Genomic DNA, 57157 nt, shown 5'->3' with positions numbered 1-57157 from the left:
ACAGGATATTCGGCACTTCAGTGGACTTCGAATGGCATTCCTGCGCGCCCATGTAACCAGTGCGCTCCTCTTCGGGCAGGTTCTGGATTTCCCAGGCGATCATCGCCTGCAACGACAGTTCGCGTTGCTCGGCGGTGAGCTTGTTGCCATCGGCCCATTTACCGATTTCCACCGCCAGTTTCAGGCTCCGGTAGATGTCGGGTGTGATGTTCTGGATCATTTCGTTGAAGGAAGACATGGGTTCTCCGCGCAAATCGCGCATTCTCAAAAGGCACAGGCGCCGGTCAAAGGGCCATTTTACGGCGAGCGAACAGCCCGCCCAACAAACCCGTGAAGCATCCGACGAGCAGCCCGCCGACGTGGGCCGCATTGGCGATTTCACCGAAACCGATCAGCGAAACCAGCCCGGACAGGCACAGCAGCAACCACACCAGCATCATCACCAACACCCCACGGGGCAAGTGATAGGCCGGGTTCGGTGCGAGCAATTGGTAGATCCAGCAATGGCCCAGCAGGCCGTACAACACCCCCGACAACCCACCGAACAACGTCGGGCCGCTGAAAAAGTACTGGGCGAAATTGGAGACGAGGCTGAACAGCAGCGTCAGCCCCAGCAAGTTGATGCCACCCTGGCGCGCCTCGATCCGCCGTCCCAGTTCCCAGTACCACATGCCATTCATGGCGATGTGCAGGAAGCCGAAGTGAATCAGCATCGGTGTCACCAGGCGCCACCACTGCCCCGCCGCCAGGCTATCGGCCAACGGCGTGAACTGGATGTAGTCGCCAACGACGCGGAATTCGAGGAAGGTCAGCCAGCGCAGGGCCTCAAGATTTTCCCCTAGCAGGGTGACCGCACTGACGATCAGGCTCAGCAACAACACCACGGCCGTCACTGGGCTGCGCGTCAGTTGCTGGACAAACCCCGCCCGCCGGGAAGTGCCACCCGTGTCTGACAGCTCCAACTGCTGGTCGGGATCGCCAGCGGGAAAACGCGCGTACAACGAACGCACGTCCTCACTGATTTCATCCGGCACCCAGAGCACCTGCTCGCCCGCCTCTTCACTGACGCGATGGGGCACCTGCATGCGTTGCAGCAACTTGACGAAGCCGCTCAGGTCCACTGCCAAGGGCAGGCGCAAAACCGCGACGACGCTCATTGCACCACCTCCGGCCGCTCGACATCCACCCAGACGAACTTGTGCGGATCCAGGCGGGTTTCCTGGTCGAGGCGATAGGCGACCAGCTTGCCGTAGAGCACCGCGCTGTAATCCAGGCAGGCCAGGTTCGGGCGAATGGGCGCGGGCTTGCCGCTGCGCCAATAGTGGCCGACGAACAGCAACGGTTCATGGACGCCATAGCGCAGCAGGTTGTTTTTTTCATCCGGCGACAGCGGTGTGCGGGCCACCGGTTCTGGCAAGGCGTCGGGCTGGAAGACGATGTCGCCGTAGGTCTGCGGGTTGTCTTCCCAGAACTTGGTGCGAAAAAACGAACGGGTCAGGCCATCGCCACCGGTCAGCGTCAGGCCATGGGGCAGGCGCATGTCGGTGCCACGTAGCAAACGATCGAACACCGTGCTGGCAAAACTGCCCGGTTGCGCCGAGGCCTGGAGGAAATGCTCGTCGACACAACCGTCCGGGAACAGGCCACGCAGCGGTTCGATCAGGCCCGAATCCCAACAGGCATGCACCACCCGGAACCGGCCGGCGTCGACAAACAGCGGCAGCTCGTAGAACCACTTGAGAAAGTCATGCCAGTCGCCGGGATGCTGCTCGAACTGGGTCAGGGTCTCGTTGAGCAGGCGAGCATGACGCGGCGTGTGTTCGCGCACGTAGCGCTGGCCGCTGCCGGGCAAAGCCGGTGTGCTCCAGCCCAGGGCGTTGAACTCGTGGTTGCCCATGATGCACAGCGCCTGGCCGGCCACGACCATGTCGTGGACGATATGCAGCGCCTCGCGAATCCGCGGGCCACGGTCGATGATGTCCCCCAGGAACACAGCCATGCGCGACGGATGCCGCCAGACCCCGCCCTGCTTGTGGTAACCGAGTCGGTCCAGCAGGTGTTCCAGGGTCAGGGCGCATCCATGCACGTCACCGATCAAATCGTAACTGCGCGCAGGATCGAGCATCAGTCGCCTCCACCCCCCAACCGACTGCCCCAGCCGAGCTTGGTCCGGCAGACTTCATAGTAATTGTGATCCAGCGGATGGATCAGGCGCAGCTTCTGCGCTTTCTTGCTGACGGTGATGGTGTCACCCGGCGCGCAGGTGAAATGGTTCTGGCCGTCACAGGACACTTGCGGGTAGATCTGCATATCCTTGGACACGACGATTTTCAGCTCACTGTTGCCATCGACCACAATCGGTCGCCCAGACAAGGTATGGGGGTACATGGGCACAATCACAATAGCGTCGAGCTTGGGGTGCATGATCGGTCCGCCGGCCGAGAGCGCGTAGGCCGTGGAACCGGTCGGGGTCGCGACGATCAGGCCGTCGGCCTTCTGGCTGCAGACGAACTGGCCGTCGATGTACAGCTCAAATTCGATCATGCGCGTGGATTTGCCAGGGTGCAGCACCACGTCATTGAGGGCATCGCCCTGGCCGATGGCCTCGGCGTGACGACGGACCTCGGCTTGCAGCAGGAAGCGGTTTTCCACCAGGTAGTGGCCGTCCAGCACCTCGGCGACCTTGGTTTCCAGCTCGTCAGGGCGGATATCGGTGAGGAACCCCAGGCTGCCCCGGTTGATCCCCAGCACCGGGATATTGTGCCGCGCCAGGGCCCGGGCGGCCCCCAGCAGGCTGCCGTCGCCGCCGACCACGATCACCATGTCGCAGACCTCGCCCAGCATCTTGCGCGACGACGTCTGCAGGCCATGGCCCGGCAAGACTTCGGCGATGGTATCTTCGAGGATCACATGCAGGTGTCGCTCCAGGAGGAAACGTTTGAGACGGCGAACGGTGTCCAACACCTGCGAACTGCCCAGGCGACCGATGATGCCGATATTGCGAAATTGCTCCATGAGGCTCCTGCGAGGGTCTGCGACGGGCGAAAACCACGATTATGGGCGAAAGCGCTCCATAGACAAAATCCTTTAAGCCTTTCGCAGCAGCTATGCTCGCAAAATGATCCTGTTCCCTGAATTGCTGGACTTGCCCCGCCGCCTTCGCCATCCCGAAGTGCGCGACCTCGCGTGGGCGATCATCGCCCCGCCGATGCTCATCGACACGCCCTGGCCCCAGCGCCATCCCCTGGCCGGCAGCGACTGGGTACAGGCGCCTGATCAGCTGGAGCACTGGCTGCGACAACTGGACCGCGACAGCTACCCGCTGCTGCACTGCCTGTCCCTGGGACGGACGCGACGCCTGGGCCTGTATTACGAAAGGCTGTGGCAGTTTGCCGTGCAGCACGCTCCTGGCATCGAGCTGATTGCCGCGAACCTGCCGATCCGCCACGAAGGCCATACGCTGGGCGAACTGGACCTGCTGCTGCGCGATCGTGACGGCATCCATCATCTGGAGTTGGCGATCAAGTTGTACCTCGGCCCGCAGCAAGGGGATGGCCGGGACACCGCGCAGTGGCTCGGGCCGGGCTGTCATGACCGACTCGACCGTAAACTGGCGCATTTGCGCGAGCACCAGCTCCCCATCTCGGCGCGCCCGGAAAGCCGCGAGGCCTTGGCAGCATTGGGCATTGAGCCGACCGGCCTCGAGGTGTTCCGCTCCGAGCTCTGGCTCGGCGGCTACCTGCTCTACCCCTGGCCGGGCCACGCCGACCCGCCGACCGGTGCGCATCCCCGGCATTTGCGGGGCAGTTGGCTGCATCAGCGGGATTGGCCTGCATTCGTCGCCCAGCGCCCACCTGGGCGCTGGCAACCCCTGCCCCGCGCCGCCTGGTTGGCCCCGGCGCATTATCCGGCGGAGCAGACCTGGAGCACCGCGCAACTGGACGCCTGGCGACTGGACCTTGACCCGATGGCGCCAGCGCAACTGATGGTGCGCCTGACTGAAAATGCCGAGGGGGAGTGGGAAGAAGCCGAGCGGCTATTCCTGGTGGCCGATCTCTGGCCGGATGTGCCGGGCCAAAACAGCTGAGCTTTGGAGTGTCTGCCAGGGCCTCATCGCGAGCAAGCTCGCTCCCACAGGGGAGCACATTCATAGAGGAGAATGCATTCCAATGTGGGAGCGAGCTTGCTCGCGATGAAGCCAACTCGGTCTAGAGTGACAACCGCACCGCCAGCGCTGCCAATGTCACCAGCAACACCGGCACTGTCAGTACGATCCCGACCTTGAAGTAGTACCCCCAGCCGATCTGGATGTTCTTGCGCTCCAGCACATGCAGCCACAGCAAAGTCGCCAGGCTGCCGATCGGGGTGATTTTCGGGCCCAGGTCGCTGCCGATGACGTTGGCGTAGATCATCGCCTCCTTCACCACCCCGGTGGCCTGGCTGGCATCGATGGACAAGGCGCCGACCAGCACCGTCGGCAAATTATTCATGGCCGACGAGAGCAACGCCGTCAGCACGCCGGTGCCCATGGCCGCACCCCACACGCCATATTCGGCGAAGCCGTCGAGCCAATGGGCCAGGTAGCCGGTCAACCCGGCATTGCGCAGGCCATAGACCACCAGGTACATGCCGAGGGAGAAAATCACGATCTGCCAGGGCGCTTCCTTCATCACCTTGCGGGTGGAAATCTTGTGGCCGCGGGCCGCGACAGCCAGCAGCAACGCAGCACAGACCGCGGAAATCGCGCTGATGGGAATCCCCAGCGGCTCCAGCGCAAAGCAGCCCAGCAGCAGGATCACCAGCACCACCCAGCCGGCATAAAACGTTGCCTTATCGTGGATCGCCGTCGCCGGATCATCCAGTTGAGCGGGGTCGTAGTCGCGCGGGATGTCGCGACGAAAGAACCACAGCAAGATCGCCAGGCTGGCCGCCACACTGACCAGGTTCACCGGCACCATGACCGCCGCGTAGCGGTTGAAGCCAATGCCGAAGAAGTCCGCCGAGACGATGTTCACCAGGTTCGACACCACCAGCGGCAGGCTCGCGCTGTCGGCAATGAAACCGGCACCCATCACGAATGCCAGGGTCGCCGCCGGGGAAAACCGCAACGCCAGCAGCATCGAAATCACGATGGGCGTCAGGATCAACGCCGCCCCGTCATTGGCAAACAGGGCCGACACCAGCGCGCCCAGCAGCACCATGAACGCAAACAGCTTGCGCCCGCTGCCCTTTCCCCAACGGGCCACGTGCAAGGCCGCCCAGGCGAAGAAGCCGGCCTCGTCCAGCAGCAGGCTGATGATGATCAGCGCGACAAACGTACCGGTGGCGTTCCAGATGATCTGCCAGACCAGCGCAATGTCGCCGACCTGCACCACCCCGCTCAACAACGCCAGCAGCGCGCCGAGCGTCGCGCTCCAGCCGACGCCAAGCCCCTTGGGCTGCCAGATCACCAACGTAATGGTCAGCAGGAAAATCAATGACGCGATCAGCATGCGCAACAGCCTTGGAAGAAGGATAGAAAAGTGGGAATCAGACGTGACGAAGAACGGCCTGGTGGTGCGAAGGGGCGAATATATGGAAATTCGAATATCCAGTAAAGCGCGCAGATGAATGGCCGATGTCGCGAGGGAGGCTTTCCCACTGTGGGAGCAAGGCTTGCCCGCGATGAACGATATCGCGGTTCAACTGGTAAACCGCGCTGCGGCCATCGCGGGCAAGCCTTGCTCCCACAGAAAATCACTCCGCCACAAAGGTGCTTGGCTTGAAGCTGTGCAAAGAGATCAAGCCTTCTTGTGTTGCTCGACCCACTTGCCGTAGGCATTGATGAACGTCTGCAGGAAGGGCCGTACCGACTCCGACAGGTTGCCCGCCTCGTCAAACGCCGTCCCGGCACCGCTCAGGTAGGCTTCCGGCTGCTGCATGCAGGGAACGTCAAGGAATACCAGCGACTGGCGCAAATGATGGTTGGCACCAAAACCACCGATGGCGCCCGGCGAAGCACTGATCACCGCGCCCGGCTTGCCACTCAGGCAACTCTGGCCGTAGGGACGCGAGCCGACGTCGATGGCGTTTTTCAGCGGCGCCGGTACCGAGCGGTTGTACTCAGGCGTGACGAACAACAAAGCGTCGGCCGCGCCCACCTGCTGACGGAAAGTGCTGTAGGCTGCCGGAGGGGAAACATCGATGTCTTCGTTGTAGAGCGGCAACTCGCCGATCTCGACGATGTTCAGTTTGAGGTTGGCTGGCGCCAGGTCAGCCAGTGCCAGCGCGACCTTACGGTTGATCGATGCCTTGCGCAGGCTGCCCACTAAAACGGCCACTGTGTAGACATTACTCATGAGAGGCTTCTCGACTGTCGGCTCAAAGGAGCCTGTAGTTATAGATGATCGGGGTGACAATTGGACCAGTGGAGCGACAAAAACCGGCCGGCTGGACTATTTTTTTCATGTAGGAAAACTTACCGCGCTTGACCAGGGTCTACAGAACCGCAAATCGAGTGATTTATTTCCAGAGGTTCTAAGCAATGGCAGCAGTACTTGTCGGACAATTTCATGCGCGGGACGTCGAAGGTCGCGTCTATCTGGTGCATGAGTTCCATGAATCGACCCCGTCGCCCGACGGAAACGGCAAGGAGCCTGTCACCACCTATAAGCTGGCTATCGGCGATCGCGTCAACAAACGCGACGACGGCAAATTTGTTCTGGTGCAATCTCAAGTCGAATTGACACGCGAACCGGAAACGCCACTGCAAGCTCAAGCACCCACCGAAACGCAAATAGCTTCATAACTGGCAGTTATGAGCAGAAGTCACGCCCGAACTTGGGTTAGGATTCGGCCACTCAATGACTCACCCGCCGAACACGGACTTCTTGCATGCGTTTACGCCACATCGAAGTGATCCAGGCGCTGCTGCAGACCGGCCACCTCGGCACGGCGGCCGAATGGCTGCAATTGCCAGTGGCAGAGGTCGAGGCGATCCTGCGCGATGCCGAGGCGCAGCTGGGCTTCATGCTGTTTGCCAGTGTGCGCGGGCGCTTGCAGGCGACTCGGGAAACTCTCGAACTGCGCGACGGCATCACGCGGGTGTACGACACCCTCGAACCGGTGCAGCGCCTGGCCAGCAGCCTGAAACACTATCAGGCGCCACCCTTGCGCATTATCTGCACCCCGCCGCTGGCCCAGCAGTTGCTGCCCCAGAGCATCGCCGCCCTGCGTCGCCGCCATCCGGATGCGCCTTGCACCCTGCTCAGCCAACCGACCCGCGACATCGTCCACAGCCTGCTGTTGCGTGAAAGCGACCTGGGCCTGAGCTTGCACGACCCCGAGCATCCCGACATCCATTGCCAGATGATCGCCCAAGGCAAACTGCAATTGCTGGCACCTCACGGCTGGCTGCAACCACGACAGAAATACATTTCGCTCCAGGACCTGGCGGGCCAGCCGTTGGTAGGCCTGGATGGCCATGACCCACTGAGCCCTGCCTTCGAGCATAAACTGGCGGCGCTGCGTCCGGCGCCAATGATCCAGATCCGCGTCCAGACCCATCAGATGATGCGCGCCATGGTCGAGGCCGGCGAAGGCCTTGCCATCGTCGACCCGTTCACGGCCTCGGGCGCCAAGGGCAGTGGCCTGGACGTCTGCCCGGTATCGCCCGCCATTGCGATTGGTCTCTATGCCCTGAGCCTGAACGGCACGCAGCCCTCACCCGCCGTCCAATCGCTGCTGGAACGGGTTACGGAACAAGCCGAGGCGTTGCTGAGCCACTGATCGACATGCCCAGCGGATCATCGAACAGCCGGTACCAGAACAACGCCACTTCGTCGGTATGCCGGTCAATGCCGCGATAGCGCAGGTGATCGATACCGCCGAGCACGTAGCCGCAACGCTCATAGAGCCGGCAGGCACCCAGATTGTTGTTCTGGGTCTCGAGCATGATGCCCGGCAGTTTTTTCTTGCGACTCCAGAACTGGGCGACATCGAGCAACGCCTTGGCCACCCCGTGGCGACGGGCTGGCGCATGCACCGCCAACTCGTCGATGTGGGCATAGCCGTTCCAGTTGGTACTGACCACCAGATGCCCCACGGGCTGGTCGTCGAGATAAGCCATGAAGATCTCGCTGTCCGGGGCATTGCGGAAGCTGCTGAATTCCTCGGGATCGATGCCATAGCACTTGCGATAGGGAACAATGGGCGTCACCGGCCACTGGTTGACGGGCCGGCCGATCTGCGCCGTCGCGTAGTCGCTGACTTCGAAGCTGAAGTCACTGCCCCAGATATAGGCGGCAAAGCCGTCATCGACGATGCGCACCGACAACCCGGGGTGTTTGGGATTCATGACCGGTTGCATACTGGGGAAGGTCCTCATTCCTTGAGACAACCAACGGCGTGGTGCCATCCATTGCCCTTGCCTTTCAAATCTTCACACATCAAGCGGGATCCGTAGCCTGCCCGTTACCTCAGGTTAGAAGGTCGTGGCGATTGTGGCGAGAAATGAAACGAAAGAGAGTGACAGGGGAGCAACGGGTCAGTTCGCCGTAGCCTGCGACTCGGCCAACTGCGTCCACAATGCCGGAGCACCTGCGGACTTGGCGATGGCTTCCAGACGCGCGGCATGTTCGGCCAGGTCGCTCTCGCTGGCGCGGATAATCCGCGATGGTTGGCGGTCAGCGGGCAAACGCCGGATTTCCGTGGCCTGGTTGCCAGAGCCTTCACCGGTACCGTTGCCGTCCGAGGCGTTACCGGCCAGGGACAGGCTGGTCTGGCCGCCGGTCATGGTCAGGTAGACGTCGGCCAGGATCTCGGAGTCGAGCAAGGCGCCGTGCAGTTCACGACCGGAGTTGTCGACGCCGTAGCGCTTGCACAAGGCGTCGAGGCTGTTGCGCTGCCCAGGGTGACGTTCCCGGGCCATCATCAGGGTATCGAGGATGGTGCAATGCTGGGTAATGTCAGCCCGGTCGTGCTGGCCCATCAGGGCGAATTCGTTGTTGATGAACCCGACGTCGAACGCCGCGTTGTGGATGATCAACTGCGCGCCCCGGATGAATTCGAAGAACTCATCGGCCACTTCGGCGAAACGCGGCTTGCCCACCAGAAATTCGTTGGTGATGCCGTGCACGCCGATGGCGCCCTCGTCACTTTCGCGATCCGGTTGCAGGTAAACGTGGAAATGGCGACCGGTCAGGCGCCGGCCGATCAGCTCGACACAACCGATTTCAATAATCCGGTGACCATCGGTCACCGGCATGCCGGTGGTTTCGGTATCCAGTACTACAGATCTGTTGGCCATCAGTGTTCAGCTCTCAGCGGGCAGTCTTGCAAAAGCGCGGATCTTAACACGCTCTTGTGGCAAGGGGATTTACCTGGGAGCCAGGCTGGTGGAAGCAAGTGATGAGCGAAAAGCAAACACTGTGGGAGCAAAGCTTGCTCGCGATGAAGATCATGCGGTCTTTCAGGAAAACCGGGGCGCCGGTGTCGCGAGCAAGCTTTGCTCCCACACAAGCGCCTCGTCACAGGAGGGTACATCCGGCTGAATCAGGCCTGCTTGAAGCCCCGAACCTCATCGACCCCACGATTGGCCAACTGGTCGGCCCGTTCGTTGCCGTGGTGGCCGATGTGGCCGCGCACCCATTTCCAGGTGACGTTGTGGCGGCTGACCTGTTCATCCAGCAGCTTCCAGAGGTCGGCGTTTTTTACCGGTTCCTTCGCCGCCGTCTTCCAGCCACGTTTCTTCCAGTTCGCCATCCACTCGTTGATGCCCTTCATGACGTACTGCGAGTCGGTCACCAGCAACACATCGCAAGGCCGCTTGAGCTCTTCCAGGCCACGAATGGCGCCCATCAGCTCCATGCGATTGTTGGTGGTATTGGTTTCGCCGCCCCAGAGTTCCTTCTCCACGCCCTTGCACACCAGCAACGCGCCCCAGCCGCCTGGACCGGGGTTGCCCTTGCAGGCGCCATCAGTGAAGAGTTCTACGCTATCGCTCATGCCAATCTATCCAAAAAAATGCAAAGGCCCGCCGATCGGGCCCGACAACACCCGCAGCCCAATGCCGGCAAGAACCATCGAAAAAGGTTACGGCTCGATGTGGCGACGATTGACCTTGGCCATTGGCAAGGGAATCAGCTTGCCCATCGGCTCGCGTCGCGCCTGGCGCACCGGGCGCAGCCCGACCGCGATCTTGCGTGCCACCAACAGGTAGAAACCGCCGCCGGACAGCTGCCAGTCACCGGCCTTGCGCTCCCAGCCGGCCAGGCGCGCCTGCCACTTGGGCGACGCAAGCGGCGGACGATAGCACCCGAAGCGGCGTTTCTCCAGCGCAAAACCCAGCAGGTTCAGCCAGTCGCCGACCCTCGACGCCGAGATGCAGCGGGCCTGGCGCAAGGCGTCGTGGGCAAACACATGACGCAAGCCCCAAGCGCTCCAGGGATTGATGCCGATGATCAACAGGTGCCCGCCAGGGCGCACGCTGCTGGCGGCTTCACGCAACAGACCGTGGGGCGACAGGCAGAAATCCAGGCCGTGCTGCATGACCACCACGTCGGCGGCATGCTCGCTCAACGGCCAGGCCTGCTCTTCACAGACGATTTCCACCCCGGGCAACGGCGCTCCCAGGCGCACGTTGCGCTGGACTTGCGGTGCCGACGGCGGCGTTTGCGCCGAAGGCCCGTAGTGCACCAGGTAGCCGCCGAAGAACCGGCCCAACTCGTCTTCGAGCATGTGCCGTTCTTCTTCCAGCAAAAATTGCCCGACAGGGCCGGACAGCCATTCACGGGCGGCGCTGATCAACGCCAGCCAGTCAGGATCAGCCTGAGCGAACGCTTCATCGGTCATTGCATTCTCCAACGCGTCAGGAAGTTCTAAGATGCGCCTTTGTTTTCCGCTTGGCGAATTCCACGATGATACAGATCAGTGCCCTGCCCGCATTCACCGATAACTACATCTGGTTGTTACAGGACCACGCCACCCAGCGCTGCGCCGTGGTCGACCCGGGTGACGCCGCGCCGGTGCAGGCCTGGCTCGAGACCCATCCGGGCTGGGTCCTGAGCGACATCCTGATCACCCATCATCACCATGATCATGTCGGCGGCGTCCAGGCGCTGAAGAATGCGACGAACGCCACCGTTTACGGTCCGGCCAGCGAAAACATCCCGGCGCGGGACAAGGCCCTGCATGACAACGACACGGTCAGCGTGCTCGGCTGGGACTTCGATGTCTATGCCGTGCCTGGCCATACCCTGGGGCACATCGCCTACTACCATCACGGCCTGCTGTTCTGTGGCGACACCCTGTTCGCCGCCGGTTGCGGCCGGCTCTTCGAAGGCACGCCTGCGCAAATGCACCATTCGCTCAGTCGCCTCGCCGCCCTGCCTGAAGATACGCTGGTCTACTGCACCCATGAATATACCCTCAGCAACCTGAAGTTCGCCGCCGCCGTGGAGCCCGGCAACCCGGACGTCGCCGCCCGCCTGGAAAAAGTCAGCCGGCAACGCAGCGAAGGCATCATGACGCTACCCTCGACCCTGGCCCTGGAAAAACTCACCAACCCGTTCCTGCGCACGACTGAAACATCTGTTAAACAAAAAGCAGACGAACGGAACGGCCAGCGAAACCAGACGCCGAGTGAGGTTTTTGCGGCCTTGAGGGCTTGGAAAGATACGTTCTAAGGCAGCTATCGATTGATACAAAAATTCTGAAAGGTTGACCTGTTGGGGTGCGCTTCCTAGAATCGGCCGACATTTTTGCCCGGAACTTACTTCCAGCCAATGTCGTCATCTATACGCAGGTCCGTCCAGTCAGACACATTGACCCGCTTGGCTCAAGCCATTGCGGTGGCCGTGTCCGCCACATTGGCGGGCTGCCAGAGCACGAGCCAGCTGCCGCAGACCGACGCGGCGCACACGCCGAATATCGCCGCTCGCGCCAAACAGAAGCCGGTATGGCTCAGTGAGAAACCCAGCCCTCAAGTACCCCAGGACGTCTGGGAGCGCATGCGCCAGGGTTTCCAGCTGCAGGAAACGGCCGGCGTCAATCCACGTATCGAGCAACAGCGCCTGTGGTTCGCCAGCAACCCTTCCTTCATGGAAAACGCCGGTGAGCGTGGCAGCCTGTACATCCATTACATCGTCGAACGCCTCGAAGAGCGCAACATGCCGCTGGAGCTGGCGTTGCTGCCGGTGATCGAGAGTGCCTACAACCCCATGGCCTATTCCCGGGCCAACGCAGTGGGCCTGTGGCAATTCATCCCGTCCACGGGGCGTTACTTCAACCTGCGCCAGACCCGCTTCTATGACGGGCGTCGCGATATCACCGCCTCCACCACGGCCGCCCTGGACTACCTGACGCGCCTGCACGACATGTTCAACGGCGACTGGTTGCTGGCGCTGGCCGCCTACAACGCCGGCGAGGGTACGGTCAGCCGCGCCATCGAGCGCAACGAGAAGCTTGGCCTGCCCACCGACTACTGGAACCTGCCGCTGCCCAGCGAAACCCAGGCTTATGTGCCGAAGTTGCTGGCGCTGTCCCAGGTGGTGCTCTCGCCCGATGCCTATGGCGTGAACCTCAACCCGATCGCCAACGAACCCTATTTCCAGGTCGTCGAGATCAACCAGCGCATGGACCTGTCCAAGGTCGCGGCGGTGGCCAACATCGACGAAGACGAGCTGTTCCAGCTCAACCCGGCCTTCAAGCAGCGCACCACCATCGACGGCCCCCAGCACCTGCTGGTGCCCACGTCCAAGGCCCAGTTGCTGACCGCCAGCCTGTCGACCATGCGCCCCGAAGAGCTGATAAGCCAGCGCTCGCTCAAGCCGGTGTTCGAGACAGCCGACGACAGCGACGTGGAAGGCGCCCGGCGTACCTACCGAGTCAAGCGCGGCGAAAGCCTCGCCCAGATCGCCAAGGCCAACAACGTCCAGACCAAAGACCTGCAACGCTGGAACAAACTCAGCGGCAACAAGCTCAAGGTCGGCCAGACCCTGGTGATGCAGGACGCCAAGGCCAGCAAGGCCACCAGCAAGCGCATCAGCACCGTGGTGGCCGCCAATAGCAAGGACCAGAAGAAGCAGACCCAATACAAGGTCAAGCAAGGTGATTCGCTGTACGTCGTCGCCAAGCGTTTCAACGTGGAAATGCAGCACCTCAAGCGCTGGAACCCACGGATGGGCAAGGCCCTCAAGCCTGGGCAGATGCTGACGGTCTACTCCCCGCACTGAGGTGACCGGGGAGCGTTGTGTGGTGAGGGGACTCATCTGTGGGGGCAAGGCCTGTGGGAGCAAGGCTTGCCCGCGATGGCCACACCGCGGTTTAACAGTTGAACCGCGATATCGTTCATCGCGGGCAAGCCTTGCTCCCACAGGTATCCGCTTAGCTGACTGGCATCCCCTCTAAACCCCGCCTTTTTCCTGCCGATACAAGCTGTTACTGTACAGGCCATAAAAGCCCAAGCCGCCTGGATCGGATCTCAGACTTGATACGTCCCCTCCTCTTGCTCCTGATCAGCCTGGCCTTGAGCTCTCCCGCCAGCGCAACCATCAGCGAAAGCCATGGCTATGCGCAGTTCGGCACGCTCAAGTACCCGGCCAGATTCACCCACTTCGACTGGGTCAACCCGCAAGCGCCCAAGGGCGGTGTCTTGCGAGTCATGGCATTCGGCACCTTCGATACGCTCAACCCCTACACGTTCAAGGGCAGCAGCCCGGTTTCCACACCCAATTTCCTGCAATACGGCATCAATGAGCTGAACGAACCACTGATGGTCGGCACCGGCCAGTACGCGCCGTCCGGTGATGAACCGACGTCGAGCTACGGCCTGATCGCCCAGTCGGTGGAATACAGCGAAGACCGCAGTTGGGTGGTGTTCAACCTGCGCCCCGAAGCGCGGTTTCACGATGGCGTGCCCATCACCGCCTATGACGTGGCGTTCTCCTACAGGACGCTGCTCAAGGACGGTCACCCGCAATACCGCACCAACCTGCAGGAAGTGCTGCGTGTCGACATTCTCAATCCACTGAGAATCCGCTTTGTCTTCAAGCGCGCGGGCAATCCGCTGCTGATCCTGCGCCTGGGTGAACTGCCGGTGTTGCCCCAGCATTACTGGAAAGGCCGCGATTTCAAGGCAACGACCTTCGAACCGCCCCTGGGCAGCGGGCCGTATCGCATCACCAAAGTGCAACCAGGCCGCCAACTGGTGTTCGAACGGGTCAAGGATTACTGGGGCAAGGACCTGCCGGTCAATCGTGGCAAGTACAACTACGACCGCATGGACGTGGAGTTCTATCGTGACAGCGAAGTTGCCTTCGAAGCCTTCAAGGCCGGTGAGTTCGACATCTACATCGAACACCAGGCCAAGAACTGGGCCAACGGCTATGACTTTCCGGCGATCAAGCGCGGCGACGTGATCAAGGCGCAGATTCCCCACCAGATCCCGACCCAGACCCAGGGCCTGTTCATGAACACCCGACGCGGCACGTTTGCCGAGGTCAAGGTGCGTGAAGCCCTGGGGCTGATGTTCGATTTCGAGTGGACCAACCGCACCCTGTTCAGCGGCGCCTACAAGCGCACCCTCAGTTATTACCCCAACAGCGAGTTCTCCGCCACCGGCCTGCCGGTGGGCCATGAATGGCTGCTGCTCAAGCCATACCGGGAACAATTGCCGCCCAAACTGCTCACCGAACCCTTCAGCTTGCCCAAGACCGACGGTCGCGGCATCCCCCGGGAAACCCTGCGCAAAGCCCTGGGGTTATTGAAAGAAGCCGGTTGGAGCCTCAACGGCCAACGCCTGCTGAACGCCGACAGCCAGCCCCTGAGCTTCGAAATCCTGCTGGTGAACCCGAACCTGGAGCGCATCCTGCAACCCTACGTCGAGAACCTCGCCAGCATCGGCATCCAGGCCCGACTACGCACGGTGGACCGCGCCCAGTACAAGCAGCGCCTGGACCAATTCGACTTCGACATGATCCTGCTGACCTTGAACCAGACCCTCAGCCCGGGCCTCGAACAATGGCAGTACTTCCACTCCAGCCAGGTCGGGGTCAAGGGCAGCAAGAACTACGCCGGGATCGCCAACCCTGTGGTCGATCATCTGCTGGAAAAGCTGCTCGCCGCCCAGACCCGTGACGAACAGGTCGCCGCCGGCAAGGCCCTGGATCGCGTGCTGCTGTGGCAGCATTACTGCATTCCCAACTGGTATCTCAATTATCATCGCCTGGCGTACCGCAACCGGTTCGCCTTCGTCACCACGCCGCCCTACACCCTGGGCCTGAGCGCATGGTGGCTGAAATCTTCGGAGAAAGATCAATGAAGCCTTTACGCGCCCTGCTCCTGCAGGCCAGCAGCCTGTTATTCGCCGGGCTGGCCTGTGCCGCGCCGCAGCATGCCGTGACCTTGTACAACGAGCCGCCGAAGTACCCGGCGAACTTCAAGCACTTCGACTACGTCAACCCGGACGCGCCCAAAGGCGGGATCTTCCGCCAGGGCGGTTTTGGCGGCTTCGACAGCCTCAACCCGTTCATCAGCAAAGGTGTACCGGCCGACGACATCGGCCTGATCTACGACACCCTGGCCAAGCAGGGCCTGGACGAACCGTTCACCGAATATGGCCTGATCGCCGAAAAAATCGAGAAAGCCCCGGACAATGGCTGGGTGCGTTTCTACCTGCGCCCCGAAGCCCGTTTCAACGATGGTCATCCGGTGCGCGCCGAGGACGTGGTCTTCAGCTTCCAGACCCTGACCAAGGACGGCGCGCCGATGTTTCGCGGCTATTACAGCGACGTCGCCGACGTCATCGCCGAAGACCCGCTCAAGGTCTTGTTCAAGTTCAAGCACACCAACAATCGTGAACTGCCGTTGATCCTCGGCCAACTGCCGGTATTGCCGAAGCACTGGTGGGCCGAGCGCGACTTCAGCAAGGGCAACCTGGAAATCCCCCTGGGCAGCGGTCCCTACAAGGTCGCCGAAGTGAAGGCCGGACGCTCGATCCGCTATGAGCGGGTGAAGGACTACTGGGGCAAGGACCTGCCGGTCAATCGCGGTTTCTATAATTTCGACGTACTGGCTACCGATTACTACCGCGACAACACCGTCGCGGTCGAGGCCTTGAAAGCCGGGCAGTTCGATTTCTGGCTGGAGATGACCGCCAAGAACTGGGCCAATGCCTACAACATCCCGGCCGTGACCGAAGGCCGGTTGATCAAGGAACAGATCCCCAACGGCAACCCCACCGGCATGCAAGGCTTTGTCTACAACCTGCGCCGGCCGATCTTCCAGGACATACGGGTGCGCAAGGCCTTGAGCCTGCTGCTGGACTTCGAGTGGACCAACAAGCAACTGTTCAACGGCGCCTACGCCCGCACCCGCAGCTATTTCGAGAATTCGGAAATGGCTGCCACCGGCCTGCCCGGCGAAGACGAGTTGAAGATCCTCGAGCCCCTGCGCGGCAAGATTCCCGAACAGGTCTTCACTGACGCCTTCCAGCCATCGATGTGCGACGGCAGCGGCATGATCCGCGACCAGCAGCGCAAGGCCTACCAATTGCTGCAAGAGGCCGGCTGGCGCATCGTCGACGACAAGATGGTCGATGCCCAGGGCAAACCGGTGGTGCTGGAGTTCCTGCTGGCCCAGACCGAGTTCGAACGGGTGCTGCTGCCGTTCAAGCGCAACCTGAGCGACCTGGGCATCGACCTAGTGATCCGCCGCGTGGACGTGTCCCAGTACATCAACCGCGTGCGCTCCCGGGACTTCGACCTGGTGGTAGGCAGCTTCCCGCAATCCAGTTCGCCGGGTAACGAACAACGCGAGTTCTGGATGTCCGCCGCCGCCGACAAGCCCGGCAGCCGCAACACCATGGGCCTGAAAGATCCGGCCGTGGACCAGTTGGTGGAACAACTGATCAACGCCGATTCGCGCAAGAGCCTGGTGGCCCACGCCCGTGCGCTGGACCGGGTCTTGCAATGGGGCTACTACGTGATCCCGAACTGGCACATCAAGACCTGGCGCGTGGCCTACTGGAACCACATCGGCCATCCGAAAATCACGCCCACCTATGACATCGGCACCACCACCTGGTGGGTCAAGCCGGAGGTCAAGCCGGCCGATGAAGTAGAGAAGCAGGTCATCGAGCAGCAAATCGCCGCCCCTGCGAGCGTGGAGTAACGAAATGCTGGCTTATATTTTTCGGCGACTGCTGCTGATCATCCCGACCCTGTTCGGCATTCTGCTGATCAACTTCGTCATCATCCAGGCCGCGCCCGGCGGGCCGGTGGAACAGATGATCGCCAAGCTCGAGGGCTTCGAGGGCGCCACCAGCCGCATTGCCGGCGGCGGTGCCGAAGTGTCGGTGGCAGGCTCCTCCTACCGCGGCGCCCAGGGCCTGGACCCGGGGCTGGTCAAGGAAATCGAGCGCATGTACGGCTTCGACAAGTCGGCACCCGAACGCCTGTGGATCATGATCAAGAACTACGCCCACCTGGACTTCGGCGACAGTTTCTTCCGCGACGCCAAGGTCATCGACCTGATCAAGGAAAAGATGCCGGTGTCCATCTCCCTGGGGTTGTGGAGCACGCTGATCATGTACCTGGTGTCGATCCCGCTGGGGATCGCCAAGGCCACGCGGCACGGCAGCCATTTCGATGTCTGGACCAGCTCGGCCATCATCGTCGGCTACGCGATCCCGTCATTCCTGTTCGCCATCCTGCTGATCGTGGTGTTTGCCGGCGGCAGCTATTTCGACTGGTTCCCGTTGCGCGGGCTGACCTCCAACAATTTCGACGAATTGAGCATGAGTGGCAAGATCCTCGATTACTTCTGGCACCTGGCCTTGCCCGTCACCGCCCTGGTGATCGGTAACTTCGCCACCATGACCCTGCTGACCAAGAACAGCTTCCTCGACGAAATCAACAAGCAATACGTGGTCACCGCCAAGGCCAAGGGCCTGACCCGCCATCGAGTGCTCTACGGCCACGTATTCCGCAATGCCATGCTGCTGGTGATCGCCGGCTTCCCTTCGGCATTCATCGGGATTTTCTTTACCGGCTCCCTGCTGGTGGAAGTGATCTTCTCCCTCGATGGCCTGGGCCTGATGAGTTTCGAAGCGGCCATCAACCGCGACTACCCGGTGGTGTTTGGCACCCTGTTCATCTTCACCTTGCTGGGGCTGGTGGTGAAACTGATCGGCGATCTGACCTACACCTTTGTCGATCCACGCATCGACTTCGAAAGCCGGGAGCATTGAGATGAACCTGTCCCCTCTCAATCGCCGCCGCTTCGAACTGTTCAAGGCCAACAAGCGTGGCTGGTGGTCCCTGTGGCTGTTCCTGATCCTGTTCGGGCTGAGCCTGGGCGCCGAGTTGATCGCCAACGACAAGCCGCTGGTGGTGCATTACGACAATGGCTGGTACTTCCCGGCCCTCAAGCGCTACCCGGAAACCACCTTCGGCGGCGAGTTCCCGCTGGAAGCCAACTACAAGAGTCCCTATATCCGCGAACTGCTGGCGGCCAAGGACGCCTGGGTGCTGTGGGCACCGATTCCGTTCAGCTACCAGAGCATCAACTACGACCTGAAGGTCCCGGCCCCGGCGCCGCCCTCTTCCGTGAACTGGCTGGGCACTGACGACCAGGGTCGCGATGTCCTGGCCCGGGTCATCTATGGCTTCCGCATCTCGGTCCTGTTTGCCCTGACGCTGACCGTGCTCAGCTCGATCATCGGCGTGATCGCCGGCGCCCTGCAGGGCTTCTATGGCGGTTGGGTGGACCTGGCCGGCCAACGATTCCTGGAAATCTGGTCCGGGTTGCCGGTGCTGTACCTGCTGATCATCCTGGCCAGTTTCGTCCAGCCCAACTTCTGGTGGCTGCTGGGCATCATGCTGCTGTTTTCCTGGATGAGCCTGGTGGATGTGGTCCGTGCCGAGTTCCTGCGCGGGCGCAACCTGGAATACGTGCGTGCTGCCCGGGCGCTGGGCATGCAGAACGGCGCGATCATGTTCCGCCACATCCTGCCCAACGCCATGGTCTCGACCATGACGTTCATGCCGTTCATCCTCACCGGCGCCATCGGCACCCTCACCGCCCTGGATTTCCTCGGCTTCGGCCTGCCGCCAGGCGCGCCGTCCCTCGGCGAGCTGGTGGCCCAGGGCAAATCCAACCTCCAGGCGCCATGGCTGGGCATCAGCGCGTTCGCCGTGCTGGCCCTGATGTTGAGCCTGTTGGTGTTCATCGGCGAGTCCGCTCGCGATGCCTTCGATCCGAGGAAGTGAAATGAACCAGGACAATCTGATCGAAGTACGCGACCTGGCGGTGGAGTTCATTGTCGGCGAACGCCGCCAGCGCGTGGTCGAGGGGGTCAGCTTCGATATCAAGCGCGGCGAAACCCTGGCCCTGGTGGGTGAAAGCGGCTCGGGCAAATCGGTTACCGCCCATTCGATCCTGCGGTTGCTGCCTTACCCGCTGGCCCATCACCCCACCGGGACCATCCAGTACGCCGGCCAGAATTTGCTGGGTTTGAAGGAAAAAACCATCCGTCATATCCGTGGCAACCGGATTGCGATGATTTTCCAGGAGCCGATGACATCCCTCAACCCGCTGCACTCCATTGAAAAACAGATCAATGAAGTGCTCGGCATCCACAAGGGCCTGAGCGGCAAGGTCGCGACCCGCCGGACCCTTGAGTTGCTGGAGCTGGTTGGCATTCCCGAACCCCACAAGCGCCTCAAGGCCCTGCCCCACGAGCTATCCGGCGGCCAGCGCCAGCGGGTGATGATCGCCATGGCCCTGGCCAACGAGCCGGAACTGCTGATTGCCGACGAGCCGACCACCGCGCTGGACGTCACCGTCCAGTTGAAAATCCTCCAATTGCTCAAGGAATTGCAGGCGCGATTGGGCATGTCGCTGCTGCTGATCAGCCACGATTTGAACCTGGTGCGAAGAATTGCGCATCGCGTATGTGTCATGCAGCGCGGTTGCATCGTCGAACAGGCATCGTGCGAAGAGTTGTTCCGGGCACCGCAGCATCCGTACACTCGGGAACTGCTGGGCGCTGAACCCAGCGGCACCCCGGCGAGCAACGTCGTCGGCCCGCCGCTGTTGCAGGTCGAGGACCTGAAAGTCTGGTTCCCGATCAAGAAAGGCCTGTTCAAGCGCACGGTAGACTACATCAAGGCCGTGGACGGTATCCGCTTCAGCCTGCCCCAGGGCCAGACCCTGGGCATCGTCGGCGAAAGCGGTTCCGGCAAATCCACCCTGGGGCTGGCAATCCTGCGGTTGATCGGCAGCCAGGGCGGGATCCGTTTCGAAGGCAAGCAGCTGGATAGCCTGACGCAGCAACAAGTCCGGCCGCTACGCCGGGAGATGCAAGTGGTGTTTCAGGACCCGTTTGGCAGCCTGAGCCCACGGATGTGTGTGAGCCAGATCGTCGGCGAAGGCCTGCGGATCCACAAGATCGGCACCGAAGCCGAACAGGAACAAGCGATAATAGCGGCATTGAAGGAGGTAGGCCTGGACCCGGAAACCCGGAACCGCTACCCCCATGAATTTTCCGGAGGGCAACGGCAGCGTATCGCCATTGCCCGGGCCCTGGTGCTCAAGCCGGCGTTGATTCTGCTGGATGAACCGACGTCGGCCCTGGACCGTACCGTGCAACGCCAAGTGGTGGAGCTGTTGCGGTCGTTGCAAACCAAGTACAACCTGACGTACCTGTTTATCAGCCATGACCTGGCTGTCGTCAAAGCGCTGAGCCACCAGTTGATGGTGGTCAAGCATGGCCAAGTGGTCGAACAAGGTGATGCCCGCAGCATATTCGCCGCGCCGCAGCACCCCTATACACAGCAGTTGCTGGAGGCCGCCTTCCTGGCCCCAACAACTGCCGAATAACCTGAAAGAGGAGCAACACATGGGTTTTCTCGCCGGTAAGCGCGTACTGATCGTCGGTGTCGCCAGCAAGCTGTCCATCGCATCCGGCATCGCCGCCGCCATGCATCGCGAGGGCGCTGAGCTTGCCTTCACTTATCAGAACGACAAACTCAAGGGTCGTGTCGAAGAGTTCGCACAGGGCTGGGGTTCGAGCCCTGAGCTGTGCTTCCCGTGCGACGTGGCCAGCGATGAAGAAATCGCCAAGGTCTTCGAAGAACTGAGCAAGAAGTGGGACGGCCTGGACTGCATCGTGCACTCCGTGGGCTTCGCCCCGGGCGACCAACTGGACGGCGACTTCACCGAAGCCACCACCCGCGAAGGTTTCCGCATTGCCCACGACATCAGCGCCTACAGCTTCGTGGCCCTGGCCAAGGCCGGTCGCGAAATGATGAAAGGCCGCAACGGCAGCCTGCTGACCCTGTCGTACCTGGGCGCCGAGCGCACCATGCCGAACTACAACGTCATGGGCATGGCCAAGGCTTCCCTGGAAGCCGGCGTCCGTTACCTGGCCGGCTCCCTGGGCCCGGACGGCACCCGCGTCAACTGCGTATCGGCAGGCCCGATCCGCACCCTCGCCGCTTCCGGCATCAAGAACTTCCGCAAGATGCTGGCCGCCAACGAAGCGCAAACCCCGCTGCGTCGCAACGTCACCATCGAAGAAGTCGGCAACGCCGGCGCCTTCCTGTGCTCGGACCTGGCGTCGGGCATCAGCGGTGAAATCATGTACGTGGACGGCGGCTTCAACACCACCGCCATGGGCAACATCGAAGAGTAATCTTCACGTTGCAGCAAAAACGCCGCTTGTCCTGGAAAGGCCATGCGGCGTTTTTTTATGCCCACTGCAACCCCCCCTGTGGGAGCGAGCTTGCTCGCGATGGCGGTGGGTCTGCTGGCATTGATATTGACTGTGCCGACGCCTTCGCGAGCAAGCTCGCTCCCACAGGGATCAGCCTGTGCTAGCTGCGTAGCGCCTGTTTCTGTGTGTACATCGCCGCATCCGCGTCCGCCAGTAGCAGGTCGATCGACTGATGACGCTGGGGGTCGTACTCGATCTGGCCGACACTGAAACGAATGTCATAGCCACGCTGCAACATCGCATTGCGCTCATCGAGGATTTCCTGGAGCCGCGCCATGATTGCCGCTATCTCGACATGGGAAGAACCGGTGAGCAACGCCACGAATTCGTCACCGCCCAGGCGGCCGATCACATCACTTTCGCGAAAGGCGATACGCAGCACATCGGCGAACGTTTTCAGCGCGTTGTCGCCCTCGGCGTGCCCATAACGGTCGTTGATCGGCTTGAAGTCGTTGAGATCGAAGAACAGCAGCGTCGCCGGTCGCGACAAGCGATCACACACATTCAACGCATGCTGGGCCAACATCCTGAAGCCACGCCGATTGGACAGCAGCGTCAGCTCGTCCATGCTCGCCATCTGCACCGCGACCATTTCCTGCTCGGCCATGCGGGCCAAGTCGCGCAACAGTTCGCGCTCTTCGTCATTGAGCTTGCGCGGCTTGGTGTCGAGCAGGCACAACGTGCCGAGCTTGCTGCCGTCCTCCATCCCCAGCGGATGCCCCGCATAGAAGCGAATGCCAGGCTTGTCCGTGACCAGTGGGTTGTCGTGGAAGCGCTCATCCTGTTCCGCGTCGCAGATCTCCAGGATCTGATCCTGCAAAATCGCATGCCCACAGAAGGAAATCTCCCGCGAGGTTTCGCTGGCGTCCAGGCCGGCGCTGGACTTGAACCACTGCCGGTTGGCGTCCACCAGCGACACCAGCGCGATGGGCACGTCAAACAGGCGTCGGGCAAGGCGGGTCAGGCGGTCAAACCGCTCTTCGGGTGCGGTATCAAGCAGCTTGAGCGAGTGCAGATTCTTGAGGCGAGCGGCTTCGTCGTCCGGTTTGCGTGGCGCAAGCATCGGAAACTCCATTGGCAGGACTTCATGAAGTCTAGTCCAGGACCCCAGCCCTTCAAACCGAACGGGCTAAATCCGACGGGCATTTACCGGTCAGGACTAATACACTGCCACTCAGGTTCAAGACGAGGACGCTGACCGATGAAGCACGCCCCCCATGACGACGCCCCACGCTTCTGGCGCGACGCGGCCCTGCCCTTCATCGAAGCCCGGGCCATCGGTGATGGACGCAAGGTCTGCTATTCGCGCCATTCACATGACCACTTTTCCATCGGCGCGATCACCGCCGGGCGCAGCACCTACATTCACGAACGCTCGAATTTCCAGGTGGAAAGCGGCACGGTGGTGCTGATGAACCCGGGCGACGTCCACGCGTGCAACCCGATCGACGATCAACCGTGGTCCTACGTGATGCTGTACGTCGACACCCAGTGGCTCAGAGACTTGCAGCGCCGTATCGGCTTTGACGAAAGCCTGGATTTCCAGGGCTTCGCCACCACGCACAGCCGCGATGTGGAGCTGTTTGCCGCATTGGGAAGGTTGTATGAGCAATTGGTGGATGAGCAGCTCGACACGCACCACAAGCACGCCGCCACCGAGGCATTTTTCATCGACCTGCAACAACGGCTCAACCCTGCCGGTCGCCCGGACCGGGGCAGCCATCCGGGCCTGATGCGTGCGGCGCAGTTTATCCACGACCATTGCAGCGAAGCCTTGAAGCTGGAAGACATCTGCACCGCCGCGCAACTGTCGCCGTCCTACCTGAGCCGAGCCTTCAAGCGCCATTACGGGATGACGCCCCACGCCTTCCTGGTCAACCGCCGGATCCAGTTTGCCCGGCGCCAATTGCGCGAAGGCAAGCTGATCGCCGACGTCGCGCTGGACAGCGGGTTTGCCGACCAGGCGCATTTCCAGCGTGCCTTCAAGCAACACCTGGCGGCTACGCCCGGCCAGTATCGCGGCTGATACCGCACCACCTTTTGTGGCGGGTTGGCTCAAGGCAACAACAGATACACCGCACTGGCCACCAACAACCCCGCCATCGTCCGATTGAACAGGCGCATGGTCGCCGGATTACCCAGCCAGGTGCGCAGGAAACTCCCGGCGTAGGCCCAGCAGCCCACCGAGACGTAGCAGATCACCAGGTAGATCGCCGCAAACTGCCACACCAGCCGCGCCTCGCCATCGGCCACGAACGCCCCCATTCCCGCCACGCAGGCCAGCCACGCCTTGGGGTTCAGCCATTGCATCAGCGCGCCATAGAACATCGAAGGCGCTCGCCCATCGTCCTCGCCGCCCAGATGCCCGTTATCCATCGCCAGTTTCCAGGCCATGAATAACAGAAACGCCACGCCGCCCAGTTGCACCACCCGTGTGAGGCCAGGCCAGCGTTGCAACACTTCATGCAACCCCAGCCCCATCAGCACCAGCAGCAAGACAAACCCCAGGGTTGCACCGCCCACATGGCGCAACGTCGCACGAAACCCGTACCGCGCCCCGGAGCTGAGGGCGACGATATTGACCGGGCCGGGTGTAATGGAGGCGACCAGGGCAAACGCCGCCATGGAAAGAATCAAACTCATCGCATACCTTCTTCATATCTGTGAGGTGGCGATCAAGGTAAATTGCCAATCGCGGGCGGTATTGAACAAAACTGCCCAAGGGGCTACCCATCAGCCCACCACAAAAACAATACTGTGCGGCTCATTCATTCAGGCGTGTTCTATGTCCATTGCGGTTGTGCGGTTTATTGGCTTCATCCTCGGTATTTTCCTGATCACCCTGGCTGCCAGCATGGCAATCCCGCTTTTGACGCTGGTGATGTACGAGCGCAACGATGACCTCTCGGCGTTTTTGTGGTCGAGCCTGATCACCTTCGTCTGCGGCGTCGCGCTGGTGGCGCGCGGTCGGCCAGCACACACCCAGATGCGCCCGCGGGACATGTATCTGCTGACCACCGCCAGTTGGGTCATCGTCTGCAGCTTCGCCGCCCTGCCCATGGTGTTCATCCAGCACATCAGCTACACCGATGCCTTTTTCGAAACCATGTCCGGCATCACCACCACCGGCTCGACCATCCTCACCGGTCTGGACACGGCCTCCCCCGGCCTGTTGATCTGGCGCTCGATGCTGCACTGGCTCGGCGGGATCGGCTTTATCGGCATGGCCGTGGCGATCCTGCCACTGCTACGGGTTGGCGGCATGCGGCTGTTCCAGACCGAGTCGTCGGACTGGTCGGAGAAAGTCACACCGCGCTCCCATGTCGCGGCGAACTACATCCTGTGGATCTATGTCGGCTTGACGGGCCTCGCCACCCTGGCCTTGTGGCTGGCCGGCATGACGCCCTTCGAAGCGATCAACCACGCGATGTCGTTGATTTCCACGGGCGGCTTCTCCACGTCGGATGCTTCCCTGGGGCATTGGCCCCAACCGGCCATTCACTGGGTGTCGGTGGTCGTCATGATGGCAGGCGCGCTGCCGTTCACCTTGTACGTCGCCACCTTGCGCGGCCACAAACGCGCGTTGCTCAAGGACCAGCAAGTCAGGGGATTCGTCGGATTCCTGGTCATCACCTGGCTCATCGTGGGGACCTGGCTGAGCCTGAACAGCGACTACAGCTGGTGGGACGCGGTCCGCATCGTGGCCGTCAACGTGACGTCGGTGGTCACCACCACGGGCGTGGCGCTGGGCGACTACACCCTATGGGGCAGCTTTGCCTTGCTGCTGTTCTTCTATTTGACGTTCGTTGGCGGTTGCTCGGGATCGACGGCCGGCGGACTGAAGATCTTCCGCTTCCAGGTAGCCGGCGAGTTACTGATGGGCAGCCTGAAACAACTGATCCATCCCCGGGCGGTGATCCAGAAAAAATACAACAATCACCCCATCGACGAAGAGATCGTCCGTTCGCTGCTGACCTTTTCGTTTTTCTTCACCATCACCATTGGCGCTATCGCCCTGGGGTTGGCGCTGATCGGCCTGGACTGGACCACCGCCCTGACCGGCGCGGCCACCGCCGTGTGCAACGTGGGCCCGGGGCTGGGCACGATCATCGGGCCAGCCGGCAACTTCTCGACCTTGCCGGATGCGGCGAAGTGGCTGCTGACCATTGGTATGCTGCTGGGTCGGCTGGAGATCCTGACAGTGCTGGTGTTGTTCACGCCGGTGTTCTGGAAGTATTGAACACGTCGGGTCAGGCAAAACAGACAAACAAAAAAGCCGCGACGCCATGCACAGGCGTCGCGGCTTTTTTTCAAGCGATCAGCGGTCGTTCTTGATCGAAGAGGTGGTCGCGTTGGTCAGGCCCTTGGTGTTGTGGGTACCTGGTGTAGCGGTGGAAATCGCCGATGCCTTGGTCAGGCCACGGGTATCACGGTCGTTGGCGATGCTCGAGGTCAGCGAAGCCTTGCTGGTGCGGTCGGTGCGAGTGGTACCAGTGTGCTTGCCGCTCAGGCCATGATCGCGGGTGCGGGTACCGGTGTGGTCGCTGACCAATCCTTTGCCAAGGCCGCTGGAATCACCAGACTTGTCATGGTCCTGGCCACCACCGATGCCACCACCGTGGCCACCGCCATTGCCACCACCGTTTCCTCCACCGTGGCCGCCACCACCCCCATTGCCGCCTGCGGCATAGCTCGAACCGATAGGCGACAACTCAGCAGGCAGCAAGGCCGAGGCACCGAACGCCAAGGCACAGACAGCAACGGCGATGAGGGATTTCTTATGTTTGGACATGATGTCTCCGAAAGACAAAAACAACGGTTGAACCTTTAAGACTCGCAGGTTCAATTTTTGTTCGTGACCGTCCGACCAAGTGAACGGAATTCACTGTCGATTTTTCGGTGGAGTCGTTCCGGGCACGGTTCTATGCTCAGGCCCATGAACCTACACGACTCGCTGCTCCCGCCCCATGCCGAGATGGTCCGCGCCATGCTCGAACGAGACACCGCCTACGAGGGGGTGTTCTTCACTGCGGTCAAGACCACCGGTATTTTCTGTCGCCCCAGTTGCACCGCGCGCAAGCCGAAACCGGAGAACGTCGAGTTCTTCGCCCATGCCGACGAAGCCATGTCGGCCGGCTACCGGGCCTGCCTGCGCTGCAAGCCGCTGGACGCCGCCGCCATCGCGCCAGACTGGATCCAGGCCCTACTCAAGGCCGTGGACGCCGAACCCGACCTGCGCTGGACCGATGCCCTGCTGCTGGAACAAGGTATCGAGCCGCTGAAACTGCGCCGCTGGTTCAAGCAACATTTCGGCATGACCTTTCACGCCTACCTGCGCACCCGCCGCCTGGGCATTGCCCTGGGCGGCATCAAGGACGGCAGTTCCATCGACAATGCCGCGTTCGACTCCGGCTACGAGTCATTGAGCGGTTTTCGTGATGCCTTCGTGAAATCCTTCCACATCACGCCGGGCCGCGCAGCCCTCAGCGAACCTTTGTTGTTCACCCGCCTGACCACACCGCTGGGCCCCATGCTGGCCATGGCCGAACGACGAGGCCTGGTGCTGCTGGAGTTCCTCGACCGCCCGGCCCTGACCAAGGAACTGGAAGAGCTGCAGCAACGCTACGGCTACACGGTTGCGCCGGGGCACAACGCTCATTTGCAACAGATCGAAACCGAACTGGCCGATTATTTCGCCGGCAAGCTCACGGCATTCAACGTCCCGCTGCACATGCCCGGCAGCGCCTTCGCCGTACGGGTCTGGGCTGAACTGCAAAAGATCCCCTACGGCGAAACCCGCAGCTACGGCGGCATCGCCACGGCGCTGGGCAGCCCTGGCGCCAGCCGCGCCGTGGGCCTGGCCAACGGGCAGAATCGCTTGGCCATCGTCATTCCCTGCCACCGGGTGATCGGTGCGGATGGCTCGTTGACCGGCTATGGTGGCGGACAGCCGCGCAAGGCGTTTCTGCTACGGCTGGAGAAAGCCGCGGTGCAGGTTTCACTGCCCCTGGCGTTTTGAGCGCCCCGGAGAACGAATACCTGATGCCTGTGCCCTACCACGAGGCCAGTGCCGTGCTGGCAAGCCTCGACGAAGACTGGCGACGTCACGTCGAGGCGATCGGCCCTTGCCTGCTGCAACCCAAGCCGGCCCGTGACCCCTATGAAGCCCTGGTGCGGGCGATTGCCTACCAGCAACTGCACGCCAAGGCAGGCGATGCCATCCTCGGCCGGCTGCTGGCGTTGTTCCCGGCGCAGGCATTCCCCAATCCCGGGCAGATCCTGGCGACAGACGTTGCGCAGTTGCGCGGCTGTGGGTTTTCCGCGAGCAAGATCGCGACGATCCAGGGCATCGCCCAGGCAACGCTGGACGCCATCGTGCCGGATTACGCCACTGCGCGGGCGATGGAGGATGAAGCGTTGATCGAGCGCCTGGTCAGCTTGCGCGGCGTCGGGCGCTGGACCGTGGAGATGCTGCTGATCTACAGCCTGGAACGGCCGGACATCCTGCCAGCCGATGACTTTGGCGTACGTGAAGGTTATCGACGGCTCAAGGGGTTGGAGCAACAGCCCAGCCGCAAGCGGATGGTTGAGATCGGCCTGGCCTGGAGCCCTTATCGGACGGTGGCGGCGTGGTATTTGTGGCGGGTGCCCGGTCGCTAGACCGTGTCATCGTTCATCGCGAGCAAGCTCGCTCCCACAGTTGATCTTCAGTGTCCACAAATTGTATCTACACAGAAAATCCCCTGTGGGAGCGGGCTTGCTCGCGAAGGCGGTCGCATGGTCACCTTCAATCCAACTGTCAAGACGCAAACTGTCTAGGCTGTACTGAGTCATTTCCAATCCCACTGGAGGTTCCCCATGCAGCTAGAAGGATCCTGCCACTGCGGCGCGGTGTCGTTCACCCTCGACAGTGCTCACCCCTACCCCTATCAGCGCTGCTACTGCTCGATCTGCCGCAAGACCCAGGGCGGCGGCGGTTTTGCGATCAACCTGGGGGGCGATGCCCAGAGCCTGAAGGTGCGCGGTCGCAAGCACATCTCGATCTACCACGCACGACTCAAGGACGAAGGCGATCTACGCGCCCACCGCAGCAGCGCCGAACGGCATTTCTGTTCCTTGTGCGGTTCGGGGTTATGGCTGTTCAGTCCTGAATGGCCGGAGCTGATTCACCCCTTCGCCTCGGCCATCGACACACCGCTACCGGTGCCGCCGGAGCACACCCACCTGATGCTGGGTTCCAAGGCGCCGTGGGTGGAAGTCGAGGCGCATCCGGGCGACCAGCAGTTCGAGGTCTATCCCCAAGAGTCGATTGCCCAGTGGCATGAACGCCTGGATTTGAGTCGTTAGGTTGCTTCACACTCTTTGACAATTTCCCGACAAAACTGTCAAAGATTGCCCGCCGGCAACTGCCTAGCATGGGCGCATCCAACTTCCATCCGGGTGCTCCCATGTTCCGTTCGCTGTGTCTGTCGTTGACTTCATGCGGCCTGCTTCTGCTCTGCGACTCATCGCAGGCCGACGATTGGCGTTACAGCTTGCGGGCCGGCGCAGCCAGCGTGCCACGTTACAGCGGCAGTGACGAAAGGACCGTAGCACCCGCGTTGGGTGCGAAGATCGTCAGCCCCTATGGCGTTTTTCTCGATACCGACAAGGGCGTGGGCTGGGCGTTTGACGAAGAGGACTTCGGTTTGCGCGTGTACATCGGTGCCAGCGATGTGCGCAAGGATCGCAAGCACGGGTTCAAAGGCTCGGATGAACTCAACGGCATGGGCTCGATCAAGTCCCGGCCGGTGCTGGGGTTGGATGGGACCTATCAAATGGGGCCGATCGTCCTTGAGGCCAGCTTCGAACATGCGCTGGAAGAAGATGACGACAACCGTGATACCGGCTCCGCCTGGAACCGGCTAAAACTGAGCCTCAGCATGCCGTTTTACGAGGGTAGCCATGGCAAGCTCATGGGCAGCCTCAACAGTCAATTCGGCGACGGCGACTATGTCCGTACCTGGTATGGCGTCAGCGCCGCCCAGGCTTCGCGCAGTCAGTTCCGGGCCCACGACACCCATGGCGGGCTGGTGAGTCGCGGGGCGGATTTGACCTGGTCACTGCCGCTCGACGAACAGTGGAGCGTATCGACGGTGCTGGCCGTGCAGTACCTGGCCGGCGACGCAGCCCGCAGTCCGATTGTGGAGCGGCGGATGCAAGCGTCGTTGGTTGGGCAGGTGGTTTATGCCTTCTGAAGAGAAGGCTCCCTCGCGAATGCGCCCGATCTAATCAAGGTGCGCCCAGGTCATGCGAAACGATGCCCCGCCCCAGGGCGAGTCCGTTACTTCCACGTGCCCACGATGAGATTGCGACACCCGTCGCACCAGCGCCAGACCCAGGCCAAAACCTCCGGTACGACGGTCGCGGCTGGCGTCCAGGCGCGAGAACGGCTCAAAAATCTTCTCCCGCCCGTCCAGTGGCACGCCCGGCCCGTCGTCATTGACTCGCACCTCATAATGATCACCCGCGCGCGTCAATGACACCTGCACCCGCTCATCGGCGTAGCGAATGGCATTGCGCAGCAAATTGATCACCGCACGGGCCATGAAGCGTGGCTCGATACGGACCACCCCGACCGGACATTCGGCAATCAACAGCTGCACCCCGGCGGCTTCCGCCTCCAGCGCCACACTGCCCACCACGCTGTAGAGCCAATCGCGCGCCTGGATGTCCTCCCGGACAATCACCGTGGCGCCCTGCTCCAGGCTGGCATATGTCAGCAACTCGGAAACCATTTCTTCCAGTTCGCCGAGATCGGCGTACATGTCGTCAATCAACTCGCGGTTCTGGCTAGGATCGGGCTGCTGCTTGAGTTGATCCAGTTCAAACGACAAGCGTGCGATGGGCGTTCGCAACTCGTGGGAAACCGCATTGGTGAGCTCGCGCTGATTGGCGATCAGGCCCTCGATGCGCGCAGCCATCAAATTGAAATGTTCGGCCAGGTCGCGAATGTTCGAACGCTTGGACAACTGAATACGCACCGACAGATCGTTGCCACCAAAGCGCTCGGCCGCCAGGCGCAGCTTCTCCAGGTCGCGCCAGTGAGGTCGCACCCAGAAAAACAGCACGAAACCGATCATGATCGCGATCATCATGTAGGCCACGGTGATATAGAACGGCATCAGGCTCGGCTCTGCCGGCAGCTTGATGCTCAGTAGCTGCGAACCGTCGTCAATGCGCGAGATGAACTGTGTGTACTGGTCACGCATTACCAACAGCCCCTGGCTCAACTCGGCTTTCTCCTGGGTGCTCAAGGACAGTTGATCGCGCTCGACCAAGGCCAGGTCCAAGCCGTAGTGAGGCCGCACGGTTTCCAATTGTCGCTCCCGGGCCGAATCGTCCAGGCCACGCAGTTGCTCGACCAACGACCAGGCCTGACCACGCACCGCCTCTTGGTTGTAATGCTGCATCTCACCGTCAAGAAGCGCATCGAAGGTGCGATCGACCGTTTGCAACGCCAGCACCAAGCCAATCGTCATGACCAGGAAAAGTCCCAGGAATAACCGCAGCATCTACAGCTCCCACCCAAACGGATTGAACAGGTAACCCTTGCCCCAGACAGTCTTGATCCGCATCGGCTCCCGGGGATTGTCGTTGAGCTTGGCCCGCAGCTTGCTGACATAGACATCGACGCCACGATTGAGACCGTCGAAGGCAATGCCACGCATGCGGTTGAGAATGTCATCGCGCGACAGGATCTTGCCTGCCGCGCTTGCCAGCAGCCACAGCAGCTCGAACTCCATGGTGGTCAGCTCGACCAGGTCACCGGCCAGTCGCACCTCCCGACTGCTGCGGTCGATGGACAATCGTCCGAACTCATGGGCACCGCGCACGTTGATGTCTGGCACTTGCCGACGTTGCAGCGCCCGCAGGCGAGCCAGGAGTACCGCAGGCTTGATGGGTTTGATCACGTAGTCGTCGGCACCGGATTCCAGGCCGAGGATATGGTCCACGTCATCTTCCTTGGCCGTCAGGATCACGATCGGGGTATCAGCGACGTTGCGGATCCCGCGGCACACCTGCAACCCACTCTGCCCCGGCAGCATCAAATCGAGCACCACCACTTTCGGCTCGAATGCCAGAAACGCCGCCAGCGCCAGGTCGCCTCGGTGCTCTATACGCACCTCGAAGCCATGCTGAGAAAGAAAGTGCGCGATCAACCCGGCGAGCCTTTCGTCATCCTCCACCAGCAACACTTTGCCCGAACCCAGGTTATCCATAACAACCGCCTGCCAACCCATGATTGAAGTGGCCGCATTATGGCGCCAACCGACCACGGGGCGGGTAATGCAGACAGCAAAAACCGGCCTCATGGGCCGGTTTTCAACGAAGTTTCATGTTTTTAAGAGTTTTTAACAATTCAGGCCGGCATCGGCACACCGCTGTGGAAACGAAACTCCACATCCGGCGATTCGATCAACTCCCGCTCGGCTTCACGGACCTTGTCGATCACTTGGGCAATGTCCTTGGCGTCGCCGTACTGGTAAGCCAGTTTCAGGTAACCCTGGAAATGTCGGGCTTCGCTTTTCAGCAAGCCGAAATAGAACTTGCCCAGTTCCTCGTCCAGGTGCGGCACCAAGGCCTCGAAACGCTCGCAGCTGCGGGCTTCGATGAAGGCGCCGACCACCAGGGTGTCCACCAGCTTGACCGGTTCGTGGCTGCGTACCACCTTGCGCAACCCCGAGGCATAACGCCCGGCGGAGAGCTGGCGCAAGCCGATCTTGCGCTTTTTCATCAAGCGCATGACCTGCTCGTGATGCACCAGCTCTTCCCGGGCCAGGCGCGACATCAGATTGATCAGATCGACGTGGGAATGGTATTTGGCGATCAGGCTCAGGGCGGTGCTGGCCGCCTTGAATTCGCAGTTCTTGTGGTCGATCAGCATCGTTTCCTGGTCAGCCAGCGCGGCCTGGACCCAGGCATCGGGGGTGCGGCAACCAAGGAATTCGTGAATTTCGGGAAGATTCATGGGGCTCACGGGAAAAGGTAGTCGAGCGAAGGGCGCCGATTATACCGGCCTGCCCCCAGACCACCAGCCACCGCCGTTGATATGCATCAAGTCGAAGACTCATCCACAACAACTAGACTGCCCCACAACAACTATAGTTGAGCAAAACCAGCCTTTTCATTGCAGGAGAACGCCGATCATGCAAGCCATTCGCAGCATCCTGGTGGTTATTGAGCCCGAACATTCGGAAAGCCTGGCGCTCAAGCGCGCCAAACTGATCGCCGGAGTGACCCAGGCCCACCTGCATCTGCTGGTGTGCGACAAAAAGCATGACCATGCCGGCCTGCTCAGCGTGCTGAAGGCCGCACTGCTGGCCGACGGCTACAGCGTCACCACCGAGCAGGCCTGGAACGAAAGCCTCCACGAAACCATCATCGACGTGCAGCAGGCGGAAGGATGCGGGCTGGTGATCAAGCAGCACTTCCCCGACAGCCCGCTGAAAAAAGCCCTGCTGACCCCGGCAGACTGGAAGCTGCTACGCCATTGCCCGACGCCGGTGCTGCTGGTGAAAACCGCAGGTTCCTGGAAAGACAAGGTGATCCTGGCCGCCGTCGACGTTGGCAATGCCGATGGCGAGCATCGCCACTTGCACTCCACCATCATCGATCATGGCTATGACATCGCCCTCCTCGCCAAGGCGCACCTGCATGTGATCAGCGCCCACCCCTCGCCGATGCTCTCGTCCGCCGACCCGACGTTCCAGCTCAAGGAAACCATCGAGGCCAAGTACCGTGAACAATGCCGGGCGTTCCAGGCCGAATTCGACATCGATGACCAGCACCTGCACATCGAAGAAGGTCCGGCGGACGTACTGATCCCGTTCATGGCGCGCAAGCTGCAGGCGGCAGTGACGGTGATCGGCACCGTGGCCCGCTCGGGGTTGTCCGGGGTCTTGATCGGCAACACCGCCGAAGCTGTGCTCGATACGCTGGAAAGCGATGTGCTGGTGCTCAAGCCGCAGGAGGTCGAGGACCATCTGGTGGAGTTGGCGGTCAAGGACTGACACGTCAACCTGTGGCGAGGGGATTTATCTGTGGGAGCAAGGCTTGCCCGCGATAAAAACGACGCGGTCTCTCTGGAACCGAGGCGCCTGCATCGCGAGCAAGCTTTGCTCCCACAGCGGGGCGGTGCGACGTTTCGCTAAATCCCCTCGCCACAAAAAGCTGTCAGCCGCCAATCGCATCCTTCAGGAACCCCGGCGCGATATAACGCTGGTAATGGGCTTCGGACAGAAGGAAAAACTCCCGATCAATGGCATCGCGCAGGTCCGGCAGATCCCAGTCGCGAAACTCCGGCATCAGCACCATGCCGTAGGCCTCCAGATTGTTGATCACCCGTGCGCCCCGGGCGATCAACTGGTAGGCCCAGCAATATTCCGACTGGTGCGGCACAAAGCGGATCTTGCGCGACTCCAGTTGCTGGCGCAGCAATACCGGGTCGAAAACCTCCAGCTTGGCCACCATCACCTGCACCAACAGCTGCTCGAGCCGCATCCACACCGCGCGCTTTTCGTCCTCGTTGTAGCCGTTCCAGTGAATCACTTCATGGTGGAACCGCTTGCAGCCACGGCACACCAGGTCACCGTAGACAGTGGAGCAAAGGCCGACGCAGGGGGTCTTGATGAGCTGGTTGGGCATAAGGAAACGCACACGCAAAAACAGGACAGGCCGGCATGTTAGCCCTTTGTCTAAGATTGATCACCCCTCAAACTTCCAGGCCCAACTTACCTTTAATTTTTTTTTCCCGTAGAATCAGCCAGCCTTTTAAGGCGCCAATGTCCGTTAGAAGCTGTTTTCAAAGCGTCACGAGCACAGTCGTTCCTTCAGAGCGGTGTTGGCGAAGGGTCTTTCCAGCGGGGAAAGCCCAACGCCAACCCTCATCAGCTCCCCGTTCTGCAGGCGTAAAACTTTGAAAGCAGCTTCTGTGAGGAACGTGCGGAAACTCTGGCGTGGTGGCTCAAAAAGCCGCCAACGCGCATGAGTACCGTGGGTTCCTGGATGAGCGTCCCGGACACCCATTTGGGACCACTGATGAGGGTAATAACTGTGCTTGAAGCCTACCGCAAACATATCGAAGAGCGCGCAGCCCTGGGTATCGTTCCCCAGCCGCTTAACGCCGAACAAACCGCAGGCCTGATCGAGCTGCTGAAAAATCCTCCGGCTGGCGAAGAAGCTTTCCTCGTTGACCTGATCACCAATCGCGTTCCGCCTGGAGTCGACGAGGCTGCCTACGTCAAGGCTGGCTTCCTGTCCGCCCTCGCCAAGGGCCAGGCCCAATCCCCTCTGCTGGACAAGAAGCGTGCCGTTGAACTGCTCGGCACCATGCAGGGCGGCTACAACATCGTGACCCTGGTGGAGCTGCTGGACGACGCCGAGCTGGCGCCGGTAGCCGCCGAAGAACTCAAGCACACCCTGCTGATGTTCGATGCCTTCCACGACGTGGCTGAAAAAGCCAAGAATGGCAACGTTCACGCCAAAGCCGTGCTGCAATCCTGGGCTGACGGCGAGTGGTTCAAGAAGCGCCCGGTGCTGGCCGACAAGATCAGCCTGCGCGTGTTCAAGGTAACCGGCGAAACCAACACCGACGACCTGTCCCCAGCTCCAGACGCCTGGTCGCGTCCTGACATCCCGCTGCACGCCCTGGCCATGCTGAAAATGGCCCGTGACGGCATCGTTCCGGACGAGCAAGGCAAGACCGGCCCGATGAAGCAGATCGAAGAAATGCGCGGCCAAGGCTTCCCGATCGCCTACGTCGGTGACGTGGTCGGTACCGGTTCCTCGCGTAAATCGGCGACCAACTCGGTGCTGTGGTTCTTCGGCGACGACATTCCTTATGTGCCGAACAAGCGTGCCGGCGGCTTCTGCTTCGGCAGCAAAATCGCTCCGATCTTCTACAACACCATGGAAGATGCCGGCGCACTGCCAATCGAGTTCGACGTTTCGAACATGAACATGGGCGACGTGATCGACCTGTACCCGCATGCCGGCAAAGTCTGCAAGCACGGTACCGACGAAGTCATCACCACCTTCGAAATGAAGACCCCTGTGCTGTTGGACGAAGTCCGTGCCGGCGGTCGTATTCCGCTGATCATTGGCCGTGGCCTGACCGAGAAGGCTCGCGCCGAGCTGGGTCTGCCGCCGTTCGACCTGTTCAAGAAGCCTGAAGCCCCAGCTGAAAGCACCAAGGGTTTCACCCTGGCGCAGAAGATGGTCGGCAAGGCTTGCGGTCTGGCAGAAGGCCAAGGTGTACGTCCTGGTACCTACTGCGAACCGAAAATGACCACCGTGGGCTCCCAGGACACCACCGGTCCAATGACCCGTGACGAACTGAAGGACCTGGCGTGCCTGGGCTTCTCGGCTGACCTGGTGATGCAGTCCTTCTGCCACACCGCGGCCTATCCAAAGCCGATCGACGTCACCACCCACCACACCCTGCCTGACTTCATCATGACCCGCGGCGGCGTTTCCCTGCGTCCGGGCGACGGCATCATCCACTCGTGGCTGAACCGCATGCTTCTGCCAGACACCGTGGGCACCGGTGGCGACTCGCACACCCGTTTCCCGATGGGCATCTCGTTCCCAGCCGGTTCCGGCCTGGTCGCGTTCGCCGCAGCCACCGGCGTCATGCCGCTGGACATGCCGGAATCGATCCTGGTGCGCTTCAAGGGCAAAATGAAGCCTGGCATCACCCTGCGTGACCTGGTTCATGCCATTCCGTACTTCGCCATCCAGAACGGTCTGCTGACCGTCGAGAAGAAAGGCAAGAAAAACGCCTTCTCCGGCCGCATCCTGGAAATCGAAGGCCTGGAAGGCTTGACCCTGGAACAGGCTTTCGAATTGTCCGACGCCTCGGCCGAACGTTCGGCTGCCGGTTGCACCATCAAGCTGTCGAAAGAGTCGATCACCGAGTACCTGCAATCGAACATCACCCTGCTGCGCTGGATGATCGGTGAAGGCTACGGTGATGCACGTACCCTGGAACGTCGCGCCCAAGCGATGGAAGCCTGGATCGCCAACCCGCAACTGATGGAAGCCGATGCCGACGCCGAATACGCCGAAGTCATCGAAATCGACCTGGCCGACATCAGCGAGCCTGTGCTCTGCGCGCCGAACGATCCGGACGACGCCCGTCTGCTGTCCAGCGTTGCTGGCGAGAAGATCGACGAAGTGTTCATCGGTTCGTGCATGACCAACATCGGTCACTTCCGCGCTGCCGGTAAGCTGCTGGAGCAGGTCAAGGGCCAGCTGCCAACCCGTCTGTGGCTGTCGCCGCCGACCAAGATGGACGCTCACCAGCTCACCGAAGAAGGCTACTACGGCATCTACGGCAAGGCCGGTGCACGGATGGAAATGCCAGGCTGCTCGCTGTGCATGGGTAACCAGGCACGCGTCGAGCCGAACTCCACCGTGGTGTCGACTTCGACCCGTAACTTCCCGAACCGTCTGGGTGACGGCGCGAACGTCTACCTGGCTTCGGCCGAACTGGCGTCCGTTGCTTCGATCCTGGGTCGCCTGCCGACCGTCGAGGAGTACATGGAATACGCCGGCAAGATCGACAGCATGGCAGCGGACGTGTACCGCTACCTGAGCTTCGACCAGATCGCCGAGTTCCGTGAAGCGGCTGCAAACGCCAACATCCCGGTCGTTCAAGCCTAAAGCTTAAAACGCCCGACTGAAAACGCCGCCCTTCTTGCGAGGGGCGGCGTTTTTTTATGCCTGTCTATTTGAGGGGAAGTGCCTTTTTTTGGGGACATATCCGTTGCTGCGGTAACGGATATACACACCAACCTCGCCCTCCAATAAAGGCCTACGCCAAGAGGGAGTAAACCAACGCCGTAATCGCCACCAAACCCACCAACGTAACGAAGACATTCGAAGCCTGGCCGCGATAACGGGCCATGGCCGGAACTTTGCGAATGGCATACATCGGCATCAGAAACAGGATAGCCGCGATGACCGGCCCGCCCAAGGTTTCGATCATGCCCAGAATGCTCGGGTTGAGGGTCGCGACGACCCAGCACACCATCAGCATGAACGCGGCGGTGAGGCGATCCAGGGTCTTGGGCGCCGGGCGCCGGCCGCTCTTGACGATCAGGCCCTTGAGGCCTTCGCTGGCGCCGATGTAGTGCCCCAGGAACGACTTGGAGATGGCGACAAACGCAATCAACGGCGCGGCAAAGGCGATGGTCGGGTTGCTGAAGTGGTTGGCCAGGTACGACAGGATCGACAAGTTCTGCGCCTTGGCTTCGGCCAGTTGCGCCGGGCTCAGGGTCAGCACGCAGCTGAACACGAAGAACAGCACCATTACCACCATCAGCACATGGGCACGCGACAGGATCTGCGAACTGCGCTCCTCGGCGTTGGCACCGTAGCGACGTTTCTGGTCCACCGCAAAAGCCGAGATGATCGGTGAATGGTTGAACGAGAACACCATCACCGGGATCGCCAGCCACAAGGTATGCAGCAGCGCCGAAGCCTCAGGCGGCGTGGACGCCGTGGTCAGGATACCGCCGCTCCAGTGGGGAATCAGGAACACCGCCAGGAACAGCAGCGCAACGATGAACGGGTAGACCATCAGGCTCATGGCCTTGACGATCGCCTGCTCGCCACAACGGACCACCGCCAGCAGGCCCAGGATCAGCACCAGGGACAGCACCACCCGAGGAGGCGGCTGGATATGCAACTGATGCTCCAGGAAACTGCCCACCGTGTTGGTCAACGCCACGCTGTAGATCAACAGGATCGGGAAAATGGCAAAGAAGTACAAAAGCGTGATCAGCGCACCGGCCTTGAGGCCGAAATGTTCTTCCACCACCTCGGTGATGTCCGCGCCGTCGCGACCGGATAACACGAAACGGGTCAGGCCCCGGTGGGCATAGAACGTCATGGGGAACGCCAGCACCGCCAGGATCAGCAACGGCCAGAAGCCGCCCAGGCCCGCATTGATGGGTAAAAACAGAGTACCTGCACCGATGGCGGTGCCAAACAGGCCCAGCATCCACGTGGTGTCCTGGCGACTCCATTGGCTGAGGGTGGCTGGGACTGTCGTTTCAAAGCGCTCTTCGACGCTATTGGCCTGATCATTCATCCGGGCGGATCTCCGTATTCCGGTCACATGCACCCGGCCGGGACGAGTCGGAAAAACCCGACAGGCAGCGCCCTGGCCGAAACAGGGGCGCGATTGTCCGGGATTAGTGAGCAGAAGCAAAGGCTTAGCTGAGGAGCGGTTATGCGTATCAGATCGCTGCCATAGAATTATCCCTGCATTCCCTGTGGGAGCGAGCTTGCTCGCGATAGCTGTGTGTCCGCTTGCACCAGCACTGAATGTACCGCCGCCTTCGCGAGCAAGCTCGCTCCCACAATTGGATCGGGGTACAACCGGAGAGACAGGCCGGCTGTCAGGCCGCCTCGCGAGCAAGCTTTGCTCCCACAGGTCCTGCTCAAACAGATCTGATGGGTGTACGACCGGGAGAGTCAGGTCGGCTACTAGGCGGCCTCGGCGTGGACGTTGATCTCGGCGCCCCGTTAACCACGATGGCCGAAGTGAGGGCACATCGAGCCTAGGCGAGGTGCCGAGTGGTGGGGCATGAGCGTTTTGCTTACTTTTGACTGGGCCGGCTTCCGGGCTTTTCGAAAGTGACCCGCCGTCAGGGCGGAACCCTAAGCAGCCGTGACCGCAGCAATGGATATGTACCCTGCAAACAAAATCCGAAATGCACATAAAAAGCCAAGCCCCCCTGCCCCCGGCTCCTACAATCAGGTTGAATACTTGAAATCGCCCCAGCACCCACAGGAGCCCAGCATGACCGCAACCGTTCTGGTACTGGTTGAAACCGTCAATGATTACCTGCCGATCCTCGAGAAGCAGGGTTACCACCTGGAATTGGCGCCCACGCCTGCCGAACGCAAGACGGCGATTTTCGAACACGGTGAACGCTTCAGCGCAGTGCTGACCCGCGGCCCCCTGGGCCTGACGGAGGAAGAGATCGCCGCCCTGCCCAACCTGAAAATCATCTGCGTGATCGGTGCCGGTTACGAACAAGTCGACCTGCAGGCCGCGCGCCATCGGGGCATCGTGGTCACCAACGGCGCCGGGGTCAACGCGTCGTCGGTGGCTGACCATGCCATGGCGCTGTTGCTGGCGTTGGTGCGCGACATACCCCATTCCGATGCCGCCCTGCGCCGGGGCGAATGGCCAAGGGTTGCGCGTCCTTCCCTGGCGGGTAAGCGGCTGGGCGTGTTGGGCCTTGGCGCGGTGGGCATGGCGATCGCCAAACGGGCCGCCCTGGGCTTTGACATGAGTATCAGCTATCACAATCGTCGGGTGCGCAATGACGTGCCCTACACCTTCTGCGCCACTCCCACTGAACTGGCACGGGTTTCGGACTTCCTGATCGTCGCCACGCCAGGCGGCCTGGATACCCGGCAATTGATCAACAAGCAGACCCTCGATGCGCTCGGCCCAAAAGGGTTTCTGGTGAACGTCGCCAGGGCCAGCGTGGTTGCCACCGCCGATCTGATCAGCGCCCTGGAGCACCGGCGAATCGCCGGAGCGGCCCTGGATGTGTTCGATCACGAGCCCGAGGTGCCGCAGGCGCTGAAAAACCTGCCCAACGTCGTCCTCACCCCCCACGTGGCCGGCCTGTCGCCGGAAGCGACCCGCGCAATGGTAGAGCTGGTGGGCCAGAACCTGACCGCGTTCTTTTCCGGCAAACCGGTGTTGACGCCAGTGCCGTGGCCCGACGAGGAGCGTTAGAGAACGCCCAATAACGTCCACAAGCGCCGGGACTCGGCATCGGCACTGATCAGTTCCCCCAGCAACTCACTCAACGGCTTGTTGCCCCACTCCACGCCGCGTCGGATCAGGTAGGGCACCGGGCTGTGGGGTTCGGTACGGGCCAGGTAACCGGCGATGACCAGTAGCTGTCGGTAGGCCTCTTCACGATTGGCCGGTTCCTGGAAGACCTGGGCTGGAGCCGCCTGCGGCTGGGACGTCGACGTCGTGGATGCCGGGGACGTTTGCACCGGCGCGACGGTGGGTTGCTGTGGGTGCATCGCGATGAACTCCTCTACCAGTGTCAGCAAGGCCTGCATCACGTCCTGCAGGGATTTGTAGCCCGGGGCCAGGTTGCCCAGGTAAGCGTCGCTCCAGGCTTCGAGCCGTTGCAGGTGTTGCAGGCTCAACATCAGGCTGCCTTGGCGGTGCAACCAGAACGACAAGGGTGTGTTGCGAATCAGTTCGCCGAGTTTCTTTTGATCGTTGCGCGCCGCTTCGGCCGAGGCCTTGGCGTTCTTGCTGTCGTTGACCAACACTTGCTGGCGCTGCAAGCGTTGCCAGTCGTCCAGGGAGAAAGCGGCGAAGGCCTGCTCCCGGCCGTCGAACAACGGCACCCGCGTCAGCAGCACTTCGCTGTAGCGCCGGGCCAGCCACTCCAGCGGGATCACCCGCCACGACTGGTCGCCGTCCTCGGCCTGGGGGTGCAACTGCTCCGGATAGCGCTCACACAGCCCCGCCACCAGCGCCAGGCTACCCGGCAACCCCTCCAGCCCGGCCATATGCAGCCAGGCCTCCCCCAGCCAGGCGCTGATCATCAGGTCCTTGCTGCGCTCAAGCAGCAACGTGGTCGCAAGCCGTTCCAGGTCTGGCCACAGGGCGCGCTTGATCGAAGACTGCCACACGCCGGTGGGCAGGCTGGTGTCGTCTTCCCGGCGCAATTCGCGCAACTGGTCGTATTCCGGTTCGTAGCGCAGGTCCGGGCCACAGGGCGATTCGGCGCTGATCGGCTCGAGCAACTGGCTGACCAGCTCAGGCAAAGGCGATATCGGCAAGCTCACAGGCCCTCCTCACGGGTGGCGATGGCGGGGCTCGATGCGGTCGCCATGAAAGGTGAACGGGGCGCCCGCGTCGGCAGCGGTGGGATCGACAAAGGCAGCTTGGAGCCCTGGCTCATCAACGACAGGCGCATGAACATCAACGTTTGCTGCGCCGTGCTGGCCTGGGTCTGGGCGGTCACCGGCAGTTGCAGGGCCAGGGGAAAATCGGTGTAGTCTACATTTGGCTGGCGCTGGACCGACACCAGCGAGCGCATCAGGCGCAGCAACGACCAGGGCCCCTGGTACTCCCAACCGGCCTCCAGGTCGCGCACCACCAGGTTCGGTTGCAGCGGGTCGTTGGCCGGACGCTGATAACCGTTACGGGCCCAGCGCAAGGTCAGGCGTACGGGCTGGCCGACCATCCAGCGCAGGTTCTGCTGGCCGCCGCCGGGGTAGCTGATCTGTTGGTTGCCGGCGTCCAGGCTCCAGGCGATCACCTGGTCGGCGCCGCGCTCCTCATCGCGATCGGTACGCCAGCGCACGTCCATTTCCACCCCAAGAATGCCACTCTTGTCCCGCACGAACAGCGGCCCGAGCCAAGTACCGGCCTGTTTCAAACGGTTGAGGAAATCCTCGGCCGCCAGCCGCTCCGGCGTCTGGCTCAGCGTCAGTCCGGCCTGGGCCAGGGGCAGGCGTGTGTCAATCAGTTCCAGCAAACGCTGGACCCGCGCCGGGTCGGCATCGCTGGCCCGCACATCCTGAGAAAACGGAAAGCGCCCGGCCAGGTATTGATTGAAATAGTTGGCCACGTCATTCCAGGCCGTCGCCGCCTGGCTCTGTTGCAGGTACAGGCACCGTTGCAGGGCGCCCTGCTGCAACGCGACCGTGCGCAGGGCCAGGTCACCGCGACCACCGGGCAGGCTGGAGGTCTGCAAGATCTGCGCGCAGGAGGTGGTGTCCATGGCGATAAAGTCCCGACTCACCAATTGTTCCAGCTGAGCCGCCGAGCTGGCCGGGTTCTGGTTCTTGTACTTGAGCAATTCATCGTTGAGGGCCATGAAGCGTGCCACCTGGTCGTGCTCCAGGGCCGACAGGTTGTCCTGCTGGACAATCAACCATTCCAGCGCGGGCATTCGCTGCTCGGCGATCTGCAGCATCGCGCCGAATTGCTGGGCCAGGTTCAGCTTCAGGTCTTGTGGATCGCTGGCACCGTAGAGTTGCAAGCCGAAGTTTTTCGAGCCATCCCAACGCTGGACATCGGCCCGCTGGCTGAACAGCGGCTGGGCATCGATTTCGTCCAGGCCACTCTTGAGCTGCGCCAATGCCCGGCGATTGAGCAGACGTTGGAAACGGATCGCCAGGTCGCCACGGTGCACGTCCATAAAGGCCTTTTGCAGCGCAACGGCCTGGGTCGTTTGCACATTGAAGCCCATGCCGGGCAACGCCTCGTCGCTTTCATCCAGGCTCAACCACATGGCCCGGGCCGCGGCACCTTCAGCGGCCTGCATCAGCGCGTCACGGTAATCCGGCGGAATGCGCGGCATTTCTTCATTGGCATAGCTCTTGTAGCTGGCGAAGTAGTTCAGCGCGACGCTGAAATCATCGCTGCCATCGCCCTGGCCCATCGAATCGGGGTTGTTGCCCGACGGATCCTTCTGCATGGCCAGCGCCACGAAATCACGCTTGAACAAAGCCTGCACTGCACCGTCCAGCGCCGTGACATGGTCTTGCAAGACCAGAAGGCCACTGCCCTGTTGCACCAGCAGATTGTCCCGGGAGCCGGTCTGGACGATCCACTGGTCACGAAAGCTCTGCTGCAACTTCGCCGCCTGGCTCTCCAGGTCCTGCTCGATATCCGGCCCCAGCAAAGTACTGTGGCTGACCTTGTCCAGCATCTGGCTGTAGCCGGGGACCAGGTCCTGGCCCTTGCCCCGCCCCCAGGCCGAGTTGGTCAGGCTGACCAGGGTCTGCAAATCGTCGATCAGCGCCATCAGGTCTTCGAGTTCGCTCAAGGAGTTGCCGCCGCCGGCCTCCAGCCGTTGCAGGTGCAGTTTGAGGTAGCCGGCCTGGCGCACGAAGTTGTCCGCCAGGAAGTAATGGTCCAACCAGCGCTGCATCAGGCCGGTGAAGTTATCGGAGATCACCGGGCGCGCGGCGTTCAGGTCCAGCCCTTTCAAATCGCTGTTCTGGGCATCGAACAGCACCCGGTTATAGAACCGGGGCCGGCTCAAGGTGCCGGTGTTGAGCCCCAGGGACAAGGCGGTGTTGCTCAGTTGCACCAGTTCGTCCAGCGGTGCCTTGGGATCGTTCACCACCTGGCTGAACATCTGGTTGTGCTGTTCAAGGCGTACCGCCAGGTCCACCAGCGCCTTGGCCTTCACGTAGCTCTGCCATTGCGCCGGATCTTCGTTTTCCACATTGCCCCGCCGCTCGGTGTTGCGGATGGATTTGAGCTGTTCCAGGTCTGAATTGAGCAGGTCCCGCAGAGGCAATATCCAATGGTGCCGAGCAGTCAGGCGCAACCCATTCTCCAGCTGCGTGTCCACGGAAGAGAACCACGAAGTGGGAAAGACCACCGAGACAAAGCGCCAGCGCGGGGCCTTTTCCAACATGTTCCAATAGTTCTGCACGTTGTGCCGGGTCGGTTCCAGCTGCGGTTCGTCAGGATCGACCACGAGGTGATTCTTATGGGTGCTGAGGATCAACCGCGACAGCCCTTCGGCTTCTTCCACCGAATCGTGCCAGACCCAGACCATGCCACCCAACCAGACCAGGCCCACCACCAACGCCACCGCTCCGACCAGCCGATGCCCGCGCTGGCGCAGGCGCAACAGCCGCGGCACGGGCTGGGCCAGGCCACGCTCGGCCACCAGCCGTCGTGACCACAATTGACGGGCGAACACGGTTTGCCGCTGGGCACTGTCGGCGGCGGTCAAACCATCACCGCTGACAGCCGGCGCCTGGCTGGCAGTGAAATACACCCCGCGACAACGCGGCGCTTCGCCTTGGGCATTGCCCTGGAACACCGGCTCCAACAGGATCTGCAAGGCCCGTCGCAAGCCTTCGAAGCGCTCCGGCAACCCATACAGATCGCTGCCCAATTGCCCCGACAGCGCACCGATCTCGATGATCGATTGCGACAGCGCCGCGTTGACCTGGTCCAGGGCCTGGTCACTCCACTGCGACTGCCAGGCCGCATCCGGCAAATAGGGCGAGGACCAGCCCAGCATCGATTCACGCGCCTCGGCGGGCAGCGCGCTGACCAGTTCCTGGACCCCGGGCAGCTCTTCCATCCCGGTGATCACCACGTACACCGGCAGGCTGAGGCCGAATCGTTGCAACAGGTCGATAAAGCACCGCCGGACCTTGAGGCTCAGTTCGGTGGTGTGTTCGATGTCATCGAGGGTGCTGAACGGCACCGTCCAGATCACCGCATCCAATGGTCGCTTGCTGCGCAAGCGCAACATCAGCCCCAACAGGCGCCACCAATTACCCCGTTGCCGGTTCATGCCTTCATCGGGCAGGAACAACGCCTGGGGCACCACCAGCACCGAGCCCTCGGCATCGGAAAACCAGCGCCCGAACCAGGCGGCCTTGTCGGTCGGTTGCAAGCGCCACTGGGCGCACAGTTGGGCGCCGTCGCTTTCGTTACCGAGCATCATCAGCCAAGGCATCTGATAGCGGTCCCGGGTGCCCTGCTCCTGTTCCATGCGGCGCACCGCCCCATAGAAACTGCGGATCGCCGCTCCGCCTTGGGTCCGCAGCCACCAGATCAGGGCCGCGATCAACAGCACCACGACAATGGCGAGCACCACCAGGGCAACGATACTCAGGGTGCTCATGAGTCCTGCTCCTGAACCACCGACTCGTTCAGTTGCAGCACCGGTTCGAGCTCCAAACGAATGTCACGCCAGAACACCTGCCCCAGCCCGGTCAACAACAACACCATCGCCAGGATCGCCAGCCCCAGGCGAAAGCCGTCCGGCAGTGATTGCTGCACCGGCATGCGCACTGGCGGCGTCGCCGAAGACAGCGCCAGGCGCTGGCTGACATCGACATAATCGGGTTCGTGCTGCCAGGCAAACGTGAACAACGCCAGGCGCCATTTCTCATGCTGAACCTGGCCAGGCTCGCCGCGCAACCGGCCCTGGAACCCGAGGATCAGGCATTGCAGGTAGACATTCGCCAGGTCCCGGGTGCCGGGCATCTGCTCGTCCAGCAGTTTCTTGATCGCCGCCGGCAAGCGCTCGCCGGCCTGGCGACTGGCATACATGCGTGATTCGAGGGGGTGCTGCTGCCAGGCCAGTTGTCCGGGCCAGGGGCTGAACAGCAAGGTTTCGTCCACCAGCGCCACGAAGGCATAGACCAGCGACTTGACCTGCTCGGTAGCGGCATCGCCGACGGTGGCGAAGGCCACCCGCCACAGACGCTGGGCGCTGCGCCCGGAAAACTCCACCACCCGATTGACCAATGCCGCAGGGTCGCTGTCCTTGGGCAAGTCTTGCCATTCCTGGGACCACTTCAGCCAGGCCTGGCGAAAAGCGCTGCTCAGCGGCGCCTCATGCAGACTCCGAACCGCCCCGCCACTTCCATCAGGCATACGACTCCCCTTTTGCGATCAGGCACTTTCACTGGCTTGCGCCACGAACAACACCACTTGCCACGGGCTGCTGGCCTGGGCCGAGGCCGGCGCCACGATGTGCAGCGGCAATTGCGCGTCGAACCATTGCCCGCTGGCCGCCACCACAAACAAACGGGTGTCGTCGCCCACGCTGTAGGCCACCTGTTCGTTGCGGCTCATGGCCTGGTGAGGCAGACCGCTCATGCGCTGTCGGCTCAGCAGCGGGATATGCCGCGCCGACGCGATGATCGCCCCGCGCAACCACTCGCCCGCCGCCTGCTCGCTGGCGCCGTTGGGCATGCGCAGGCCGATCACCAGGCGTTGGTCCGGTTGGTCGTCAGGCAACTGGATCGAGAAGACCTGCTCATTGCGTTCGAAGGCCAGGCTGCGATAGCCGGCACGAACCAGTTCCAGGGTGGTTTCCAGCCAGTCGAGCAACGGCTCGTAGCCGCGCTGCAATTCGAGAAAATCCAGCGGTGCGAAGGCCGGGACGCCCGCCAGTGGATCGAGGGCCGACCAGCTCCCGGCCAACCCCAGCAGCAAACCGTAGAGCGCCTGGGGCGTCGCCACCTGGGTGTTCAGCGCGCCCTCGACTTCCGGCAAGCGCGCCCACAAGGCGGTCAATTGCCGGCGGATCTCCACGGCATCGTCCTGGTTGCCGGCCGCCTGGGCCTGGCGCAAGCGACCGGCGAGAAACATGCACTTCTCCCGGGCCCGGGCGCACACTCCGGCGACCCGTCGACCGAGGGCCGACTCCGGCAACAGGATCGGTGTCGGCGGGGTGTAGGGCACGCGCCAGAAGCCACCGCCCTCCTTGCGGATGCGCAACAGCGGCAGGCAGATCGAATCGGCCTTGCTCAGTTGCGTACACAACCTCGGGTTGGGTCGCCAGACGGTGATCGACTCGGGAAATGAACCGCTGGTGAGGTCCGGCAACGCCTCGCCGACCACCGATTGCAGGCGCCCCTTGAGCGGCACCAATTGCCCGGCGCGCCACAGTGGGCTGACGGCCAGGTACACAGTCACAGTGGCGTCGTCGGTCTTGTCGATCGCCTCGCCGATGTCCAGCTCCAGGGTCGGCCCGACACCGGCCTGCAGGTTGACCGGCAAGCCGTCCGGCAAGGTGCCTTGCAGTTGCAGCAGCCGCACCTGGCCGGCGCTGAGGGCCGAAGGATCGACTTCCAACTGGCTGACACCCCAGAACCAAGGATTGCAGGCCCCGGCAAAATACGCGGCCAGCGCCTCGGCGCGCAGCCCTTGCAATTGAAAATGCTGGGGCAGCAATTGCATCCCCTCATGCCAGCACACCGCGTCAGGTAACAGACTCATACGACTCCCTTCGACATCCCAATGTCGCCGCGCATGGCGGCCCGCGGTCACTCAAGGCTGGCTGTCATCGAGCCCCGTCATTCACGAGGGTCATCTCGCGACTGTCGAACTTCAGCCAGGCCTCGCGCTGATCGTCCAGCCGAAGCCGGTGGGCTCCGGGAGTGTTATAGCTGGCGAAGACCAAAAGTCCAGCGGCGCGCCGCCCCTCCAGCGGGAAGGGTTGGCGGTCGATGAATTGCCCCGGAACCAGCTCCAGCCCCCACACCGACATGAGTTGACGATAGTCGCGCTGAAACTGTTCGCGCTCGGCGAACCACTGGCTGGCGGTGATGCCCGACAGCTGCTTGAGCAGGTCCGGGTCGTTCACCGCGATGAAGTCCACGGCGATCGGCGTGTCGTCATTGGCACGCGGCGCGACGTCCAGGGTCAGGCTGCCCAGGTCGACGCCGGGGGCAAAAAGCGAGCAACCGGTGAGTGCCAGGCTCAAAAAAAATCCGAAAAAAAACCCACGCAAAATGAATCTTCCTTTTCTCAGCGGTCAAAAATTGTTTTTGCTTGCTTTTTTATAGACCTGTTCTAGCGTCTTGGGTAGTTCGACCCACACGGTCGAATGCGCCAGGTTCGTCAAGGGAATGACAGGTTTTCTGCCGTCCATTTGCAACCTGTGGATCAGCAAGGGAATGCGATGAGCGGGACTCCCGATGCATTGCGCCCACACATGCATCGGAGTCGGCCGCCATGGCAGAAAGTACCCAGCACAAGCTCGACAGAGTCCGTCCTCCCCGCGTCCAGATCACCTATGACGTGGAGATCGGCAACGCCATCGAGAAAAAAGAATTGCCACTGGTGGTCGGCATTCTGGCCGACCTCTCAGGCAAGCCACTGGACCCGCTGCCCAAGCTCAATGAGCGGCGCTTTACCGAAATCGATCGGGATAATTTCAACGAGGTACTCGCCTCCATCTCCCCCCGCGCCACGCTCCAGGTGAACAACACCCTCAGCGGCGACGACAGCAAGCTCAACATCGAACTCAACTTCCGTCACATCGACGACTTCGACCCGGTCAAGGTCGTGGAGCAGGTCACGCCGCTGCGTCGGTTGTTCGAAGCGCGCCAACGCCTGCGGGACCTGTTGACCAAACTCGATGGCAACGACGACCTGGACAAGCTGCTGCGCGACGTGATCGCCAACACCGAGGGCCTGCAGGAAATCAAGTCGGCGCGACCCCAGGACGTACCGCCGGAGCTGCCCGCCGTGGCCGCCAACGATGACCCTGCCCCGGCCGAACCACAGGCCTGATCGCGCGCATCATTCAAGGGAGATAACGCCATGCCTGCTTCATCCAGCGCTCAAACCAGCGAGAGCACGACCCAGACCCTGTCCCTGCTGGACAAGATCATCGCCGAAGGCCGCATGGCCCACGACGACAGCCAGCAAGATTACGCCCGCGACATGCTGGCCGAATTCGCCACCCAGGTCCTCGACGAAGGCATGGCCATCGACAAGGACACCGTGGCGATGATCAACGACCGCATCAGCCAGATCGACCAGTTGATCAGCGCCCAGCTAAACGAAGTGCTGCACCACCCCGACCTGCAGAAACTCGAAGCCTCCTGGCGCGGCCTGCACCTGCTGGTGCAGAACACCGAGACCAGCACCCGGCTCAAATTGCGCCTGCTCAACGTCACCCAGAAAGAACTGCAGAACGATCTGGAAAAAGCCGTCGAATTCGACCAGAGCGCGCTGTTCAAGAAAATCTACGAGGAAGAATACGGCACCTTCGGCGGGCATCCGTTCAGTCTGCTGGTGGGCGACTACACCTTTGGCCGGCATCCCCAGGACATCGGCCTGCTGGAAAAACTCTCGAACGTCGCCGCCGCCGCACATGCCCCGTTCATTGCCGCGGCCAGCCCGCGGTTGTTCGACATGACCAGCTTCACCGAACTGGCGATCCCCAGGGACCTGTCGAAGATTTTCGAAAGCCAGGAGCTGATCAAGTGGCGCGCCTTCCGTGAAAGCGAAGACTCGCGCTACGTATCCCTGGTGCTGCCGCACTTCCTGCTGCGCCTGCCATACGGCCCGGACACGCTGCCGGTGGAAGGCATCAACTACGTCGAAGACGTCAACGGCACCGACCACAGCAAATACCTGTGGGGCAACGCCGCCTGGACCCTGGCGCAACGCATCACCGAAGCCTTCGCCAAATATGGCTGGTGCGCAGCCATTCGCGGGGCCGAGGGCGGTGGCGCGGTCGAAGGCCTGCCGGCCCATACGTTCCGCACCAGTTCCGGGGATCTGTCGCTCAAATGCCCGACCGAAGTGGCAATCACCGACCGCCGTGAAAAGGAACTCAACGACCTGGGCTTCATCTCCCTGTGCCACAAGAAAAACAGCGACGTGGCGGTGTTCTTCGGCGGCCAGACCACCAACAAGGCCAAGGCCTACAACACCAACGAGGCCAACGCCAACGCGCGGATCTCGGCGATGTTGCCATACGTGCTCGCGGCCTCGCGCTTCGCCCATTACCTGAAGGTGATCATGCGTGACAAGGTCGGCAGTTTCATGACCCGCGACAACGTGCAGACCTACCTCAACAACTGGATCGCCGACTACGTGCTGATCAACGACAACGCGCCGCAAGAGATCAAGGCGCAGTACCCGTTGCGCGAAGCACGGGTGGACGTGACGGAAGTGGCCGGCAAGCCAGGGGCCTACAAGGCCACGGTGTTCCTGCGGCCGCACTTCCAGCTGGAGGAGCTGACCGCCTCGATCCGCCTGGTGGCGACCCTGCCGCCACCGGTAGCTGCCTGACCGCCCTTGGCGAGGGAGCAAGCTCCCACTGCCCACTGCAGGAGCTGACTGTAGGAGCTGACGAGTGCAACGAGGCTGCGATCTTTCCAAGGACGCTTGAGTCCCAAGCGAAAGATCAAAAGATCGCAGCCTTCGGCAGCTCCTACAGGTACCGGGCACTACCTCATTCGTCTTCTTCAGGAGTTCCACATAATGGATGCAATCATTCTCGACCTCGGCGGCGACATCAAGGGCGACAGCCTGCTGGAGGGTTTCACGGACAAGATCGAGGTCATGTCCTACAGCCACAACGTGGCGATGCAAGTCACCAACGACGTCAGCAACTCGGAGCGCACCTCCGGCCGACCCCACATCGGCGAGTTCACCCTGACCAAATTCGTCGACAGCTCCACCCCCACCCTCAATGAGTATTGCTGCGCCGGCAAGCCGATCCCGCAAGCCGTCATCACCGTTGGCCGCAATGCCGCCGAGGGCAGCGGCAAACTCATGCCGTTCATCATCTACACCCTGACCAACGTCGTGCTGTCCAACGTCAGTGTCAGCGGCGGCACCGGCGGCAAACCGGTGGAAACCCTGTCGCTGAACTTCACCAAGATCAAATGGGAGCTCACCGCGCAGAAAGACGACGGCACCAAGGAAGGCACGGCGGGCACGACCTGGGACCTGGCCGCCAACAAAATGACCAAGTAGGGAAACCGCGCCCATGGCTGGCTTCGGGCTGCGCCCGCCCCTGTTCGAACGCCTGGCCAGCCCGGCGAACGATACCGGGCGGGCGTTCGACCGACAGGCGTTGCAAGACTCGGTGCATGCCGAACTGTCACGCCTGTTCAATACCCGACGCGGCCCACGGGCGCTGACCGAACCGCCGAGCATCCTGGACTACGGCATCGCCGACTGGACCGCGCTGCAACAGCAGCGCAGCGATGACCGGCGTCAACTGACCCGGGAAATCCGCCAGGCCATCACCCACTTCGAACCTCGCCTGCGCCTGGGCGAGGTCGAGGTCTGCCCGGTGCCGGGCCATCCGCAGCAACTGTGCATACGGCTGTTGGGTGAGCTGCGCGGCGACCTGCACGCATGGCCCGTGGCCTTTGTCATCGAGCACGCCGGCGACGGCCTTGAGGTACGACATGAGCGACTCGATTGACCCGCAACTGTTGGACTATTACCAACGCGAACTGACCTGGTTGCGGCATGCCGGGAGTCTGTTCGCCGAGCGCTACCCCAAGGTCGCCCGGCGCCTGGAGTTGTCCCCCGGAGAGTGCCCCGACCCGCATGTCGAGCGCCTGCTCGAAGGTTTCGCGCTGTTGGCCGCCCGCTTGCAACGCCGGCTGGACGACGACTACGCCGAATTCAGCGATGCCCTGCTCGAACAGCTTTACCCGTTGGCCATGCGCCCTTTGCCTTCGTGCGCCATCGTGCAGTTCGAACCCGACCCCAGCAAAGGCAACTTGAACGAGGGCTACCCGCTGCCCCGCGACACACCGTTGTTCGTCACCACGGACACAGGCCAGAGCATTCATTTTCGGACCACCGCCGCCGTGCATTTGTGGCCGGTGGAAATCAGCGAGGCATTGCTGCTGGGCAGCGACGAAGCCCAGGCGCTGACCGGAGTGGTCCGGGCCCGCTCGGCCTTGCGCCTGGAGCTGCGGTGCCTGGGCGAAAGCCAGTGGTCGACGCTGGGAATCGACTCGCTGCGGGTACACCTGGCGGCGTCACCGATCATCAACGCCGGGCTGTATGACCTGCTGGGCGCGCACGCCATCGAGGTCCTGGCCGGTGCGCCGGGCAGCGTGCCGGAGTCGCTGACAGGCTTGCCACAGATCGTCGGCTTCGCCAGTGACCAGGTCTTGCTGCCGGATGAAGACGGTGTGCATCCGGGCATGCGTCTGCTGGCCGAGTACTTTGCCTTCCCGGATAAATTCGGCTTCTTCGATCTGCCACTGGCCGGCGCCACCAGCGACGGCCCGTCCTTGTACCTGTACATCGTTTTCGACCGCCCTCCCACCAGCCGCCTGCCGCTCCAGGCCAGCGACATCGCCCTGGGCTGCACGCCGGTGATCAACCTGTTCCCCAGGACTTCCGAGCCGCTGCGCCCGGATGGCACTCGCAGCGAGTACCGGTTGGTGGCCGACAGTCATCGGGAAAACAGCGTCGAGATCCACAGCATCCGTGGCATGCGCGCCATGTCCAGCCAGGGCGTGCGCAAAGTGCCGGCCTATTACGGCAGCCAGCATGGCAGCGACCAAACCTGTTATTGGCATGCGCGTCGGGTCAGTGGCATGAGCCCGAATCGATTGGGCACCGACTTGATGGTCAGCCTGGTGGACACCCAGTTCGACCCGCTGGCCGATACCCGCGACTACAGCCTCACCGCCGAACTGCTGTGCACCAACCGCCATCTGGCCCAGAGCCTGCCGGCCGGCACCCCGTTGGGTTTCGAGCGCCCGGGGCCGGTGGCCTGGGCACGCCTGCGCAACCCACCCAGCCCGCAAAGCCTGCCGCGCCTGGACGGCGAATCGCGCTGGCGGCTGGTGTCGCAATTGACCCTCAACCATTTGTCGCTGGTCGAAGGCCCCCAGGCATTGGACGCCCTGCGCGAGATTCTCCAACTGCACAACCTGCGGGACGAGGCCAGCGCCCATCGCCAGATCGAAGGGGTATCGGGGCTGGGCTGCGACCGGGTCATCGCCCATGTCGGCGAAGACGCCTGGCGCGGCTGGCGCAACGGGCTGGAGGTGCGCCTGCAACTGGACCCGCAATACTTCGTCGGTAGCAGCGCCGTGCTGTTCTCCGGGGTGCTGGCGCAATTCTTTTCCCTTTACGCCACCGCCAATCGCTTCGTGCGCACCGTGCTGGTCCAGTCCGACAAGGAGGTGAAGACATGGCAACCCCAAGCCGGCAAACCCCTGGTGCTCTGAACCTGAGCCAGCGCCTGCGCCGCGACCCGCAACGCTTCGAATGGCTCCAGGCCTTGCTGCTGCTCGAACGTGAACATCCCCAGGCCGAGCCCTTGGGCAGCGGCACCGCGCCGCACGCCGAAGCCTTGCGTCTGCGCGGGCCCTTGACGCCGTTGTTCGCCGCCAGTGAAGTCGAGAGCCTGAGCCAGGAACCCGGCCTGCCGCCAACCCTGACCACGCCGATCTTCGGCCTCGGCGGCCCCGACGGCCCGTTGCCCTACGCCTACCAGGAATGGCTGCAACAACGGGCACGGGCGAAGGACCACGCCCCGGCGGAATTCCTCGACCTGTTCCAGCATCGCCTGCTCAGCCTGCTTTACAAGGTGATGCGCAAACATCGCATCGCCGTGGGTTTTACCGCCCCAGGCGCGTCCGCCGTACACGCGCAACTGCGGGCGTTGACCGGCTTGCTGCCCAAGGCCTTGCAGGAACGCCAGGCCGCCCCCGACTCGGCGGTACTGGCCTGCACCGCGCTGTACGCCGATGGCCGGCGCTCCCTGGATGGGTTCGCGGCGATTGTCCGTGAACAGTTCGGGCTGCCCGTGGAGCTGACCGCCTACGAAGGTGGCTGGCGTGAAATCCCGCCAGCCAGCCGCAGCCGCTTGCAACCGGGCGGGCGCAACCTGTGCCTGGGCCGCAACGCGGTGACCGGCACCCACGTCTGGGACGAACATGCCGGCGTGCGCCTGACCCTCGGCCCGCTGACCACGGGCCAGGCCAGCGGACTGCTGCCCAACGGCGAAGCCCATGCGCTGCTCGCCAGTCTCTACGCCCTGTACTTCGGCCCCGACCTGGATTGCACCCTGGTGTTGCTGATCCGTGGCGCCGGCCCACTGCAACTGGACCGCCAGGCAGCGCCACGGCTGAACTGGAACGGCGGCCTGCAACGCCAGCCGACCCTCGCCGTGCAACGGATCGAAACCCGCCTTCGTCAGCCGGAGATAGCCTGAAATGGAACTGGCCAGCCTGATCGGACGCCTCAACCCGGACAACCGCCGCGCCCTGGAACGGGCCGCGCAACGTTGCATGCAGCGCAGCCATCATTACGTGGAAATCGAACACCTGCTGTTGGAGTTGCTCGACATCGAGGGCGGTGATTTTGCCTGCCTGCTGCCACGATTCGGTCTGGAGCGTGACGCGGTGGCGACGGAAACCAACAAGGCCCTGGACCTGTTCAAATCCGGCAGCACCCGCACACCCGCCCTGTCGGCACAAACCATCGGCCTGCTGGAAGACGCCGTGGTCCAGGCCAGCGTGCTGGGCCTGGACAGCATCCGCTCCGGGCTGTTGCTGCTGGCGCTGCTGGACCGCGATGAGCGCCGCAGCCTGCTGCTCAACAGCGCCTCGTCGTTGCTGCGCATTCCTCGCGACGCCCTGCGCGCCCACCTATTGGAATGGACCGAAAGCTCCCGCGAGCATGCCGGTGGCGTGCGCCCGGCCAAACCCGGCGAGGTGCCACAGAAACAGGACCCGGTGCTGGACCAGTACACCCAGGACCTGACCGCCGACGCCCGGGCAGGGCGCATCGACCCCATCGTCGGCCGCGACGGCGAGATCCGCCAGTGCATCGACATTCTGCTCCGGCGCCGGCAGAACAACCCGATCCTGGTGGGCGCACCAGGCGTCGGCAAGACCGCAGTGGTGGAAGGCCTGGCCCTGCGTATCGCCGCCGGGGATGTGCCGCCATCGTTGCAGGAAGTCACCCTGCGTGTCCTCGACCTGGGCCTGTTGCAGGCCGGTGCCGGTGTCAAAGGTGAATTCGAACAACGCCTCAAAGGCGTGATCGACGCGGTACGCAGTGCCGAAAAACCGATCATCCTGTTCATCGACGAAGCCCATACGCTGATCGGTGCCGGCGGCGCGGAAGGCGGCAGCGACGCGGCCAACCTGCTCAAGCCGGCCCTGGCCCGGGGCGAACTGCGCACCCTGGCCGCCACCACCTGGCTGGAGTACAAAAAATATTTCGAGAAAGACCCGGCCCTGGCCCGCCGCTTCCAACTGGTGCAGGTCGAAGAACCGGACGAACTTACCGCGGTGGAAATGCTCCGCGGCGTGGCGAGCAAACTGGAACAGCACCACGGCGTGCAGGTGCTGGACGCGGCCATCCACGAGGCGGTGAAGCTGTCCCACCGCTACATCTCCGGGCGACAGTTGCCGGACAAAGCCATCAGCGTGCTCGACACCGCCTGCGCCCGGGTCGCCCTCGGCCAGCACGACGTGCCGCCGCCGTTGGAAAGCCTGCGCCATCGGCAGAACAGCCTCAAGGACGAGGTCGAACGCCTGCGCCGGGAACAGGCCACCGGGCTCGATCACCGCGAGCGCATCACTCTGCTCGAAGACGAATCGACCAGCAATGTGCAGGCCATCCGCGAGCTGGAAACTCGCTGGGGCGAAGAGCGCGAAGCCGTGCGCGAACTGCTCGACACCCGGCGCGAACTGCTTGCCCTGAGCGAACGCGCCGACAGTGAAAAAGCCGACACCGAGATCGATAACCGCATCGACCACCTGGCCGCCGAACTGCTGCGCCTGGAAGCTGGCCTGGATGCCATTCGCCAGGACGATCCGCTGGTGCCCGAACAGGTGGACAGCAAGACCGTCGCCGCCGTGATCGCCGGCTGGACCGGCATCCCGGTGGGCAAGATGCTCGCCGACGAAGCCCACGCCGTGCGCACCCTCGGCCAGCGCATGGGCCAGCGGGTCATGGGCCAGAGCACCGCGTTGAACACCATCGCCCAACGCCTGCAAGCCTACCGCGCCGGCCTCACCGACCCACAGAAACCGGTCGGCGTATTCCTGCTGGTGGGCCCCACCGGCGTGGGCAAGACCGAAACCGCCTACGCCCTGGCCGACGCCTTGTACGGAGGTGAACGCAACCTGATCAGCATCAACCTCTCGGAGTACCAGGAAGCCCACACCGTCAGCCAACTCAAAGGCGCCCCACCCGGCTATATCGGCTACGGCAGCGGCGGCGTGCTCACCGAAGCGGTGCGGCGCAAACCCTATTCGGTAGTGCTGCTGGATGAAATCGAAAAAGCCCACCCGGATGTGCTCGAAGCCTTCTACAACGTCTTCGACAAAGGCCTGATGGAAGATGGCACCGGCCTGGTGGTGGACTTCAAGAACACCGTGATGCTCGCCACCAGCAACGTCGGCGCCGAGCTATTGCTGGATACGCCCGCCGCGCAACTGGGCAGCGACGCCTTCAACGAAGCCTTGCACAAGGTGCTGCTGCAAGCATTCCGCCCGGCGTTTTTGGCGCGCATGACCGTGGTGGCATACCGGCCGCTGGATGAAGCGACACTGGAGGGGATCGTGCTGGCGAAGCTGGAAAAACTGCGCGGGCGCTACAAGGCTGCGACGGGCAAGCAGTTCGAGTTCGATGCCGGAATCGTCAAGGCTGTGTTGGCCAAATGCAGCGCGGCGGGGGCACGGGACGTCGAGAATGTGTTGATGACGCAAGTGACAGGGAAGTTGGCGGAGTGGGTGTTGGAATAGGCATTAGACAAGTCAGAAGGGAGTGAACATGTCCTTAACTCGAGAAGTGGTTGCCGTTATCAATTCAACCGTGAACAGCGCCGATCGAAATTTCGTGGTCGGCTGGAATGAAACCCGCCAGTCCTTAATCGAAAATTGGGATTATTTTCGAACAATCTGGCGCGGCGCTGATATTGCCCGCCCCCAGCAAGAAGACTATGGCGCTGGCTTGGAGGATACCTTCCGCTGTCTGTGCAACAGAGTATTGCCGGTCTATCTGGCCCAGGCGGATCATGTTCTAAGTAGAGAAGAAATACCCAATAGAATCTTATTTCAGCAAGTCGT

General features: G+C 62.2%; 51 protein-coding genes (2 of these 51 only partly in view). 28 read left to right on the top strand and 23 right to left on the bottom strand.

Going from position 1 to position 57157, the window contains the following annotated elements; all coding sequences use genetic code 11:
- The 4 genes in view from F7R20_RS26440 to F7R20_RS26425 are tightly spaced (at most 46 nt apart) and all read right to left on the bottom strand, a layout consistent with a single transcriptional unit that may run on beyond the window.
- Positions 1 to 238: the 5' portion of a YeaC family protein gene (locus tag F7R20_RS26440; protein ID WP_003202701.1), read on the bottom strand. It extends 23 nt beyond the left edge of the window; the window shows 238 of its 261 coding nt (coding positions 1-238); its start codon is at positions 236 to 238; the stop codon falls past the left edge of the window.
- A 46-nt stretch (positions 239 to 284) separates the two neighbouring features.
- Positions 285 to 1157, bottom strand: coding sequence for a rhomboid family intramembrane serine protease (locus F7R20_RS26435; protein ID WP_003202703.1), 873 nt, complete (start codon positions 1155 to 1157; stop codon positions 285 to 287).
- Positions 1154 to 2128, bottom strand: a complete 975-nt coding sequence (locus tag F7R20_RS26430; protein WP_172681412.1) for a metallophosphoesterase — start codon at positions 2126 to 2128, stop codon at positions 1154 to 1156. The genes F7R20_RS26435 and F7R20_RS26430 overlap by 4 nt, the downstream gene beginning before the upstream one ends.
- Positions 2125 to 3015, bottom strand: a complete 891-nt coding sequence (locus F7R20_RS26425; RefSeq protein ID WP_003202709.1) for an NAD(+) kinase — start codon at positions 3013 to 3015, stop codon at positions 2125 to 2127. Before F7R20_RS26425 ends, F7R20_RS26430 begins: the two co-directional genes overlap by 4 nt.
- A 103-nt stretch (positions 3016 to 3118) precedes the next feature.
- On the opposite strand from F7R20_RS26425, the gene F7R20_RS26420 reads away from it, so the two are divergent.
- On the top strand, positions 3119 to 4087 hold the full coding sequence (locus tag F7R20_RS26420; RefSeq protein ID WP_003202712.1) for a DUF1853 family protein: 969 nt from the start codon (positions 3119 to 3121) through the stop codon (positions 4085 to 4087).
- 121 nt (positions 4088 to 4208) lie between these two features.
- On the opposite strand, the gene F7R20_RS26415 is transcribed toward F7R20_RS26420, so the two are convergent.
- Together F7R20_RS26415 and F7R20_RS26405 are read right to left on the bottom strand one after the other, a co-directional pair.
- Complete coding sequence (locus tag F7R20_RS26415) at positions 4209 to 5492, bottom strand: arsenic transporter (RefSeq protein ID WP_003202715.1); 1284 nt, start codon at positions 5490 to 5492, stop codon at positions 4209 to 4211.
- A 288-nt stretch (positions 5493 to 5780) separates the two neighbouring features.
- Entirely contained in the window at positions 5781 to 6338 is a 558-nt protein-coding gene (locus F7R20_RS26405) for an NADPH-dependent FMN reductase (protein ID WP_003202716.1), read from the bottom strand.
- Between the two features lie 185 nt (positions 6339 to 6523).
- Between F7R20_RS26405 and F7R20_RS26400 the strand changes: the two genes are divergently transcribed.
- Both F7R20_RS26400 and F7R20_RS26395 read left to right on the top strand, forming a co-directional pair.
- Entirely contained in the window at positions 6524 to 6787 is a 264-nt protein-coding gene (locus tag F7R20_RS26400) for a hypothetical protein (protein ID WP_003202719.1), read from the top strand.
- A gap of 86 nt (positions 6788 to 6873) precedes the next feature.
- Positions 6874 to 7767 carry a LysR family transcriptional regulator gene (locus tag F7R20_RS26395; protein WP_003202721.1) on the top strand — a complete coding sequence of 298 codons (894 nt, stop codon included), beginning with the start codon at positions 6874 to 6876 and terminating at the stop codon, positions 7765 to 7767.
- Here F7R20_RS26395 and F7R20_RS26390 read toward each other — a convergent pair.
- From F7R20_RS26390 to F7R20_RS26375, 4 genes are all read right to left on the bottom strand, one after another.
- Positions 7733 to 8347, bottom strand: a complete 615-nt coding sequence (locus tag F7R20_RS26390) for a GNAT family N-acetyltransferase (protein WP_003202723.1) — start codon at positions 8345 to 8347, stop codon at positions 7733 to 7735. The two genes, F7R20_RS26395 and F7R20_RS26390, sit on opposite strands and share 35 nt — an antisense overlap.
- 177 nt (positions 8348 to 8524) lie before the next feature.
- Positions 8525 to 9286, bottom strand: coding sequence for a DNA polymerase III subunit epsilon (gene dnaQ / locus F7R20_RS26385; RefSeq protein WP_003202725.1), 762 nt, complete (start codon positions 9284 to 9286; stop codon positions 8525 to 8527).
- A 245-nt stretch (positions 9287 to 9531) separates the two neighbouring features.
- Positions 9532 to 9984 (bottom strand): ribonuclease HI, encoded by a 453-nt coding sequence (gene rnhA, locus F7R20_RS26380; RefSeq protein ID WP_003202727.1) that lies wholly within the window; start codon positions 9982 to 9984, stop codon positions 9532 to 9534.
- 87 nt (positions 9985 to 10071) lie between these two features.
- Positions 10072 to 10830: a class I SAM-dependent methyltransferase gene (locus F7R20_RS26375; RefSeq protein WP_003202728.1), complete on the bottom strand. Its 759-nt coding sequence runs from the start codon at positions 10828 to 10830 to the stop codon at positions 10072 to 10074.
- Positions 10831 to 10895: 65 nt separating this feature from the next.
- Between F7R20_RS26375 and gloB the strand changes: the two genes are divergently transcribed.
- The 8 genes from gloB (at position 10896) to fabI (ending at position 21673) form a co-directional block, all read left to right on the top strand.
- Entirely contained in the window at positions 10896 to 11663 is a 768-nt protein-coding gene (gene gloB, locus F7R20_RS26370) for a hydroxyacylglutathione hydrolase (RefSeq protein ID WP_003202730.1), read from the top strand.
- A gap of 99 nt (positions 11664 to 11762) precedes the next feature.
- Positions 11763 to 13211: a transglycosylase SLT domain-containing protein gene (locus F7R20_RS26365; protein ID WP_003202732.1), complete on the top strand. Its 1449-nt coding sequence runs from the start codon at positions 11763 to 11765 to the stop codon at positions 13209 to 13211.
- Between the two features lie 254 nt (positions 13212 to 13465).
- Complete coding sequence (locus F7R20_RS26355) at positions 13466 to 15298, top strand: extracellular solute-binding protein (protein WP_003202734.1); 1833 nt, start codon at positions 13466 to 13468, stop codon at positions 15296 to 15298.
- On the top strand, positions 15295 to 17148 hold the full coding sequence (locus tag F7R20_RS26350) for an extracellular solute-binding protein (protein ID WP_003202735.1): 1854 nt from the start codon (positions 15295 to 15297) through the stop codon (positions 17146 to 17148). The genes F7R20_RS26355 and F7R20_RS26350 overlap by 4 nt, the downstream gene beginning before the upstream one ends.
- A 4-nt stretch (positions 17149 to 17152) precedes the next feature.
- On the top strand, positions 17153 to 18226 hold the full coding sequence (locus tag F7R20_RS26345; protein WP_003202736.1) for a microcin C ABC transporter permease YejB: 1074 nt from the start codon (positions 17153 to 17155) through the stop codon (positions 18224 to 18226).
- A gap of 1 nt (position 18227) precedes the next feature.
- The gene (locus F7R20_RS26340; protein ID WP_003202737.1) at positions 18228 to 19247 is read left to right on the top strand and encodes an ABC transporter permease; all 1020 of its coding nucleotides are present in this window, start codon (positions 18228 to 18230) and stop codon (positions 19245 to 19247) included.
- Between the two features lies 1 nt (position 19248).
- Entirely contained in the window at positions 19249 to 20859 is a 1611-nt protein-coding gene (locus F7R20_RS26335) for an ABC transporter ATP-binding protein (RefSeq protein ID WP_003202738.1), read from the top strand.
- A 19-nt stretch (positions 20860 to 20878) separates the two neighbouring features.
- A complete protein-coding gene (gene fabI / locus F7R20_RS26330; RefSeq protein ID WP_003202751.1) occupies positions 20879 to 21673 on the top strand; it encodes an enoyl-ACP reductase FabI in 795 nt (264 codons plus the stop codon).
- A 181-nt stretch (positions 21674 to 21854) separates the two neighbouring features.
- On the opposite strand, the gene F7R20_RS26320 is transcribed toward fabI, so the two are convergent.
- Positions 21855 to 22817 carry a GGDEF domain-containing protein gene (locus tag F7R20_RS26320; protein WP_003202753.1) on the bottom strand — a complete coding sequence of 321 codons (963 nt, stop codon included), beginning with the start codon at positions 22815 to 22817 and terminating at the stop codon, positions 21855 to 21857.
- 138 nt (positions 22818 to 22955) lie between these two features.
- On the opposite strand from F7R20_RS26320, the gene F7R20_RS26315 reads away from it, so the two are divergent.
- Positions 22956 to 23780, top strand: a complete 825-nt coding sequence (locus F7R20_RS26315) for a helix-turn-helix transcriptional regulator (RefSeq protein WP_003202755.1) — start codon at positions 22956 to 22958, stop codon at positions 23778 to 23780.
- Positions 23781 to 23809: 29 nt separating this feature from the next.
- Here F7R20_RS26315 and F7R20_RS26310 read toward each other — a convergent pair whose 3' ends face one another.
- Positions 23810 to 24397 carry a LysE family translocator gene (locus F7R20_RS26310; protein WP_003202757.1) on the bottom strand — a complete coding sequence of 196 codons (588 nt, stop codon included), beginning with the start codon at positions 24395 to 24397 and terminating at the stop codon, positions 23810 to 23812.
- Positions 24398 to 24539: 142 nt separating this feature from the next.
- Here F7R20_RS26310 and F7R20_RS26305 point away from each other — a divergent pair, with 142 nt between their 5' ends.
- On the top strand, positions 24540 to 25994 hold the full coding sequence (locus F7R20_RS26305; RefSeq protein ID WP_003202759.1) for a TrkH family potassium uptake protein: 1455 nt from the start codon (positions 24540 to 24542) through the stop codon (positions 25992 to 25994).
- Positions 25995 to 26072: 78 nt separating this feature from the next.
- On the opposite strand, the gene F7R20_RS31740 is transcribed toward F7R20_RS26305, so the two are convergent.
- Complete coding sequence (locus F7R20_RS31740; protein WP_003202761.1) at positions 26073 to 26546, bottom strand: hypothetical protein; 474 nt, start codon at positions 26544 to 26546, stop codon at positions 26073 to 26075.
- A 144-nt stretch (positions 26547 to 26690) separates the two neighbouring features.
- Here F7R20_RS31740 and F7R20_RS26290 point away from each other — a divergent pair, with 144 nt between their 5' ends.
- The 4 genes from F7R20_RS26290 (at position 26691) to F7R20_RS26275 (ending at position 29991) form a co-directional block, all read left to right on the top strand.
- Positions 26691 to 27773 carry a bifunctional transcriptional activator/DNA repair enzyme AdaA gene (locus F7R20_RS26290; protein ID WP_003202763.1) on the top strand — a complete coding sequence of 361 codons (1083 nt, stop codon included), beginning with the start codon at positions 26691 to 26693 and terminating at the stop codon, positions 27771 to 27773.
- A 23-nt stretch (positions 27774 to 27796) separates the two neighbouring features.
- On the top strand, positions 27797 to 28414 hold the full coding sequence (locus F7R20_RS26285) for a DNA-3-methyladenine glycosylase family protein (RefSeq protein WP_003202765.1): 618 nt from the start codon (positions 27797 to 27799) through the stop codon (positions 28412 to 28414).
- A gap of 198 nt (positions 28415 to 28612) precedes the next feature.
- Entirely contained in the window at positions 28613 to 29101 is a 489-nt protein-coding gene (locus F7R20_RS26280; RefSeq protein WP_003202768.1) for a GFA family protein, read from the top strand.
- 101 nt (positions 29102 to 29202) lie between these two features.
- Complete coding sequence (locus F7R20_RS26275; RefSeq protein ID WP_027911841.1) at positions 29203 to 29991, top strand: MipA/OmpV family protein; 789 nt, start codon at positions 29203 to 29205, stop codon at positions 29989 to 29991.
- A 30-nt stretch (positions 29992 to 30021) separates the two neighbouring features.
- On the opposite strand, the gene F7R20_RS26270 is transcribed toward F7R20_RS26275, so the two are convergent.
- The 3 genes from F7R20_RS26270 to miaE form a co-directional block, all read right to left on the bottom strand.
- Positions 30022 to 31308 (bottom strand): ATP-binding protein, encoded by a 1287-nt coding sequence (locus tag F7R20_RS26270; RefSeq protein WP_003202772.1) that lies wholly within the window; start codon positions 31306 to 31308, stop codon positions 30022 to 30024.
- Positions 31309 to 32016 carry a winged helix-turn-helix domain-containing protein gene (locus tag F7R20_RS26265; protein WP_003202775.1) on the bottom strand — a complete coding sequence of 236 codons (708 nt, stop codon included), beginning with the start codon at positions 32014 to 32016 and terminating at the stop codon, positions 31309 to 31311. It lies immediately after the preceding gene.
- 140 nt (positions 32017 to 32156) lie between these two features.
- The gene (gene miaE, locus F7R20_RS26260) at positions 32157 to 32765 is read right to left on the bottom strand and encodes a tRNA-(ms[2]io[6]A)-hydroxylase (RefSeq protein WP_003202777.1); all 609 of its coding nucleotides are present in this window, start codon (positions 32763 to 32765) and stop codon (positions 32157 to 32159) included.
- A 178-nt stretch (positions 32766 to 32943) separates the two neighbouring features.
- Here miaE and F7R20_RS26255 point away from each other — a divergent pair, with 178 nt between their 5' ends.
- Entirely contained in the window at positions 32944 to 33807 is an 864-nt protein-coding gene (locus tag F7R20_RS26255) for a universal stress protein (RefSeq protein ID WP_003202779.1), read from the top strand.
- A gap of 163 nt (positions 33808 to 33970) precedes the next feature.
- Here F7R20_RS26255 and F7R20_RS26250 read toward each other — a convergent pair whose 3' ends face one another.
- Complete coding sequence (locus tag F7R20_RS26250) at positions 33971 to 34441, bottom strand: DUF1289 domain-containing protein (RefSeq protein ID WP_003202781.1); 471 nt, start codon at positions 34439 to 34441, stop codon at positions 33971 to 33973.
- 408 nt (positions 34442 to 34849) lie between these two features.
- Here F7R20_RS26250 and acnB point away from each other — a divergent pair, with 408 nt between their 5' ends.
- Positions 34850 to 37459: a bifunctional aconitate hydratase 2/2-methylisocitrate dehydratase gene (acnB, locus tag F7R20_RS26245; RefSeq protein ID WP_003202783.1), complete on the top strand. Its 2610-nt coding sequence runs from the start codon at positions 34850 to 34852 to the stop codon at positions 37457 to 37459.
- A gap of 151 nt (positions 37460 to 37610) precedes the next feature.
- Here the strand turns inward: acnB and F7R20_RS26240 are convergent, their stop codons facing one another.
- Positions 37611 to 38891: a serine/threonine transporter gene (locus tag F7R20_RS26240; RefSeq protein WP_003202785.1), complete on the bottom strand. Its 1281-nt coding sequence runs from the start codon at positions 38889 to 38891 to the stop codon at positions 37611 to 37613.
- A gap of 714 nt (positions 38892 to 39605) precedes the next feature.
- Here F7R20_RS26240 and F7R20_RS26235 point away from each other — a divergent pair.
- Positions 39606 to 40559: a 2-hydroxyacid dehydrogenase gene (locus F7R20_RS26235; protein ID WP_003202786.1), complete on the top strand. Its 954-nt coding sequence runs from the start codon at positions 39606 to 39608 to the stop codon at positions 40557 to 40559.
- On the opposite strand, the gene tssA is transcribed toward F7R20_RS26235, so the two are convergent.
- The 5 genes from tssA to F7R20_RS26210 all read right to left on the bottom strand — a co-directional run bounded on the left by tssA (position 40556) and on the right by F7R20_RS26210 (position 48081).
- Positions 40556 to 41638, bottom strand: coding sequence for a type VI secretion system protein TssA (tssA, locus tag F7R20_RS26230; protein WP_003202788.1), 1083 nt, complete (start codon positions 41636 to 41638; stop codon positions 40556 to 40558). The genes F7R20_RS26235 and tssA overlap by 4 nt on opposite strands.
- Entirely contained in the window at positions 41635 to 45459 is a 3825-nt protein-coding gene (locus F7R20_RS26225) for a type VI secretion system protein (RefSeq protein WP_003202790.1), read from the bottom strand. The genes tssA and F7R20_RS26225 overlap by 4 nt, the downstream gene beginning before the upstream one ends.
- Positions 45456 to 46217: a DotU family type IV/VI secretion system protein gene (locus tag F7R20_RS26220; RefSeq protein ID WP_003202792.1), complete on the bottom strand. Its 762-nt coding sequence runs from the start codon at positions 46215 to 46217 to the stop codon at positions 45456 to 45458. The genes F7R20_RS26225 and F7R20_RS26220 overlap by 4 nt, the downstream gene beginning before the upstream one ends.
- 18 nt (positions 46218 to 46235) lie before the next feature.
- Positions 46236 to 47567 carry a type VI secretion system baseplate subunit TssK gene (tssK, locus tag F7R20_RS26215; protein WP_003202794.1) on the bottom strand — a complete coding sequence of 444 codons (1332 nt, stop codon included), beginning with the start codon at positions 47565 to 47567 and terminating at the stop codon, positions 46236 to 46238.
- Positions 47568 to 47631: 64 nt separating this feature from the next.
- Positions 47632 to 48081, bottom strand: coding sequence for a hypothetical protein (locus F7R20_RS26210; protein WP_003202795.1), 450 nt, complete (start codon positions 48079 to 48081; stop codon positions 47632 to 47634).
- Between the two features lie 224 nt (positions 48082 to 48305).
- Here F7R20_RS26210 and tssB point away from each other — a divergent pair, with 224 nt between their 5' ends.
- The 8 genes from tssB to F7R20_RS26170 form a co-directional block, all read left to right on the top strand.
- On the top strand, positions 48306 to 48866 hold the full coding sequence (gene tssB / locus F7R20_RS26205) for a type VI secretion system contractile sheath small subunit (protein WP_003202799.1): 561 nt from the start codon (positions 48306 to 48308) through the stop codon (positions 48864 to 48866).
- A 30-nt stretch (positions 48867 to 48896) separates the two neighbouring features.
- Positions 48897 to 50378: a type VI secretion system contractile sheath large subunit gene (gene tssC / locus F7R20_RS26200; protein WP_003202801.1), complete on the top strand. Its 1482-nt coding sequence runs from the start codon at positions 48897 to 48899 to the stop codon at positions 50376 to 50378.
- 192 nt (positions 50379 to 50570) lie between these two features.
- Entirely contained in the window at positions 50571 to 51068 is a 498-nt protein-coding gene (locus F7R20_RS26195; RefSeq protein ID WP_003202803.1) for an Hcp family type VI secretion system effector, read from the top strand.
- 13 nt (positions 51069 to 51081) lie between these two features.
- Positions 51082 to 51525 (top strand): type VI secretion system baseplate subunit TssE, encoded by a 444-nt coding sequence (tssE, locus tag F7R20_RS26190; RefSeq protein ID WP_003202805.1) that lies wholly within the window; start codon positions 51082 to 51084, stop codon positions 51523 to 51525.
- Positions 51509 to 53299 (top strand): type VI secretion system baseplate subunit TssF, encoded by a 1791-nt coding sequence (tssF, locus tag F7R20_RS26185; protein ID WP_003202807.1) that lies wholly within the window; start codon positions 51509 to 51511, stop codon positions 53297 to 53299. The genes tssE and tssF overlap by 17 nt, the downstream gene beginning before the upstream one ends.
- Complete coding sequence (gene tssG / locus F7R20_RS26180) at positions 53263 to 54288, top strand: type VI secretion system baseplate subunit TssG (RefSeq protein WP_003202808.1); 1026 nt, start codon at positions 53263 to 53265, stop codon at positions 54286 to 54288. Before tssF ends, tssG begins: the two co-directional genes overlap by 37 nt.
- A gap of 1 nt (position 54289) precedes the next feature.
- Positions 54290 to 56833, top strand: coding sequence for a type VI secretion system ATPase TssH (gene tssH, locus F7R20_RS26175; protein WP_003202810.1), 2544 nt, complete (start codon positions 54290 to 54292; stop codon positions 56831 to 56833).
- Between the two features lie 28 nt (positions 56834 to 56861).
- On the top strand, positions 56862 to 57157 hold the beginning of the coding sequence (locus tag F7R20_RS26170) for a hypothetical protein (RefSeq protein WP_003202811.1). The gene runs 445 nt beyond the window's last position; the window shows 296 of its 741 coding nt (coding positions 1-296); the start codon lies at positions 56862 to 56864; its stop codon lies off the right edge, out of view.

This window comes from Pseudomonas brassicacearum subsp. brassicacearum, assembly GCF_008801605.1.
In the GTDB taxonomy this organism is placed as follows: Bacteria; Pseudomonadota; Gammaproteobacteria; order Pseudomonadales; family Pseudomonadaceae; genus Aquipseudomonas; species Aquipseudomonas brassicacearum.
The sequence above is the reverse complement of the archived record's forward strand: the minus strand, read 5'-3'. Positions and strand labels throughout refer to the sequence as shown.

Excerpts from the sequence above, each read along its gene's own strand:
- F7R20_RS26435 (WP_003202703.1), bottom strand. The coding sequence starts at position 1,157 with ATGAGCGTCGTCGCGGTTTTGCGCCTGCCCTTGGCAGTGGACCTGAGC.
- F7R20_RS26425 (WP_003202709.1), bottom strand. The coding sequence starts at position 3,015 with ATGGAGCAATTTCGCAATATCGGCATCATCGGTCGCCTGGGCAGTTCG.
- F7R20_RS26420 (WP_003202712.1), top strand. The coding sequence starts at position 3,119 with ATGATCCTGTTCCCTGAATTGCTGGACTTGCCCCGCCGCCTTCGCCAT.
- F7R20_RS26415 (WP_003202715.1), bottom strand. The coding sequence starts at position 5,492 with ATGCTGATCGCGTCATTGATTTTCCTGCTGACCATTACGTTGGTGATC.
- F7R20_RS26405 (WP_003202716.1), bottom strand. The coding sequence starts at position 6,338 with ATGAGTAATGTCTACACAGTGGCCGTTTTAGTGGGCAGCCTGCGCAAG.
- F7R20_RS26400 (WP_003202719.1), top strand. The coding sequence starts at position 6,524 with ATGGCAGCAGTACTTGTCGGACAATTTCATGCGCGGGACGTCGAAGGT.
- F7R20_RS26395 (WP_003202721.1), top strand. The coding sequence starts at position 6,874 with ATGCGTTTACGCCACATCGAAGTGATCCAGGCGCTGCTGCAGACCGGC.
- F7R20_RS26390 (WP_003202723.1), bottom strand. The coding sequence starts at position 8,347 with ATGCAACCGGTCATGAATCCCAAACACCCCGGGTTGTCGGTGCGCATC.
- dnaQ (WP_003202725.1), bottom strand. The coding sequence starts at position 9,286 with ATGGCCAACAGATCTGTAGTACTGGATACCGAAACCACCGGCATGCCG.
- rnhA (WP_003202727.1), bottom strand. The coding sequence starts at position 9,984 with ATGAGCGATAGCGTAGAACTCTTCACTGATGGCGCCTGCAAGGGCAAC.
- F7R20_RS26375 (WP_003202728.1), bottom strand. The coding sequence starts at position 10,830 with ATGACCGATGAAGCGTTCGCTCAGGCTGATCCTGACTGGCTGGCGTTG.
- gloB (WP_003202730.1), top strand. The coding sequence starts at position 10,896 with ATGATACAGATCAGTGCCCTGCCCGCATTCACCGATAACTACATCTGG.
- F7R20_RS26365 (WP_003202732.1), top strand. The coding sequence starts at position 11,763 with ATGTCGTCATCTATACGCAGGTCCGTCCAGTCAGACACATTGACCCGC.
- F7R20_RS26350 (WP_003202735.1), top strand. The coding sequence starts at position 15,295 with ATGAAGCCTTTACGCGCCCTGCTCCTGCAGGCCAGCAGCCTGTTATTC.
- F7R20_RS26345 (WP_003202736.1), top strand. The coding sequence starts at position 17,153 with ATGCTGGCTTATATTTTTCGGCGACTGCTGCTGATCATCCCGACCCTG.
- F7R20_RS26340 (WP_003202737.1), top strand. The coding sequence starts at position 18,228 with ATGAACCTGTCCCCTCTCAATCGCCGCCGCTTCGAACTGTTCAAGGCC.
- F7R20_RS26335 (WP_003202738.1), top strand. The coding sequence starts at position 19,249 with ATGAACCAGGACAATCTGATCGAAGTACGCGACCTGGCGGTGGAGTTC.
- fabI (WP_003202751.1), top strand. The coding sequence starts at position 20,879 with ATGGGTTTTCTCGCCGGTAAGCGCGTACTGATCGTCGGTGTCGCCAGC.
- F7R20_RS26320 (WP_003202753.1), bottom strand. The coding sequence starts at position 22,817 with ATGCTTGCGCCACGCAAACCGGACGACGAAGCCGCTCGCCTCAAGAAT.
- F7R20_RS26315 (WP_003202755.1), top strand. The coding sequence starts at position 22,956 with ATGAAGCACGCCCCCCATGACGACGCCCCACGCTTCTGGCGCGACGCG.
- F7R20_RS26310 (WP_003202757.1), bottom strand. The coding sequence starts at position 24,397 with ATGAGTTTGATTCTTTCCATGGCGGCGTTTGCCCTGGTCGCCTCCATT.
- F7R20_RS26305 (WP_003202759.1), top strand. The coding sequence starts at position 24,540 with ATGTCCATTGCGGTTGTGCGGTTTATTGGCTTCATCCTCGGTATTTTC.
- F7R20_RS31740 (WP_003202761.1), bottom strand. The coding sequence starts at position 26,546 with ATGTCCAAACATAAGAAATCCCTCATCGCCGTTGCTGTCTGTGCCTTG.
- F7R20_RS26290 (WP_003202763.1), top strand. The coding sequence starts at position 26,691 with ATGAACCTACACGACTCGCTGCTCCCGCCCCATGCCGAGATGGTCCGC.
- F7R20_RS26285 (WP_003202765.1), top strand. The coding sequence starts at position 27,797 with ATGCCTGTGCCCTACCACGAGGCCAGTGCCGTGCTGGCAAGCCTCGAC.
- F7R20_RS26280 (WP_003202768.1), top strand. The coding sequence starts at position 28,613 with ATGCAGCTAGAAGGATCCTGCCACTGCGGCGCGGTGTCGTTCACCCTC.
- F7R20_RS26275 (WP_027911841.1), top strand. The coding sequence starts at position 29,203 with ATGTTCCGTTCGCTGTGTCTGTCGTTGACTTCATGCGGCCTGCTTCTG.
- F7R20_RS26270 (WP_003202772.1), bottom strand. The coding sequence starts at position 31,308 with ATGCTGCGGTTATTCCTGGGACTTTTCCTGGTCATGACGATTGGCTTG.
- F7R20_RS26265 (WP_003202775.1), bottom strand. The coding sequence starts at position 32,016 with ATGGATAACCTGGGTTCGGGCAAAGTGTTGCTGGTGGAGGATGACGAA.
- miaE (WP_003202777.1), bottom strand. The coding sequence starts at position 32,765 with ATGAATCTTCCCGAAATTCACGAATTCCTTGGTTGCCGCACCCCCGAT.
- F7R20_RS26255 (WP_003202779.1), top strand. The coding sequence starts at position 32,944 with ATGCAAGCCATTCGCAGCATCCTGGTGGTTATTGAGCCCGAACATTCG.
- F7R20_RS26250 (WP_003202781.1), bottom strand. The coding sequence starts at position 34,441 with ATGCCCAACCAGCTCATCAAGACCCCCTGCGTCGGCCTTTGCTCCACT.
- F7R20_RS26240 (WP_003202785.1), bottom strand. The coding sequence starts at position 38,891 with ATGAATGATCAGGCCAATAGCGTCGAAGAGCGCTTTGAAACGACAGTC.
- F7R20_RS26235 (WP_003202786.1), top strand. The coding sequence starts at position 39,606 with ATGACCGCAACCGTTCTGGTACTGGTTGAAACCGTCAATGATTACCTG.
- F7R20_RS26225 (WP_003202790.1), bottom strand. The coding sequence starts at position 45,459 with ATGAGCACCCTGAGTATCGTTGCCCTGGTGGTGCTCGCCATTGTCGTG.
- F7R20_RS26220 (WP_003202792.1), bottom strand. The coding sequence starts at position 46,217 with ATGCCTGATGGAAGTGGCGGGGCGGTTCGGAGTCTGCATGAGGCGCCG.
- tssK (WP_003202794.1), bottom strand. The coding sequence starts at position 47,567 with ATGAGTCTGTTACCTGACGCGGTGTGCTGGCATGAGGGGATGCAATTG.
- tssB (WP_003202799.1), top strand. The coding sequence starts at position 48,306 with ATGGCAGAAAGTACCCAGCACAAGCTCGACAGAGTCCGTCCTCCCCGC.
- tssC (WP_003202801.1), top strand. The coding sequence starts at position 48,897 with ATGCCTGCTTCATCCAGCGCTCAAACCAGCGAGAGCACGACCCAGACC.
- F7R20_RS26195 (WP_003202803.1), top strand. The coding sequence starts at position 50,571 with ATGGATGCAATCATTCTCGACCTCGGCGGCGACATCAAGGGCGACAGC.
- tssE (WP_003202805.1), top strand. The coding sequence starts at position 51,082 with ATGGCTGGCTTCGGGCTGCGCCCGCCCCTGTTCGAACGCCTGGCCAGC.
- tssF (WP_003202807.1), top strand. The coding sequence starts at position 51,509 with ATGAGCGACTCGATTGACCCGCAACTGTTGGACTATTACCAACGCGAA.
- tssG (WP_003202808.1), top strand. The coding sequence starts at position 53,263 with ATGGCAACCCCAAGCCGGCAAACCCCTGGTGCTCTGAACCTGAGCCAG.
- tssH (WP_003202810.1), top strand. The coding sequence starts at position 54,290 with ATGGAACTGGCCAGCCTGATCGGACGCCTCAACCCGGACAACCGCCGC.